We start from the raw sequence: 55527 nt of genomic DNA, 5'->3' as shown, positions 1-55527 counted from the left end.
GGACGCGCTTGAATTCGCTCAAGTCGGCCTTGTCGACTTCGGGGAATTTCAGGTCGAGCCCGTCGAGGGCGTTGACGATGGTCGAGCCGATCACGACGCGGGCGAACCATTTGTGGTCGGCCGGCACGATGTGCCAGGGCGCCTCTTTGGTTGCGGTGTGATGGATCATGTCCTGATAGGCGGCCTGATATTTGGCCCACAGCTTGCGCTCGGCGACGTCGGCCATCGAGAACTTCCAGTTCTTGGCCGGCTCCTCCAGCCGGTCGAGGAAACGCTGGCGCTGCTCCTCCTTGGAGACGTTGAGGAAGAATTTCAGGATCACGGTGCCGTTGCGCGACAGATAGCGCTCGATCGACGCAATGTCCTCGAAGCGTTCGCGCCAGATGTTCTTGGTCACCAGCTTCTTCGGGATCTTCTGCTTGTCGAGCACTTCCGGATGCACCCGCACCACCAGGCACTCCTCGTAATAGGAGCGGTTGAAGATGCCGATGCGGCCGCGCTCCGGCAGCGCGATCATGGCGCGCCACATGAAGTCGTGGTCGAGCTCCCTGGTCGAGGGCTGCTTGAAGGAGGAAACCTCGCAGCCCTGCGGATTGACGCCCTCGAACACGCTCTTGATCGCGGAATCCTTGCCGGCGGCATCCATGCCCTGGAAGATCAGCAGCAGCGACCAGCGGTCCTGGGCGTAGAGCTTCTCCTGGAAGTCGTTGAGCCGCTTGCGGTTGGCCTCGATGATCTTGCCGCCGGCGTCCTTGTCGATGCCGCCCTTCTCGGCGGTCGGATACGATTTGAGGTGAAATTCGCCCGACCCGTCGAAGCGGATCGGCGCGACGAAGGGCTTCAGTTCATCGGCGAGCGATGGGGACGGTTTGTTGCTCATGGCTTCTCGACGGCTTGCGTGGCGATTTGATCCGGTCGATCACGCTACCAAGAATGCCCTTGGGCAGGAAGATGATGAACAACACCAGCAGTACGCCATAGACCAGATTGTCCCAGCCGACCGCCTTGGTGCCGAAAGAGATGCGCAACACCTCGGCCAGCACGATGGTGATGACGGCGCCGACCGTCGGTCCGAGTGCGACATAGACGCCGCCGACGATCGCCGCGAACACCATCTGCAGGGAGACCGCGATGCCGCTCACCGTGTCGGGCGAGATGAACATCTGGTACTGGCAGTAGAGCGCGCCCGACAGCGCGGTCATCAGCGCGCTGATCAGGGTGATCTTGAGCTTCTCGGCGGTGACGTTGACGCCGGCCGCCGCGGCGGCATCCTCGTCTTCCGAGATCGCCTCCATGGCATGGCGGATCATGCTGCGATCGATCGCGCGCCAGATCACGAGGCCGGCGAGCCAGACCGCGAGCGCGATCAGATACCAGGTGGTCTTGTCGTCGAATTGCAGCGCGAGCAGCCCCTTGCCGCTCGGGGCGCGCTGCGGGGTGTAGCCGAGCGAGCCGCCGGTATAGTCGCGGGTCGCGGTGATGACCTGCAGCACGATGCCCGACAGCGCCAGCGTCACCAGTACGAAATAATGCCCGGTGATGCGGAAGCGGAAGCAGGGATAGGCGACGACGAGCGCGAGCACGCCGGCGGTTGCCATGCTGAGGGGAATGCCGATCCAGGGCGACACGCCGAGATGGTTCCACAGCAGCGCGGTGACATAGGCACCGATGCCCATGAAGCCGCCATGGCCGAGCGAGACCAGGCCGAAGCGCCCCATGATCGACCACGAGGTGTAGGCGAACGACCAGATCAGGATCAGCACCAGCACGTGCAGATGATAGGGATCGCGATGCACGAAGGGCACCGCGACGAGCGCGATCAGCGCGATGATCCAGCCGGCGGCTTGCCTGTTCACGAGCGCCTCGCCAGGAGGCCCGCGGGCCGGATGAACATCATGACGATGAAGAAGGCGAAGGCCAGCACGTAACCCCATTCCAGATCGGAGAACAGGCCGCCGAGCGAAATGATCTCGGCGAACACGAAGGCGGCGATGAAGCCGCCGATGAAATTGCCGAGCCCGCCGAGCACGCAGATCAGGAAGGTGATCGGCCCGAACGACAGGCCGACGAACGGATGCACGTCATATTGCAGCACCAGGAGGCACGCGGCGAGGCCGGCAAGCCCGCCGCCGATCGCCGAGGTGACGAGATAGATGCGCTTGGGATCGACGCCCATCAGCGGCATGATCTGGCGGTCCTGCGCGATGGCGCGGATCGCGGTGCCGGTGAAGGTGCGGGTCAGGAACAGATAGACGCCGATCATGCCGAGCAGCGCGGCAGCGAACGACAGCAATCGCGCGTAGCTGAAATTCATCTCGCCGAGCGCGAGCACCGGCAGGCGGATGCCGAGATTGCGGAAGTCGATGCCGAAGGCGACGGTGGCAAAGCTCTGCAGGATGAACAGCACGCCGCCGGTGGCGAGCAGCTGGTTGATCGGCGGCGCGGTCAGGAGCGGGGCGATCACGAAGAAATGCAGCGCGGCGCCGAGCAGCGCCACCAGCAGGATCACCAGCGGCGCGGCGGCCCAGTATGGCAGGCCGTAATACTGCACGAGATAGTACATGCCGTACATGCCGATCATCACGAGCTCGGCGTAGCAGATCCAGGTTACGTCGATGACGCCGAAGATCAGGTTGAGCCCGAGCGCAAGCAGCGCCAGCACGCCGCCGAGCAGGATGCCGTTGATGACGGCCTCCAGCAGGTAGATGTCGAAGATGTCGAGGAAGGGTTGCATGGTGGCTCTGCCTTAGACCGAGGCGTCACTCGCTCCCGTCATCCTGAGGAGCCGCGAAGCGGCGTCTCGAAGGATGTACGGCTCGGCTGGTGGCCGTCGATCCTTCGAGACGCGGCTAACGCCGCTCCTCCAGCGACAACGGCGTAGCCGTTGCGCGGGGATGACGGGAAACGGGGTGAGCACGCTTGCCAGATGTGATGTCATCATCCTCACACCCCCAAATACGCCTGCTTGATGGTGTCGCTGGCCGCGAGCTCCGCCGCTGACCCGGCGGCGCGGATGCTGCCGGCTTCCAGCAGATAGGCGCGGTCGACCACGCGCAGCACCTGCTGCACGTTCTGCTCGACGATCAGCACCGTCAGCCCGCTTGAGCGGATGCGCTTGACGAGCTCGAACACCTGCTGCACCACGACCGGCGCGAGGCCGGCGGACGGCTCGTCGAGCAGCAGCAGTTTCGGGTTCGACATCAGCGCACGGCCGATCGCGCACATCTGCTGCTCGCCGCCCGACATCGTGCCGGCCATCTGGTGCTGGCGCTCCTTCATGCGCGGAAACAGCTCGAACACGAACTCCAGCCGCTCGGCGTAATGCGCGCGGGCACCGGGCATGTAGGCGCCCATCTTCAGGTTGTCGGCGACGGTGAGCCGGGGAAACAACCGGCGATTTTCCGGCACATGCGCGATCCCGAGGCTGACGATGCGATGCGGGGGCGTCGCGACGACGTTGGCGCCTTCCATCGCGATCGTGCCCCTGATCGGGCGGATCAACCCGGAGATCACCCGCATCAGGGTGGTCTTGCCGGCGCCGTTCGGGCCGATCACGCCGACCGCCTCGCCCGCCTTGACGTCGAGACTGACGTCGAACAGCGCCTGGAAGCTGCCATAGCCCGCGTCGATCGATTTCAATTCCAGCATGCGCTCACGCCCCGATCCGGCGCCGCGCCTGGGCTGCGGCCGCGGCCGCGAGGCTCGCATCCGCATCGGTGCCGAGATAGACCTCGATCACTCTTGCGTCGCCGGCGACATCGGCCGGCAGGCCCTCGGCGATCTTCTCGCCGTGATCGAGCACCATCACGCGATCGACCACGCGCATCAATACGCCCATGATGTGCTCGACCCAGATGATGGTGATGCCGAGCTCGTCACGGATTCGGCGCAGCATGTCGGCGGCCTGGTCCATCTCGGCCTCGTCGAGGCCGCCAAGGCTCTCGTCCGCGAGCAACAGCTTCGGGCCGGTGGCGAGCGCCTTGGCGAGCTCGAGCTTCTTCAACCCGGCGGCGCCCAGGCCCTCGACGCTGCCGTGATGATCGGTCGGCAGCCCGACCATCGCGAGCGCCCGCTCGGCCGCCTCCTCGGCCTTGCCGCGGCTGTGGCGGCCTTGGCCGTAGAAGCCGGCGAGCACGACGTTCTCGAAGATACTGAGGCGATGGAACGGCCGCGGGATCTGGAAGGTACGGCCGATGCCACGGTTGATGATCCGGTGCGGGGCGAGCCCCGCGATCTCGTGGCCGTCGAACAGGATCGAGCCGGAGGTCGGGGGCAGCGTGCCCGAGAGCATGTTGAAGATCGTACTTTTGCCGGAGCCGTTCGGGCCGATCAGGCCGAGGATCTCGCCCTGCTCGACGCGGAATGACACGTTGTTGACGGCACGAAAGCCGCCAAACCGCTTGACCAGGCCTTCGACGGCGAGCACGGCAGTTCCCTTCGCGAGCGAGCTATTTGTAGCTGTAGGTGGTGCCGGCCGGCAGCGGCAGCTCGGTCTCGCGCTGCATCTGGCTCTTCGGCCACACTACATAGGATTTGTCGTCGATATATTGCAGCACCACTGGGAACGAGCGCGCGTTCTGCCCGGCATACTGCTCTCCCTCGCCGTAGAACTTCACGCCATAGCCGAGCATGGTGCCGCCCTCGGGTATGTCGGTGTCGAGCGCGGCCTTGCGCAGCGCATCCGGATCGACGCCGCCATACTTCTTGATCGCGCGTGGCAGCACGTCGTCGAGGAAGACATAGGCATTGGCCGCGCCGATGCCGACATGGGCGGAACGGATCGGCACGCCCGGCTTCATCCGGTCAAACTCCTCGCCGACCATCTTGATGACCGGCGGCAGCTTGGGATCCATGTTCTTCTGGTTGGCAAGCCAGATCGAGATCGGGTCGGTGTTGAAGAGATAGTTGGCGTCGGTGCCGAGCCCTTCCTTCAGCTTTTCGTAGACGCCGTAGCCCGCGCCATGGCCGACGATGGCGCCGAACTTCAATCCCTGCTCGCGGGCCTGGCGGAACAGCAGAGTAATGTCCGGATTGTAGCCGGTGTGGAAGATCACGTCGGGCTTGGCGCGCTTCAGCTTGGTGACCAGCGCCGACAGATCGGGCGCGGTCGCCGAATAACCCTCCTTGAGCACGATGTTGAAACCGGCCTTCTTGGCGCCGGCCTCATTGCCCTTGGAGACGTCGACGCCATAGGCGCCGTCCTCATGGATGATGGCGACGCGGAGGTCCTTCGGCTCCTTGCCGAACTTGGACATCGAGTATTGCGCGATGAAGTCGGTCGTCATCATGCCGTACTGGTTGCCGGCGGCCTGCGGACGGAACACGTATTTGTAGTTCTTGCCGTCGAACACGCCGGAGGAAATGCAGGTCGTGATCCACATGAACTTCTTCATCTGCTCGACCCGCGCCGACACCGGCACGCATTGCGCCGAGGAGAAGAAGCCCATCACCATGTCGACCTTTTCCTGCTCGAGCAGCCGGACGGCCTCGTTGATCGCGATATCGGGCTTGCTCTGCGCGTCGGCATAGACGGCCTCGACCTTGTAACCCTCGACGCCGGCCTTGGCGTAATGGTCGAGCATGATCTTGACGCCGGTGTATTGCAGCTCGGAGCCGCCGCCGGCCAGCGGGCCGGTCAAATCGAAGATCACGCCGATCTTGATCTTCTTGTCCTGCGCATGCGCTGCATTGGCCACACCAAGCGCCGCAAGCGCGACAGATAGACCCGCAAGCCAGCGGGCAGCCCTCCTGACCGGCATGAATCCCTCCCCAGAGATTGTGCACTGCATTTTTTGTTGTCGTGCCGCCCCCCCTATCACAGGGGGAGCGGCCGATGATGTCAAGCGCGATGGCTGCGTCCGCACCGCGCAGGCTTGCGCAAAGTTTCGGCGGAACGGTGCCGACGCGCGGTGCTCGGGCGTGCGCTTGGCGGCAGCAATTTATCCGCGGGGCCGTTCCATGCCGGCCCGTTTGATGGCCGTGAGCAAAATATCGCTGTCCGAGACAAGAAAATCGATCAGGCGCTTGGCTGCTTCCGGCGCTTGCGCGTCGCTGACGATCGCGGCCGTGAAGGTCTGGACCAGCTGGAGATCTGGCGGCAGCAGGCCGACAACTTCGATGCCGCTCTCCTGAACCAGTTCGCTGGTCGGGCCGATCGAGAGATTCGCCTTGCCTGCTCTCAGCGCTTCGGCCGCCTCGGTTCCGCGCGCCTCGAGGGTGAGCCTGACCGTGTCCGGCAAGTTCAACCTGGGGAAAACCTTGTCGCGGACGTACTGCCCGCTCGTGCTGCTCGGCGCCACCACCTCGCCGGCGTCGATCAAAGCCTGCCTGAGCGCGACATTATCGCCGATGTCCGGCCTGGAAGAGCCCGCCCGAACCGCCGCGGCCAAAGGTGCCGTCGCCAGTCCGGCTTCCGATCCCACACGAATTCGGCCATCTTCGATCAGACTTCGAAGTCCCTCACGCGAAAGGATAACCACGTCCGCTTTGGTGCCGTTCGCAAGCTGGTGCCTGATCGTCTTCGGACCGGTGCCCTCCGACGCGCCCGATCCGGTCTGCACCCTGATGCCCGTGCTTCGCTCGAATTCAGGCAGCACGTCGCGGTAGACCGCGGCGAATCCACCCGAAATGATGACCTTGATCGTGTTGGGGCCATCGGCCATTGCCGGTGTCGATGCAGCGGCAGCGGTGCCTTGCTCGGTCATTGCGCATCCTTTGCCTAGGCCGGCAGCTGCGTCTCGATGAACGCGGTGACGAAGCGCGGCATTGCGGGAGTGAGATCGGCGCGGCTGCGCACCAGATGGATGCCGGCAAGCTCGGGATTTGCCTGGCGCGCGAGATTGGCCTCGATCCGCGCCCGCAACGCGTCACCAGGCATATCGACGCACAGGATCTGCATCATCGCAAGCGCAGGCCCGGTGTAGATGCAGTGCCAGTCGGCGTCGCCGCGGCAATCCGACGGCAACAGTCCCGTCTCCTCCTCGAGTTCGCGCATCACGCTGCCGGCGATATCCACCGTCTCGCCCCTGATGTCGTCGAGGTCGGGCGTGCCGGACGGGAAGTAGATGCGTCCGGCATTCGCGGTCTGCTCGCCCATCACCCCGCACACGAAGGCGCCGTCGCTGGCGAGCAGCGCGCCCATGCCAAAACCGTTGAACACCTCGCTGTCCGGAAAGCCCCAGTCGCGCCAGGCGAGGAAGCTCGCGAAATCGGTCTCGAAATAGCGCGCGCTAAGCCGCTCGCCGGAAAAGACCGGATCGCGCCCGAGCAGGACGCGGCCGTTCCACAGGTTCGGGTTCAGCCGCTGCTGCTCGGCGAAATGCGCATCGATCTCGGCGCGCCGCTCGTCCGCAAACGGCCAAGGGCGCCGCTGCAAGGCAAGGTCGAGCGCGGTGACACGACAAATGAGCGGAGACTGCATGTCCGTACGCGTTTACTTTCCGCTTCCGGTGGTCTTCTTGGCCTGATCGACGAACTTGTTGGTGTAGGTCTTGGTGACGTCGATGCCGGCTTTGGCGACATCGGGCGAGCCCTCGCTGAACACCGCGAGCACGGCTTCCGCGCCCTTGGGGTCCATCTTGCCGGTCTCGGAATACATCGGGATCGTGTTCTTCAGGGCCGCGAGATACTGCGCCTTGTCCTTGCCGACGAGCTCGTCGGGCATCTTGGCCATGATGTCTTCGGCGCTGTGCGAATGGATCCAGGCCAGCGTCGCCATGATCGCATTGGTCAGCGCCTGCACCTCCTTCTCGTGGCCGTTGACCCAGGCTGCGGTCGAATACAGCGCGCCGCCGGGATATTCGCCACCGAAGACCGCAAGCGTGTCGTGCTGGGTGCGGGTGTCGCTGAGAATCTTGAGGTCCTTGTAGCTGCCCTGCAGCACGGTAACGGCAGGATCGAGCATCACGGCAGCATCGATCTGGCCCTGCTCCATCGCGGCCACCGCGGTGGCGCCGAGACCGACGCCGATCACGGCGGTGCCCGTAGGATCGAGGCCGTTCTTCTTGAGCAGATACTTCAAGAAGAAATCGGTCGAGGAGCCCGGCGCGCTGACGCCGACCTTTTTGCCGGCAAGATCCTTGATCGAGTTGATCTCGCCGGTGTGCTTCGGCGACACCACCAGCACGAGGCCGGGATAGCGGTCATAGACCACGAAGGCCTGCAGCTCCTGCTTCTTGGCCGCGAGATTGACGCAGTGGTCGAAATAGCCGGAGACGACGTCGGCGCTGCCGCCGAGCACGGCCTTGAGCGCATCCGAGCCGCCCTTGAGGTCGACCAGTTCGACCGCGAGCCCGGCCTTGTCGTATTCGCCGAGTTGCTTGGCCAGCACGGTGGGCAGATAGCACAGGCAAGCGCCGCCCCCGACCGCGATGGTGATCTTGCTTTGCGCCGCGGCAAGGCCCGTGGACAGGGTCAGCGCCAGCAGCATTCCGGCAAGCTTGCCAAGCAGTTTGTTCATGACGTCCTCCGTTCGACTGGCCGGCAAGATAGAGGAGCCGGCAGGCCTTGAGAAGGCGACTTTCCGACAGCTGGTCAAGCCTGCGGGGGCGGCATAGCATCGCGGATACAAGAAAACGCAGAAGAAGCGCCAAAACCATAAGCACCAAGAATACTTCAAGGGAAACATCAAGGGAGGTCTTCATGAATCGTATTGCAACCGCGCTGTCGATCGCTACCGCCTTTGCCGCGGGCTGTGGCATCACCCATTTGCTGCGGCCGGCGCTCGCCGCCGAAAACATCACGGCGCAGGTCATCCACACCGGCGAGATGGAGGGCGACAAGCTCGGCGACGCCAACAAGGTCGGCTTCCGTTCCAAGATGTTCGTCTCCGCCGACGGCGCCACCGTCTCTATCCAGGACGGCAATGTGCCGAAGCACATGCATCCCAACACCAACGAGATGCAGTTCGTCCTCGAAGGCACCGGCACGGTCTGGCTCGGCGACAAGGAAGTGACGGTGAAGCCGGGCGACCTGATCGTGATCCCGAAGGGCACGCCGCATGGCGGCACCAAGCCGAACGGCCGCGCCATCAAGGCCATCGCGATCAAGACGCCGCCGCAGGCGCCGGACGATACCAAGCTGCTGGATTGATTACGGCCTTCCTCAACGTCATTGCGAGCGAAGCAAATCCATCTCTCCGGATAGGCGGACCCATGGATCGCTTCGTCGCTCCGCTCCTCGCAATGACGAAAGTTGCGCGAGCGCCAGTGCCGGTTCCATGACATGACAATTGACAGATAATTCACTTGCTTCGCGTCCGGCCGGTCCATAATATGACGATCGTCATTTCAAAAAGGCTGCACCATGAGCCTCGACGATCACCCCACGGTCAGGACCGTGCGCGCGCGCAGCAGCGAACCGGTCCGCGACGTCCCGGTTTCATCGCAGCTGATCAAGGACATCGCGCGCAGATGCGGAGCCGACGATGTCGGCATCATCGAGTTCGAACGGACCGCCATCGCAGCGCAGCGGGACTTCATTCGCAAGGTCTATGGCCGGACGCGCTCCCTGCTCGCGATCGTCTGCCACATGAACCGCGAGCCGGTGCGCTCGCCCTCGCGCTCGGTCGCCAACGAGGAATTCCACAGCACCTACGATCACGTCAACGAAACTGCGCGTGCCATCGTTCGCGCGCTCGACGAGCACGGCATCCCGGCCTGCAACTCGGTTGCCGCGTTCCCGATGGAGATGGACCTGCCCAGGATCATGATGGTCCAGCACAAGCCGATCGCGGTGGAAGCCGGTCTCGGCCGCATGGGAATCCATCGCAGCGTCATCCACCCGAAATTCGGCAGCTTCGTCCTGCTCGGCACCATCCTGCTCGGATGCGAGGTCGACGCCCATGACCATCCGATCGACTACAATCCCTGCCTGGAGTGCAAATTGTGCGTCGCCGCCTGCCCGGTCGGCGCCATCAAGCCGGACGGCGGCTTCGACTTCCTGTCCTGCCACACCCACAACTATCACGACTTTCTCGGCAACTTCTCGCAATGGGTGGAGAAGGTCGCGGATGCAAAGGACGCAAGGGATTATCGTGCCCGCGTTCCCCGCACCGAGACGCTAAACATCTGGCAATCGTTGTCGTTCAAGCCGGGCTACAAGGCGGCCTACTGCATCTCGGCCTGCCCGGCCGGCGAAGACGTGATCGGGCCCTTCCTGCACGATCGCGACGGGCATTTCTCCGATGTGGTGCAGCCGCTGATCGACAAGGACGAGTACGTCTACGTGATCCCGGATACCGACGCCGAGGACACGGTGACGCGGCGCTTTCCGCACAAGAAGGTCCAGCATGTCACCTCGGGCCGCCATACCGGCAGCCTGCAGGCCTATATCTTTTCGCTCTCGCTCGGATTCCAGCGCGGCAGGGCCCGAGGTCTGGATTTCGTGACGCATCTGCGCTTCACCGGCACGAGCGCGCTGGACATGACCGTTGCGATCAAGGGCAAGGATCTCCAGGTGGTGCCGGGACGGCATGTCGGAGAGGCGGCTCTGACCATCACCGCCGATACCCAGGCCTGGCTGCGCGTGCAGAACCGCGACCTCGAACTGGCCGACGCGATTGCCGCGAAGCTGGTGAGCTACAGCGACGAAGCATTGTTCGCCGCCTACATGCGGTGCTTCCCGCTCTGAGCCGCAGCGTAGATGCGTAGGGTGGCTTACGCCTTCGGCTATCCCACCCTACGCATCCTACTGCGCTGCTTCTTACTGCGCGGAATCGACCAGCTGTTCGAGATCGGCAATCAACCCCGGCCCGGTCGGCTGCCATCCAAGCTTTCTGCGCGTCTGCTCGCTGGAAGCCGCCATGTCGTATGCCGCGAACGTGCCGAGCCAGCCAAAGAAGGCTTGCGCCTCTTGCGGGGCGATGGATTTGACCGGCAGCTTCAGCCGCCGTCCGATCGTTTCGGCAATATCGCGCATCGAGACCCCCTCTTCCGCGACGGCGTGATACCTTGCGTTCGGCTCAGCCTTTTCGATGGCCAGCCGGTAGAGGCGCGCCACGTCGAGAACATGCGCCGCCGGCCAGCGATTTTGCCCGTCGCCGAGATAGGCGCACACGCCCTTTTCGCGGTACACCACGATCAAGGGGGTGATGAGACCCTGCCTGACAGGATCGTGAACCTGGGGAAGACGCATGGCCGACGCGCGGACGCCGTTCAGCGACAGGGCCGTCTGTTCCGACACGCGGGGGAATGGGAAATCCGGCGATATCGTTTGGTCCTCAGTCGCGATCTCGCCGGGCTTGGCCAATCCCGCCAAGCCCCCGGTCACGATCAGCGGCCTGTCCGATCCGGCCAGAACAGAACCCAGCGCTTCGATGGCGCGGCGGTCGATCTCGCAGCTCTTCGCGAAATTGGACCAGTCGTGAACGAAGCCCAGGTGAATGACAGCATCCGACGCGCTCGCCCCCTTGCGTAAGCTATCAAGGTCCTCGAGCGAGCCGCGAAGAACCTCTGCGCCAATGGCAGAGATCGCGTTCGCCCCCTCGTCCGAACGGGCCACACCAAGAACCTGATGTCCGGCGGCGATCAGGTCCTTGACGACGGGAGTGCCGATGAATCCGGTGGCACCAGTGACGAACACACGCATGAGGAAGTCTCCAGGTTTCGTTGGAGACAAATCTGGCCCTGCGCGCTATCCTGTTAAAGTAGTGACCTTATCATGGTATAATAGCTAACAGGATGAGCGAACCGCTCGCCCAAGAGAACCTGCTCGGCGCCTACCTGAAGGACCGCCGCAGCAAGCTCGATCCGGCCGTGTTCGGCTTTCCGCCGGAGCGGCGGCGCACGCCGGGCCTGCGCCGCGAAGAGGTGGCGCAGCGCGCCAACATCAGCGCGACCTGGTACACCTGGCTCGAACAGGGCCGCGGCGGCGCGCCCTCGGCCGATGTGCTCGACCGCATTGCGCGTGCGCTGATGCTGACCGATGTCGAGCGCGAGCATCTGTTCCTGCTCGGCCTCGGCCGCACGCCCGAGGTGCGCTACCAGAAGAGCGAAGGCGTCACCCCCCGGCTGCAGCGCGTGCTCGACGCGCTGGAGCCACGCCCCGCCGTGATACGCACCGCGACCTGGGATATCGTCGCCTGGAACCGGGCCGCGACCGTGATGCTGACGGACTACGGCTCCCTGCCGCCGCGCGAACGCAACGTGCTGCGCTTCATGTTCCTCGATCCGCGCGTCCGCGCAGCACAACATGACTGGGCCAGCGTGGCGCGCTTCGTGGTCGGCGCCTTCAGGGTGGACGCGGCACGTGCCGGTGCCGCAGCCGAGGTGCAGCCGTTCGTCGACGAGCTCTGCCGGCTCAGTCCGGAATTCGCGGCGCTGTGGCGCGACAACGACGTGCGAACACACGGCGAAGGCGTCAAGCAGCTTCGGCATCCGATCCTGGGCCCGGTCAAGTTCGAATATTCGGCGTTCGCGGTCGACGGCCGGCCCGACCTCAGCATGATCGTCTACAATCCGATCGACCCCGAGGTGACGGAGAAGATTCGCAGGTTGATGAACGCCGCACCGGCGAAATGAACGGACATGATCGTCGGCGCCGTTCACGTAGCGAAACGCGAATTGAAGCGCTCCTTTGATACAACCTATGGTATAGTGCGCCACCACCGAGCCAACGGTGGATGGGAGAAGATAGCCATGAAAGCCTCGTCACTTTGCGTCGCAGGCCTAGCTGTCGCGATCTTTTCGATTGCATCTGCGAATGCTGAGAACAGGCGCAAACTCATCACGCAGGCCGCCGCGGAAACACACCCGTCTGGTTGCTCCGTCACCAGCAGTTGGCCCAATCCGGCGCCGGTGCCGTGCGCGCCACGTCTCGTCCAACGTTTCCACAGTTACAACGAATGCCGGGAATTCCTGCTCAAGTTAGGCCACGATAGCTGGGGCACCTCATGGTGGTGCACCAGTCAAGGATACAAGACCTGATGCTTTCGCGTCGCGAATGCGGAGAGGCCACCAACGCTGGCGGCCTCTTTCGTTCGGGACGCGGCAAGCTTGTGCCCTAGTCCCGCGTCACCGGCGTTGGCCGCCACACCAGCAGCCGATTCTCGACCATCGTCACGCCCATGTCGATCAGGATGACGAAGGCGGACAGCACGAACATGCCCGCGAACACGCCGGCGACGTCGAAGACGCCCTCGGCCTGCTGGATCAGGTAGCCGAGGCCGGCTGCGGAGCCGAGATATTCGCCGACCACCGCGCCGACCACCGCGAAGCCGACCGAGGTGTGCAGCGAGGAGAACATCCAGGACAGCGCCGACGGCCAGTAGACGTGGCGCATCAGCTGCCGCTCGTTCATGCCGAGCATGCGGCCATTGTCGAGCACCGTGGTCGGTACTTCCTTGACGCCCTGGTAGACGTTGAAGAACACGATGAAGAACACCAGGGTCACGCCGAGCGCGACCTTGGACCAGACGCCGAGCCCGAACCACAGCGCGAAGATCGGCGCCAGAACCACGCGCGGCAGCGCATTGACCATTTTCACATAGGGATCGAACACCGCGGCGACGCGCGGCTGGCGCGCGAACCAGAAGCCGACCAGAATGCCGCCGGCCGAGCCGATCACGAAGGCGAGGATGGATTCCCACAACGTGATCGCGAGATGCTTCCAGATCACCCCGGTCGAGAACCATTTCACGATCTGGCTGAAGACGTCGACCGGATTGGAGAAGAAGAACGGCGGCAGCAGCACCTTGCCGAACACCGGCACGGTGGAAAAGACCTGCCACAGCGCCAGCGTGACGACGGCGACCAGAACCTGCAAGGACAGCAGCGTGACGCGCGACATCAGGCAGCTCCCGCCTGCGTCGACTGGACATAGCCCTTCATCACCTCGTCCTTCAGCACACCCCAGATCTCGCGGTGCAGGGCATGGAAATCCTTCTCCATCCGGATCTCGGCGATGTCGCGGGGCCGCGGCAGCGTGATGCGCCAGTCGCCGATGATGCGCGCGGAAGGACCGGCCGACATGATCACGACGCGATCGGCCAGCGCGATCGCTTCCTCGAGATCGTGGGTGACGAACAGCACCGCCTTGCGGTCAGCGCTCCACAATTCCAGCAGCAGATTGCCCATGATCTGCCGGGTCTGGGCGTCCAGCGGACCGAACGGCTCGTCCATCAGGAGGATCTTCGGATCGCGGATCAGGACCTGCGCCAGCGCGACGCGCTTGCGCTGGCCGCCCGAGAGCATGTGCGGATAGCGATTGGCGAAGGCGCCGAGCCCGACCGAGGTCAGCCATTTCTGCGCGCGCGCGAGCGCCTCGGCGCGCGGCGTGCCTGATATCTCGAGCCCGATCGCGACATTGTCGATCGCGGTCTTCCAGGGGAACAGTGCATCGGCCTGGAACAGGTAGCCGGCATCACGGTTGAGGCCGCTCAGCGGCTTGTCGAAGATCCTTGCCGTTCCGGCCGCGGGCTTGAGCAGCCCGGCCGTGACATTAAGTAGCGTCGATTTCCCGCATCCAGTCGGTCCGACAATGGCGACGAACTCGCCATGATCAACCGAAAGATTGGCCTGTTCGACCGCGGTATAGACGCGTCCATCCGCCAACCGAAACGCCACCGTCGCACTGTCAAGCGCGACCGCCGTCGGCTCCGTCATCGCCACGCATCCCTCCCGAACTTTCCGAGATGGCTTAGCGGTTCGGGCGGGCAAGTCAACGCAGGAAGATGGCCTAGCAAACAAGGCTGTGGTCACGCGATTTTCAGACAGGCCAGGGTTGCTCAATTGCGCAACCGGGTTGCGCATTGCGCCGACATCGTCGAGGCTGCGGGCCAAAGCGACGGACAAGGAGACAATCATGCGGATCGCAGTGGTGGGCGCCGGAGGCGTCGGGGGCGGCTTTGGTGCGGCGCTCGCGCATGCCGGCGCGGACGTCACCTTTATCGCGCGCGGCGCTCATTTGGCCGCCATGCGCAGCGAGGGGCTGAAGGTTCAGGGCGGCCGCGGCGAAACCCATCTGGTCCCGACCCAGGCGACCGACGATCCGGCAAGCGTCGGCCCCGTCGATATCGTGCTGTTCTGCGTCAAGCTGTGGGACGTCGAGAGCGCCGGCCAACACATCAGGCCGATGGTCGGCCCCGACACCGCGGTGATCCCGCTGCAGAACGGCATCGACGCGCCCGACAGGCTGGTCCCGATCCTGGGACGCAACGCCGTGATGGGCGGCGTGGCGCAGATCTCGGCCTCGATCATCAAGCCTGGCGTCATCAACCAGGTCGGCACCTTCATGCGCATGATCTTCGGTGAGCTCGACGGCCGCATCACGCCGCGCGGCAAGGCGCTGCTCGATCTCTGCCTGAAGGCCGGCTTCGACGCGACCTTGAGCGAGCAGATCAACACCGAGCTCTGGATGAAGTTCGTCGGCCTCGCCACCAATGCCGGCATGACCGCGGTCACGCGGCTGCCGATCGGCAAGCTGCGCGACGATCCCGATTTGCGCCCGCTCTTCGTATCGGCTTGCGAGGAGATCATCACCGTCGCGCACGCCAACGGCATCAAGCTGCCGCCGGATGCGCTGACGAAAGTGCTCGACTTTATCGGACACGCGCCACTTGCGATGAAGGCCTCGATGGCGCTCGATCTCGAGCGTGGCAACCGGCTCGAACTGCCGTGGCTGAACGGCAAGGTGGTGGAGCTCGGCCGCAAGCTCGGCGTCCCGACGCCGACGCACGACATGCTCTATGCGGTGTTGAAGCCCTATGCGATGGGCGCGCCGTCCTGATAGCCCAGCAGAACCGAAATCTGCCGCCCGGCCTCGCGCACCAGCTTTGAATATTCCAATAGCTTCCGCTCGTCGATGCGCGCGCTCGGTCCGTAGAGGCCGACCGAACCGACCACCTCGCCGCGGTGATCGAAACACGGCGCGGAGACAGCGACCGCGCCGGCGAAGATCTCGCCATGGCTGGTCGCATAGCCGTTGCGCCGCGCAAAGCTCAGCGCGTCCTCGAGCCGCGCACGGTCCGCGCTCTTTGCAATGCTGGCAAGAAGCGCGGCTTGCCGCTTCGGGTCCATGAAGGCCAGCATCGCCTTGCCGGTCGATCCCTGGATCAGGCTCAGACTGTGGCCGACGCCGCGGCTGATCGAGAGCACGTGACGACTCTCGCATTCGAGGATGCAGATGCCGCGATCGTCCTGCTCGCGGAACAACGCTGCGGTCTCGCCGGTCGCCTCGCGCAGGCCTTCGACGACCGGGCGGGCGATCGCGACCACCTCGAGACCGTTTAGCCAGACATGGGCCAGCTTCATCACGCCGTGCGACAACCGGAAACGCTGTGGGTCGCCTTCGGCCTGGATCAGGTCGCGCTGCGCCAGCGTCTGTAGCAGGCGATAGAGCGTCGGCCGGCTCAGCCTGACCCGCTTCTGGATCTCGATCACGCTCATCGCCGGCTGATCCGGCGTGAAGCATTGCAGAATCGCGATGGCGCGGTCGACCGCCCGCACGCCTGACGCCCCCTGCTCCGCGTCGTGAACTTCCGCCCTCGGTTTCTTTGCCATCCGTCCACATCCGCAAATTCGGCAGGGCGCGCTGCATCCAGCGCGCTTGACCAATCGGCCCGCGCGGATACGATGGCAAATTATGAGAATAATGTCCACTAGATGGACATGTGAAAATCGACGGGAGGATTGGAATTGCTGGAGACAAACGCCTCGCGCAGACGGGCCGCCGCCGCGATCGCCACCCTGATGCTCTCGACGCCGCTGGCGTACGCCGCACCCGACGGCTCAGGCATCTCGGACGGCGTGGTGCGGATTGCGGTGCTGGGTGACTACGGCAGCGGCCGCGATCTCGGCGGGCCGGGCTCGGTGACCGCGGCCAAGCTTGCCGCTGAGGATTTTCACAACAAGGTGTTGGGCAAGCCGATCGAGATCATCTCGGCGGATCACCAGAACAAGCCCGACGTCGCGGTCGGGATCGCGCGGCAATGGTTCGACGTCGAGCATGTCGACGCGGTGACCGATCTCGCCGTGAGTTCGGTCGGACTCGCGGTCGCCGGCCTTGCGACGCAGAGCAACCGCACCGCGCTGGTCTCGGGCGCCGCGACGTCCGATTTGACCGGCGACAAATGCTCGCCCGTCGTCACGCATTGGGCAGACGACACCTACGCACTGTCGGCCGGCCTGGTCGGCGAGCTGAGCCGCCGCGTCGGCAAGGAATGGTTCTTTGTCGCGGTCGACTATTCGTTCGGCAGCGCGATGGTGAAGGACGCCTCGCGCGCCGTCACCGATGCCGGCGGCAATGTGCTCGGCGCGGTGCGCTATCCCTTCAACACCACCGACTTCTCATCCTTTTTGCTGGCCGCGCAGAGCTCCGGCGCCAAGGTGGTGGCGCTGGCCGGAACCGGTGCCGACACCGTCAACGCGGTCAAGCAGACCCACGAATTCGGCCTGCAACACGGCGGGCAGACCATCGTCGGCATGCTGACCTTCATCTCCGACGTCCATTCGATCGGCCTGCGCGACGCGCAGGGCATGTACATCGCGTCCCAATATTACTGGGATGACGACGACGGCACCCGCGCCTTCGCCAAGCGCTTCATCGAGATCGAGAAGCGCGAGCCGACCAAATTGCAGGCCGCGACCTACGCCGCCGTGCGCCATTATCTGAAGGCGATCGAGGCCGGCGGCAGCGACGAGGCCAAGGCGGTCAATGCCGAGATGCGCAAGCTGCCGGTCGATTTCTTCGGCCGCCCCGCGCACATCCGCAAAGACGGCCGCGTCGTCTACGACCTCTCGCTCTACCGCGTGAAGAAGCCGGACGAGAGCAAATATCCCTGGGACTACTACCAGAAGATCGCGGCCATCCCCGGCGACAAGGCGTTCCGCCCCGAGGGAACGGGCGGCTGCAAGCTCGACAAGTAGGACGCACCATTATCGCCGCGACGCGCGGTCGCGCATGCAAGATCAAGGAGGAGCCGATGCCGCTTCGCAACGATTTCGATCAGCTTGTTGACGTCAAGGGTGGCTTCATCAGCCGCGAGATCTTCGTGGACGCCGATATCTATCGGCAGGAGCTCGACAAGGTCTTCACCCGTGCCTGGCTGCTGGTCGGGCACGAAAGCCTGGTGCCCAATCCCGGCGATTTCTACACCTCGCGGATGGGCGAGGAATCCGTGATCCTCTGCCGCGACAAGAAGGGCGAGATCCACGTCTTTCTGAATTCGTGCCGGCACCGCGGCATGAAGGTGTGCCGCTACGAGCAGGGCAACACGTCGCTGTTCACCTGCCCCTATCACAGCTGGACCTACACCACCGACGGCAAGCTGCAGGGCGTTCCGCTGCACCGGACGCTGTACGACGGGGTGCTCGACCGCGAGGCCAACTCGCTGGTCTCGGTGGCGAAGCTCTGCAACTACAAGGGCTCGATCTGGGCGACCTGGGACAAGGATGCGCCCGACTTCATCACCTATCTCGGCGATGCCAAGATCCATCTCGACCAGGCGCTCGACTGCCGCGACGGCCGCGAGGGCGGCTCCGAGGTGATCGGCGTCCACAAATGGGTGTTCCCCGCCAACTGGAAATTCGCCGCCGAGAATTTCCTCGGCGACACCTATCACAATCCGAGCCATCGCTCGGTTGACCTGATCGGCATCGGCCCGAGCGCTGCCGCCGGCAAGAAGGGCCGCCGCGACGACGAGCTGGAGAAGGCGCAGCACGTCTGGATCAGCTTTCCGGAAGGCCATGGCGTGCACAGCGCGATCCAGCCGGAGGCCAATGAATACATCGAGTCCTTCCTCGACAACCCGATCCTCGAAAAATACTTCCGGCACTGTTTCGAGGAACGCAAGCGGCGGCTCGGCGAAGGGGCGCGGCTGCTGCCGTTCGTCGGCACGATCTTCCCCAACACCTCCTATCACGGCCGTCAGCCGCGCGGACTTTGCGCCTGGCATCCGCACAGCCCGACCTCGACCGAAGGCTGGCGCTTTTTCCTGGTCGACAAGGATGCGCCGAAGGAAGCCAAGGAATATCTGCGCCGGTACTACATGCGCTACTCCGGCCCTGCCGGCATGACCGAACAGGACGACATGGAGAACTGGCTCTATGCCACCGCGGCGAGCACCGGCACGGTCGCGCGGCGCTATCCCTTCAACTATCAGCAGTCGATGGGCGCCTACGTCACCGATCATCCGCTCGGCGGCGATGTCTCGACGCAAGTCACCGAGCAGATCGCGCGCGGCTTCTATCGCCGCTGGACCACCTACATGCAGGGCGGCGACTGGCACGAGTTGCTCGGATCACCCGCTGGCAACCGGCAGGCCGCAGAATGACCGCGCCCGCAAAAACCGTCCTCGTCAGCGGGGGCACCTTCGGCATCGGCCGCGCGATCACGCTCGGCCTTGCGCGGCGCGGCCACGCGGTGGTCGCCTTCGGTCTCGAGGCGGCGCAGGTCTCGAGTACCGCGCAGAACGCCATTCCGGCCCTGCGCGAAGAGCTTGATCGCGAAGGGCTCTCCGCCGAATTGATGGAAGCCGATGTGTCGCAGGCCGGCGATGTCGCCGAGGTGGTCGCGCACGCGATGGCGCGGTTCGGGCGCATCGACGGCGTCGTCAACAACGCCGCGATCGGCCCGCTCGGCACGGTGCTCGACACCGACGAGGCGCTGTTCGACCGGATCATCGCCGTCAATCTGAAGGGACCGTATCTGACCAGCCGCGCCGCGATCCCGCACATGATCGCGCAAGGCGGCGGCTCGATCGTCAACATCGGATCCGGCGCCGGCTGGGGCAAGCCGAACATGGCGGTCTACAGCGCGAGCAAGGGCGGCGTTGTCGCGCTGAGCGCAGCGATGGCCTACGACCTCTTCCACCAGCGCATTCGCGTCAACACCGTGATTCCCGGCGGCGGCGGCATCGTCAGCGGCATGAGCCTCGGTCGTGTCGGCGGCGATGCGGCGCGTTTCGGCAAGGGCGCGCCGGGCACCGCCGCGGGCCGCGTCGCCGCCGGTGACGACATCGCCAATGTGGTCGCCTTCCTGCTGTCGCCGGAAGCCGAAACGCTGTCCGGCACCGTGATCGATGTCGGCTGCTTCGCCCAGCAGGGCGGACCGATTCCGCCCAAGCCGGCGCTCTGACAACCCCTGCGATACCTGATGAGGAGATAGCGATGACGACGACCGTTCAGGATCAGGACCAACAACAACACGCCGGCAACGCTGCGATCGAGCGATCGGCGGCCTACTACCGGCTGAAGGCAGATGTCGAGGATTTCTACTATCATGAGGCCGATTTGCTCGACGACCGGCGCTTCCGCGACTGGCTCGAGCTACTCACCGATGACATCAGCTATTTCATGCCGATCCGCCGCAACGTGAAGTTCGGCCAGCAGGCCGCGCGCGAGAACACCAAACGCGGCGAAGGCATCAGCTGGTTCGACGAGGACAAATGGACATTGACCAAGCGGGTCGAGCAGATCCTGACCGGCGTGCACTATGCCGAGGAGCCGCTGTCGCGCATCACGCACATGGTCAGCAATGTCCAGATCAAGGGCGCGCGGCCGGATGTCGACGCGGCGCGCGAGCTGGATGTCACCAGCCGCTTCCTCGTCTACCAGAACCGCGTCGAGTATGAGACCTACATCTTCGTCGGCCGCCGCAACGACACGCTGCGCCTGACGGACACTGGCTGGAAGATCGCGCGACGCGAGATATTGCTTGAACAGAATATCCTGCTGGCCAAGAATCTCACCACGTTCTTCTAAGCGAGGCCAGGTCTGAGCTAGGTCAAGGGCAGCAAGGGTAGCGATGATTGACGTGATGGCGATCAAGGTGGGGACGCGGCTGAAACTGGAGGCCGGCGTCGTCGCCGAAGTGGTGGAGAACATGGACGATGGCCAGTGGCTGCAGGTGCGCTATCTGGAGTGCCCTGCCCGGCCCGCCGACGTTGGCACGGTGGAGCTGTGCCACGCCCAGGACGTCATCAAGGTGCTCAGCGAGTAGTCCCAGTCAACGGACCGACGATCATGCTGCGATTTGAATACATGCCGAGCGATTTTCATCCGCTGTTCCTGTTCCTCGGCGAAGCTGCCGATCTCGCCGCCCTGGCAATGCTGCTGCGGCGCTTTGCCGAAGACCCGCAGACCATTGCCGTCGCGGAGCGGATTCCCGGTGCCGTCTCACGCGACGCGCTGGTGCTGGCGCCTGCCGACGACGAATTCGGCATGCGCGATCTCGGCGGCCGCTTTGCCTGGAAACTGACCGATTGGCAGGCGGAGCGGATCGCCGAGCGCATCGAGCTGTTAACCCCTGAGGATAACAAGTCCGGCTCGGAGATCGTCGAGATCGGCAGCGTCGGCGAGATCCCGGTCAAGCTGTCGCGCGGCGAATTCACCGACGACTTCCTGATCACGCGCAGATAGCGGAGTTCGCGTGAGTACACACCGCAGGCCAAAGGTCCTGATTGCCGGCGCCGGGATCGGCGGTCTCGTCGCCGGATTGTCGCTGCTACAGCGTGGCATCGAAGTCGAGATCTTCGAGCAGGCGTCCGAGCTGCGCGAGCTCGGCGCCGGTGTCCAGCTCAGCGCCAACGGCACCAGCGTCCTGATCGCGCTCGGCCTCGAGCAGGAGATGCAGACCATCGCCTGCGAGCCCTCGGGCAAGGAAATCAGGCTGTTCAGCACCGGGCGGACCTGGAAACTGTTCGACCTCGGCGCCTCCTCGCGCGCGATCTATGGCGCGCCGTACTGGATGGTGCATCGCGGCGACTTTCACCGCGTGCTGGTCGACGCATTCAAGGTTCGGGCGCCGGGGCGGCTGCATCTTGGCAGCCGCTGCACCGGATTTGACCAGGACGGCGACGGCATCTGGCTGGACTTTGCCAACGGCGAGCGTCGGCGCGGCGACGTCGTGGTCGGCGCCGACGGCGTGCACTCCGAAATTCGCCGGCAGATCGGCGGCGACACCAAGCCGTTCTTCTCGGGCGTGGCCGCCTGGCGCGGGCTGGTGCCGATGGAACGGCTACCGGCGAGCCTGCAACGCGACGTCGGCACCAACTGGATCGGCCCGGGCGGCCACGTCATCACCTATCCGGTTCGCCGCGGCGAGCTGTTGAACTTCGTCGGTATTTTCGAGGGTGAGAGCTGGTCGGTCGAATCGTGGACCGAACGCGGCACGCGCGAGGCCTGCAGCGGAGCCTTTGCCGGATGGAATCCAGAGATCCACACCATTATCGCGAGCCTCGATATTCCCTACAAATGGGCGCTGCTCGGCCGCGACCCGCTCGATCGCTTCGTCGTCGGGCGCGCCTGCCTGCTCGGCGACGCCGCGCATCCGACGCTGCCGTTCCTGGCCCAGGGCGCCAACATGGCGATCGAGGACGGCATGGTGCTGGCGCGCTGTCTTGAAGGCTTCCCGCCCGAGGAAGCGCTGCAGCGCTACCAGACCGCACGGCTGACGCGGACGAACGCGATCGTGGTGAAATCGGCCGAGAATGCCAGGCGCTTCCATAATCCCGCGCTCGCCGACGCCGAAGGCGCCGATGCCTATGTCTCGCGCGAATGGCAGCCGGACCGGGTGCGCGAGCGCTATGATTGGCTGTTCACCTACGAAGCCTTGCGTGTGCCGCTTTGACGGGATGAGTTTCGCGGGCCCGCCTCACTGAACGGGATGGCGTCCGCGGCGCACCGGACGTTCCGGCGGTGGTGGCGGAGGAGCGAAGAAGGGATTGACGATGCACATCGCAGAGAGACCCGATGCGGTCGCCTGACACTGCGGGATCGAGGTGTAGCTGCAATCGATGTGGTCTCCGGCCATCGGCCCGTTATAGAGATGCAAACAGACCGGATAGTTCGGATCATAGGCCTGTCCGGCGGCAGGTCGGGCCAGCGCGACCGCGAACGCAGCGATCGCGAAAAGTTTCAGGCGCATCGGATTCTCCTTATTGCTCGGACCGTTTCCTCACAACTGCCGGAGTTAGTCAACCGCACTGGGGACACGACGGCCATACAGTCTTGAGCGACGGCAGGCGGCAAGCCTGAGCGCGCTAGTTGGCGGACTGGCGTTGTCGCTGCCCCCGTTGCTTTGGCGGCTTTTTCGGACCTTTGTAGAACGGATTGACCGAACACGTCGCGGAGCGTCCCGAGGCCGTCGCCTGGCACTGCGGAAGCGACGTGTAGCTGCAATCGATATACTCGGGCGTCAGCCTGCCGCCATAGACTTCCAGGCACACTGGATAGTTCGGATCGTACATCTGTGCGGCGGCGGGCCCGGCGATGCAAACGCCGACGGCGGCGATGATGATGAATTTCAAGCGCATCGAATTCTCCTCAAGCCTCGTCCGGAACGCAGGGCCCGGCTATCGTTGCTCGTCGGTCGGCTTGCCGTCGCCCTCACCGAGGCATCGGATCATGAAGGCCGTCGTGTCCCGCGGCAGCACTTGCGCGGCGCGCGCCTTGAGACGGCATTCGAGCTGCGCGATCTGGCGCGCCCGCTGCCGTTCGGACGGCAGCGTCGATTGCCGCAACCGCCGCAACGTCATCGGCGAGCCGTCCGACTCGAAGCTCAGCTCGTATTTCTTGCCGTTCTGGTCGGTGGCGGCGCAGGTGATGGTGGACACCTGCCGCGTGATGAAGCTTCCGACCTGACGGCATGAGCCCGTCGACATCTCGACCAGCGGCACCGGCAGACCATCCACCCGCGGGCGGTCGCTGGACTTCAGCAACATGCGGTCGACCGCGAGCTCGAACAGATTGTCCTGGGTGCGCTCGGTGCTCTCGCCGGAAAACGAGATGATGTGGCTCTTGTCGGCGGGATCGTCGAGCACCACGGTGAATTCGGAACGGCCGCGCAGGGTGTGAAAGTAAGCGACTGCCTTGCAGGTGTAGCTGCGGCCCGCAACGGTGACATTGCGGCAAGTGCCGGACATCAACGCGTACAGGTCGACGTCGTAGACCGGACCGGCGGCAACGGCCAGCGCCGGCCAGCAGAGAACGGCAGCCGCAATCAATTGAGCGAAACGGGAGATCATGCTGAAGCGGTCGAAAACACGGTCGCTGGAGGGGTCCATGGCGCAAGGTCGCTGATTTCCACGGACTGTGCAACGACGAAGCAGGCCTAAATGTGGACACCACGCGAACGGCTGGGGAACGCAGCACAATCCGTGCTGAAAGGCCGCGGCGTCAGATTTGCGGGCCGGACAGTGTCACCTCGCGCTCGGCGCGGAACACGTTGCTATAGAGGTTCGCGATCCACTGGCGGCCGCTTGCCGTCATGTTCAGGCAGTTGATGGCGCCCTGAATGTGCGGCGCAACCATGTTCCAGTAGAATTGCGGATAGCGGTCGACGATATCGGCCGGCGACTCATAGCCGAGCTGGCGGTTGATGCCGACCTCCTCGAACTCGTGATAGAGCGCGTTGGCCTTCCTGATGTAGTTGGGATCGCCGAGCTGACCGATGAAGTCGGCCGCCCGGACGATCGACGCCTCATCGTCATATTGCTGGCCTTCGGGCGCCGGAAACCGCGTGCCCTCGATGTTGCGCGCGACGCGCTCGCGATCGAGCGGAAGGACGGCCTCGAGCCTGTCGAGCACATACAGCTTCGAGCGGTCGACATGATACGGCATCAGGCCTGCATCCGACGAGCCACGCGGCAGCACCACCTTGTTGCCGGAGGCATCGATGACGTAGCCATCGGGTCCATCGCCTTTCAAAAGACCGCGCACATAGCCGATGTCGTGAGTCAGGCAGGCGATGATGGTGTGGGTGTAATCCTCGGCGGTGACGTGGGTGTGCAGCGCGCGGCCGCGGATGATGTCATGCCCGGCGAGCGTGACCAGCATGGTGTGCTCGACGTTGTGGTAGAGAGCGTCGCTGTTGCCGATGCATTCCAGCGCGATGCGCGCGGCTGCCGGCAGGAGTTCGCCGAAGCGCGCCTGCGAAGCGCCGAAGGTGCGGCTGACATGCGTGGCGAGAAACTTCTCCAAAGCACCTGCCGCCAACTCAGGTAACGTCATCATCGATGCAGCCCCCGACCGCGCAACGTTCCTCGCTTGCCCCGATCTCACGCCGTAGTTGGGCAGCGACTATAGCGTATCTACGGGCGTGCGGCTACGCGCTGACGGGCGTGACGATTCGCTCCGGCCGTACTTTCCCGGTCTTGTCGGCTGCGACGCCAGAGCTGCTGATAGTGGCATGAACCCTGCATGATTCGGGTCAGACCGGGTTAACCCCACTGATAAAGGCCGTCATGCTCGTTACGCTCGTCGCCATCCTCTGCAATGCTCAACTCTGCATGGAAAAGGTCGTCACCACCAGTGACCAATCCGGCATCACCATGGGCGCCTGCGCAGTGAATGCGCAGATCGGCATCGCCGATTGGCTCGCCAAGGGGCCGTATCACGAATGGCACCTGCAGAGCTATAAATGCATCATGGGCAAGTACGTACCCAAGAACGAAGTGTGATGTGTGCTCACAGCCCCGGACGGGGCTGATCCGCTTCGACCGGAACAGCCTGCGAAACCACCGCGCAGGCGCCCGCGCCTCGAGTCAAAGTCCAATTTATGGGCTATCACTGTCGTTAACGACGGTGAGACATGAGGTCGCCCTGGAATGCCCGCAACGCCGCTGATTGCCTATGCGCATGTCGGCAAGAGTTTTGACAGTGGTCGCGTGGTGGCGGTCGACGACGTCTCGCTTGACGTGGCCGAGGGTGAATTCCTGGCGATCGTCGGCGGCTCGGGCTCCGGCAAGACGACGCTGCTGAGGCTCGCCAATCGACTGATCGAAGCCGATCACGGCCGGATCGCGGTCGAGGGTGAGGATGTCAGCCGCATCGACCCGATCCTGCTGCGGCGCCGCATCGGCTATGTCTTCCAGAGCGGTGGGCTGTTTCCGCATCTGTCCGTCGCCGACAACATCGGCATCACGCCACATCTGCTCGGCTGGACGCAGGCGGAGATCTCGGCGCGGGTCGATGAACTGCTCGACCTTGTGCGGCTCGACCGCTCACAATATCGCGAGCGTTTGCCGCACGAACTCTCCGGCGGCCAGCGTCAACGCATAGGCGTCGCGCGTGCGCTGGCTGCGAAGCCGCGCATCGTGCTGATGGACGAGCCGTTCGGCGCGCTCGATCCGCTCACCCGCGACGCGCTCGGCGACGATTATCGAACGCTGCATCGCGAGCTCGGCCTGACCACGGTCATGATCACCCACGACATGACCGAGGCTTTGCTGCTGGCCGATCGTGTCGCGGTGATGCGCGGCGGCAGGCTGCTGGCTCAGGGCACGCCGGTGGAGCTCTCGGCCAGCACCGACGGCTATGTCGGCGAACTGATGCGCACGCCGCGGCGGCAGGCGGAACGCCTGGGCGCTTTGCTGCCGCGGGGCGACACGGCATGACTCTATCAGCCGATCCGCGCTGGAGCGAGGCGCTTTCCCATCTGCCCGACTATCTCGGCAATCATGTGCGGGTCAGCGTCGCCGCGCTGGCGCTCGGGCTCCTGATCAGCCTGCCGCTTGCGATCATCGCTCGTAACCGGCCGGTGCTGCGCACGACGTTGCTCGGGCTTGCCAGCATCGTGCAGACCGTGCCCGGTCTCGCGCTGCTCGCATTGTTCTATCCGCTGCTGCTGGCGCTCGCCGCGTTGACCGCGGCGTGGCTCGGCTTCAGCTTCTCCGCCTTCGGCTTCCTGCCCGCCGTGCTGGCGCTCGCGCTCTATTCGATGCTGCCGGTGTTGCGCAACACCATCACCGGCCTGTCGGGGGTCGATCCGGCGGTGCTGGAAGCCGCCCAGGGCGTCGGCATGACGCCGCGGCAATCGCTCACCATGGTCGAGCTGCCGCTGGCGCTGCCGGTGATGATGGCTGGAATCCGCACCGCGGCGGTATGGGTGATCGGCACCGCCACCTTGTCGACGCCGATCGGCCAGACCAGCCTCGGCAACTATATCTTCGCGGGATTGCAGACCAAGAACTGGGTGTTCGTGCTGTTCGGCTGTTTCGCTGCGGCCGTGCTCGCGCTTGTGGTCGACCAATTGCTGGCGCTGATCGAGAACGGCCTGCGCAATCGCAGCCGCATCCGGACGGCACTCGGCGGGCTCGGTATTGCCGCCTTGATCGCGGCGACGGTGGTGCCCGCGATCGCGCGCTCGCATGCGGGCATCGTGGTCGGCGCCAAGACGTTTACCGAGCAATATGTGCTGTCAGCGTTGATCGCGCAGCGGCTACAGGCGGCCGGCCTTCCGGCCACGACCCGCGCCGGCCTCGGCTCTAACGTGATCTTCGACGCGCTCGCGGCCGGCGATATCGATGTCTATGTCGACTATTCCGGCACCCTGTGGGCCAACCAGTTCCATCACACCGACATCAAGCCCCGCGCCGAGCTGTTGGGCGAATTGCAGACAACGCTGGCGAAGCAAGACATCACGCTGTTCGGCGAGCTCGGCTTCGAGAATGCCTATACGCTGGTGATGCCGAGGAAGCGCGCCGAAGAGCTCGGCATCCATTCGATCGCCGACCTCGCGTCACGCGCGGCGACGATGTCGATCGCCGGAGACTATGAATTCTTCTCGCGGCCGGAATGGGCCGGCATCCAGAAGGCTTATGGGCTGACGTTCCGCGCCCAGCGTCAGATGCAGCCGGATTTCATGTATGCGGCGGTCGCCTCCGGCGAGGTCGACGTGATCGCGGGCTACACCAGCGACGGACTCATTGCGAAATACGATCTTGTCACGCTCGAGGACAACAGGCACGCCATCCCGCCCTATGACGCCATCGTGCTGCTGTCGCCAAAGCGGCGCGACGACGAGGCGCTCAAGGCGGCGCTGCGGCCGCTGCTCGGCAAGATCGATATCGCCGGGATGCGCGAGGCGAATTTGCGCGCGTCGGGCAATGACGCATCATCGTCGCCCGACGCCGTGGCACGCTGGCTGTGGGACAAGATCGGCGGAAAATAGCCTCTCGCCGTCATTGCGAGCGAAGCGAAGCAATCCACCTCTCCGCATGCGAGGCAAGATGGATTGCTTCGTCGCTACGCTCCTCGCAATGACGACGTCTCACAATCCCTTGATGATCCCCGCATCGATCAACAGGCGGTTGAAACGACGTGCTTCTGCACCATCCTTGCAGGAATAGAACGCGCCGTTGCAGCGAAGCATGATCGCCTTCTGCTCCTCGAACGACGGATCGAGCGGAATGCCGGCGGCTTCCTGAATCACCAGCGGCAGATATGCTGCGTCGATCGTGTCCATCACCGCCGGGCTCTTCACGGGTTCGAAGTTGACGGCGTCGATCGCATAGTAGGTCGCGTAGTAACGCGGATCGTAATCCATCAGCTTCTTGCCGATGCCGGCCTCGTCGAGATCGGGATCGAGCAGCTGCGGCGAGAATTCCGGCTGATGATCGCCGTAACGCACGATCAGGAAAGGCTGCGCCGGAAACTTCTTCTTCAGCGCAGCGACGAAGCCGGCATAGTCGCCAGCGCTCATCGCCTGCCGGCGCAGATATTCGTCGACCGCGGGCGTATTGCCCGGCCGCTTCCACGACGGCAGCAACTCGGGACGGAATTTGGTTTCCCAGGGGAAATGATTGGCGGCGAGATAGACGAAAGCGAACAGCGGCGTGCCTGACGCCTTCTGCTCGGCCATCAGCTTCAGCGCCTTGTCGTAGAAGAAGCTGTCGGGCTCGACATCCTTCGCATGCAGGTCATGCGCGTCGTAGAAGCGCTGGATGCCGGTCGTGGTCTGGAAGTTGCGCGCGCTCATGAAGGCGCCGAATGCGGGATAGAGCGAGAGCGTGTCGTAGCCGCAGCGGCGCAGCGCCAACGGCAGGCCGCGCTCCACGCGCCCCGATGCGATGCGGGTGACGAAATAGGAGAACCGGCCGAACGAGCGCGAGGACAATCCCGCAAGCACGTTGTACTCGGTGAACCAGCTCGGCCCGCCATTGCTCTCGGCAAGGAATTTGCGCGCGACGCCGTCGTAGGACTTGAACTGGCTGCCATAGCCCGGCGGCACCTTGACGCCGGAGGCGGCGCGGATGTCGAAACTCGATTCATCATGGATCATGATGATGTTCGGCCGCCGCCCGGCGGGATGGCAGGCATCGACCAGGGGCATCTTGAGCTGGTCGCTCGCGGTCGGATCCGACTCCATGAAGCCGTAGGCGACGAAATCGGACACGGCCGTGACGCCGGAGCGCGCGAACTTCGAGAGGTAGCCGTCGTCGTAATAGCCGCGCCAGGCTTCATCCGGCCAGGCGAAGGCATAGCCCGAGAGCGCCGCGGTGCAGGCGAGGCAGGCCGCCGCAGCCGGCAGCCGGCGAATGCGGAACGGATCGAGCCACCACAGCGCATACATCAGGGGCAGCGTAACGAGGCCGGCGCCGATGATCGACCAGCGCAGGCTCGGGAAGATCGTCAGCAGGAACGCCGCGGTGTCGCGGTCGATCACCATCAGGTCGACGAAGTTCGCGGTCATCTGCACCACGTCGTGCTTGAAGCGCGACAGCAGCACCAAGACCACGACCAGTGTCAGCGACAGCGCGCCCGACAGCGCCGGCCGGCGCAGCAGCGCGATGAACAGGAAGTTCAGGATTCCCCAGGTGAGCAGGAAGCAAAGCCGCGAGCCGAAATCGGTCTCGGTGCGCAGCATCAGGATCAGCGCGCCGAAATGCGGTGCCGCGACCGCCATCAACCGCCAGATGCCAAGCGCGGCAAGACCGCCGGCCAGTGCGGCAACGGAGGAGTTCTGCTGAGGCGCGGGCGCCATGGGCGGGACGCAATACAACCCGGCGCAATGCCACCGCCTTGACTGGCAACGGCCAGGAGGCATGCGGCACAGCCGGTGTCTGGGCCGCGTCACAAAACCGTAATTGAATCGTCATGAACGCGCAATGAATTTGCCTGCCCAGGCCTGGCCGCGGCAGGCAGCGCGCGTGCCTTAAACTTTGGCGACCGGCGCGGCGTGGCTAGCGATACCCGCGATGAAGAGATCGACGATGTCAGCAGCCATCTGCTCGACCTCCGCATCGCCGACACCCCAGCGCGGCAAATGACCGTCGATGTGCATCCGCGCCAAGCCATAGACCAGCGCGCGACCGGCGATCTGGACCTGCCTGAGGTCGCGCGTCCCGAGTTGGCCAGCTGAAAATGCCTCCGCCAGCGTGCGCTCGGTCAGGCCGATCAACTCGGCATTGTCGCCGGAGACGGCGGCCGAGCGGTCGTGGTCGAAGAAGCGGCGGCTGGAGATGATCTCGAAATGGGTCGGGTTCTTCATCGCCCAGCGCAGATAGGCGATCCCGAGATGGCGGAAGCGGCCGAGCGGATCGCCTGGCGGCGCCTCGGCCAGTGCCGCCTCGATCTCGGCGCGAAAGCGGCGTTGCGCCTCCTCCGCCACCGCATTCATCAGCGCGTCCCGGCTCGGGAAATGCCGGAACGGCGCGCCCGGCGAGACCCCGGCCCGGCGCGCGGCCTCGCGGACGCTGACCGCCTTCGGCCCGCCCTCGCCGACCAGTTGCATGGCGGCATCGATCAGGACCCGGCGGAGATCGCCGTGGTGATACGGCCTCGCCGCCTGCGCCCGCGTCGCGACCGGACGCGGCTTGGCGGGCCGGCGGCCGGTGGGCGGGCTTTTGGCGGGGCGGCGCATGGCGATCCTCTAGCATCACCTGCTTGTGAATGTAAGCGATGATTACACGGATTGACCGCGCGCGGGCACGAAATGTAACTGGTGATTACATAAACGGGAGGCGGGATATGGCGACGCATCGCAACTGGTTCGAGGGCTGGCGGCTGTTTGGCCTGCTCACGCTCACCCTGATCGGGCTTTCGATCTGGATCGCCGCCATGCGGCAGTTCGAGGTCGAGGGCGTGCGGATGGTGATCCGCTTCACGGCGCGGACCTCGCTCTTGTTCTTCTGCCTCGCCTTCTCGGCGGCGGCGCTGGCGCGGCTGTGGCCGAACGCCTGGACGCACTGGCAGCGCCGCAACCGCCGTTATTTGGGCGTCACCTTCGCGGCCTCGCACGCCATCCATGCGGTCGCGATCGCCGCCTTCGCGATGCTGGATCCGCCCGGCTTTGCGGCCGCGACCTCGATCGTCTCCTACGTCTTCGGCGGTATCGGCTATCTCGCCATCATCGCGCTGACCGCGACTTCGTTCGATCGCACGGCTGCACTGCTCGGCCCGCGCGCCTGGCGCAGGCTGCATCTGATCGGCGGCCATTATTTGCTGCTGCAGTTCATGGTCTCGTTCGGCAAGCGGATTCCCGAGATGCCGCTCTACGCGCTATTCCTCGCGCCGCTCGCTGCGGTGTTCGCGCTCAGGATGATCAGCATGGCCGGCCGGCCCGCGCCACGTCAGGCGCAGGCGAGCTGAGATCAAGTCGCCTCACACGAGGTGAAACTTGCGGCCGAGCTGGCGATGAACCGATAGCACCGCGCGGTCGACGTCGCTGATCAGGCTGTCGCCGAGCACGACGTTCGGAATCTCCCAGTTGCGTCCGATCTGCGCATCGGGCAGCGCGGCAACCGCCGGCACGCGCGCGGTCTCGCAGCCGGGCTGGGCGCGCAACGCCTCATCCGCAAGCTGAGTCAATTCGTCCTGGCTCTTTCCATCAGTCATGACCTCGGTCCTGACTCCGGAAGATGGCTCACTGATGGCCAAGATTCTCCAGTTCCTTAGCGCGGGCTTCGGTCATGCTGCGCATGCATTCACCGGCATCGAGCCGGGCGATAGTACCCTCGCCGAGGTCGTAATACAGGCAGTTGGCGTCACGATACTGGATCCATAGCCGCTGCGCGGTGCGCAGCTGTTCGCGCTGCTTGTCGTCGGCGGCATCCTTCAACGCCTTCTGGTAGGCGACGTTCATCCGCTTGTCCCACTGCGCGGTCTTGGCCTTGAGGCATTCGACCATCTGGTAGGTGCCGCCGTCGCAGGATGGCTCGCCAACGCTCTGATCGCCGGCGCGGGCAACCGGCGCGGTGAAGGCGATGGAGACGGCCGTCAGAACGGCCATGAGCCTGCACGCGCCTGTGGTGACAGCCGATGTCATGCCACTTTCCCTGTTCGATCGATCCTGTCGTCGCAGCATACATGAGTGCCGCCGCGATGCATCCCGTCCACCGCCGGCCGCGCCGCGGCTGGCCTTCCCGGTCCGCGCAGGATATTTCATATGCATGGAGGGACCATGCGGCGCGCCGTGACGCCTGTGATCGTCTTGGCGGTGTTCGGCCTGCTCGTCGGTGGGCTGTTTCGCTATGCGTTCGATGAGTCCGACGAGGCCTCCGTCTCGAATTATGTGCGCAGCGCCCTCGACGGCGCAGCCCTCACGGTGATCGTCTGGGCGACGCATCTCTATCTGGCCGCACGTGGTGGCTGGCTGCGACGGCAATCACTCATCGTCGAGCTGATCGGCCGCTCTGTGATCCTCGCCGTCACCGTTGCGGCCGCCGCGATCGTGCTGGAAATCGTGCTTTACGGGCATGGGCTCGAAGCCAAGTGGATGCGCGAAACCTTCCTGAAGATCATTGGCGTCGGCCTGCTGCTGTCGATCCCGATCACGACGATCTACGAGCTGGTCCGGATGATCGGCGGGCACACGCTGCTCAGCATCGTGCTCGGACGCTATCGGCAGCCGGTGCGCGAGGAGCGCGTGCTGCTGTTCCTCGACCTGGTCGGCTCGACGACGCTAGCGGAATCGATGGGCGAGCTGCGCGTGCAGGAATTGCTGACGCGCTTCTTCTTCGACATCGACGAGCCGATCGTGTCGCACGGCGGCGAAGTCCACGCCTATGTCGGCGACGAAGTGATCGTGACCTGGCCGGTCAATGCCGACGGACGATCGCGGCGGTATCTCGATTGCGTGTTCGCGATCGAGGATCGCCTCGCCAAGCGGGCCGATCAATATCGCAAGGAGTTCGGCGTGGTGCCCGCGTTCCGGGCCGGGATGCATGCCGGTCCGGTCGTCATCGCGGAATGCGGGGACTCGCGGCGGCAGATCGCCTATTTCGGCGACACCGTGAACGTCACGGCGCGGCTGCAGGCGCATTGCAAGGAGGCCGGCCGTCCGCTGCTGGTATCGGGCGACCTGCTCCGCCTGCTGCCGCCGGACCGGGACTTAGTCGTCGAGCCGCTCGGCTCGACGCAATTGCGCGGACGAGCAGCGTCGATCGACATCTTTTCCGTCGCGCGGCGCCTATCGTCCTAAACGATCTCTTAAAATGCACCGGCATCAGCTTCCGCTGAGCCGAAAGCGCGCATTGAATCGAGTCCGGTCGCAGCCTGTTAAGGATGCGACGCACACCGTATTTGCACCGGGTTCCACCTTAACGCAGGTGTAAGACCGCGCCCCGCATGGTGCGCAGACAGGTGTCATTCAACAAAAACAAGGTTGCCCATCGATGGCGCAACAGGCGTCACAATCGATTATTGCCGAACTCGAGGATGCGGTCCGGGACGGGACATCGGCCAAGCGCGTGCAGACGCTGCGGCAGGTCACCGATCTGTTCCTGAACGACGGCGACCGCCTCAACGATGAACAGGTCAAGGTGTTCGACGACGTGCTCTGCCTCTTGGTCGCGCGCGTCGAGACGCGTGCGCGGGCCGAGCTCAGCAAGCGGCTCGCACCGCTCGACTATGCGCCGTTCGAGGTGATCCAGCACCTCGCCTGGGACGACGACATCAGCGTCGCCGGCGACGTGCTGACCCACTCCAGCCGCCTCTCGAACGACGCCCTGCGCGAGATTGCGAACAGCAAGGGCCAGGACCACCTGTTCGCGATCTCCGCGCGGGAAAACCTGCCGCCTTCCGTCACCGACGTGATCATCAACCGCGGCGAGGACAAGGTGATCCGGCGTCTCGCCAAGAACGCCGGCGCGCAGTTCTCCGACAACGGCTATTCCAGCATCGTCGCCCGCGCCGAAGGCGACGACGAGTTGGTCGAGATCCTCGGGCTGCGCATCGACATTCCGGCCAAGCTGCTGCGCGACCTGCTGCAGCGCGCCAAGGATACTGTGCGCGCCCGCCTGCTCTCGATCGCGTCGCCCAGGGCGCGCGAAGAGATCAGCCAGGTGCTGAACGACATCGCCCAGGAAGAGGCCGCGGCGCCGCGCCGCAACTACGGCATCGCCGAAGAGCTGGTCAAGCTGATGAAGCAGCTGAACGAGCTCGACGATGCGGCCGTCTACAAATTCGCCGAAGAGGGCAAGCTCGACGAGGTCACGGTCGCGCTCGCCGTGCTCAACGACATGCCGATCGCGATGATCGAACGGCTGATGCTCGGCCTTCGCTCCGACCTGATCCTGATCCCGTGCCGCTCGGCGCGGCTCAACTGGCCGACGGTCGAAAGCATCCTGCGCAAGCGGCCGCTGCCGTTGCCGCTCGACAATGCGACGCTCGAGATCGCGCAGCGCGATTACCGCCGGCTCTCGCTGGAAACCGCGCAGCGCACGGTGCGGTTCTGGCAGCTGCACAACAGGATCGAGAAGCAGCCGATGGCGGCCGGCTAGTCCGCCGCGCCTCTGCGACAAAGAAAAAGGGTGGGCAACGCGCCCACCCTTTTCATCACAGCGTCATTCCGGGGCGCCTCGAAGAGGCGGACCCGGAATCTCGAGATTCCGGGCTCGGTCCTGCGGACCGCCCCGGAATGACAGGCCTTGCCTGTCAGTTCTTGCTCTTGTCGACCAGCGCGCCCTTCTTGATCCAGGGCATCATGTCGCGCAGCTTGGCGCCGACTTCCTCGATCGGGTGTGCGGCGAGCTTGGCGCGGGTCGCCTTGAACGAGGTCTGGTTGACCTTGTTCTCCAGCATCCAGTCGCGGGCGAACTTGCCGCCCTGGATGTCGGCCAGCACGCGCTTCATCTCCGCCTTGGTCTCGGCCGTGACGATGCGCGGACCGGTGACGTACTCGCCATATTCGGCGGTGTTGGAGATCGAGTAGTTCATGTTGGCGATGCCGCCTTCATAGATCAGGTCGACGATCAGCTTCACTTCGTGCAGGCACTCGAAATAGGCCATCTCGGGCGCGTAGCCGGCCTCGACCAGCGTCTCGTAGCCGCCCTTGATCAGCTCGACCAGGCCGCCGCAGAGCACGACCTGCTCGCCGAACAGGTCGGTCTCGCACTCTTCCTTGAAGGTGGTCTCGATGATGCCGGCGCGGCCGCCGCCGATCGCCGAGGCGTAGCTGAGGCCGAGGTCATGGGCGTTGCCCGACGAATCCTTGGCGATCGCGATCAGGCAGGGCACGCCGCCGCCGCGCTGGTATTCCGAGCGCACGGTGTGGCCGGGGCCTTTCGGCGCGATCATCAGCACGTCGAGGTCGGCGCGCGGATCGAGCAGGTTGAAGTGCACGTTGAGGCCGTGGGCGAACACGAGCGCCGCGCCCTTCTTCATGTTGTCGTGCAGGTGCTCGCGATAGATGTCGCCCTGCAGCTCATCCGGGGTCAGCATCATGACGAGGTCGGCCCACTTGGCGGCGTCGGCGACTTCCATCACCTTGAAGCCGGCGTTCTCGGCCTTCTTGGCCGAGGCCGAACCCTTGCGCAGCGCAATCGCCACTTCCTTGACGCCCGAATCCTTCAGGTTCAGCGCGTGGGCGTGGCCCTGGCTGCCGTAGCCGACGATGGCGACCTTCTTGCCCTTGATCAGGTTCAGGTCGGCATCGCGATCGTAGTAAACTCGCATCGTGGTTTCCTCGTTTGAAGGGGGCCAAAATCGGCCGATGAATCAGGCTTTCGGAAGGTCAGAACCGCCGGGCGCCCGCGAATTTCCGGCGTTGTCTAGAGCATTTTCCCCCTCAGGGGAAACCCTCATCTCGCATGGCGCGGTGCGGCATCATGCGTCCATGAAGACCGGGTAGAGCGAGGCCAGCAGCAGGATGGCCATCATCACATTGAAGGCGCGGATCGCCCGGGGCGAGGTCAGGATCGGCCGCAAGGCGGTCCCGAACAGCGCCCAGACGATGCAGGACACCGTGCCCAGGATCAGGCTCAGGCCGACCTGGATCGCGATGTTCCAGGGAAAGGCGGCAATCGCCGCATAGGCCGTGATGGTGCCGATCACCATCACCCAGCCCTTGGCATTGATCCACTGGAACATGGCGGCGCCCCAGAACGTCATCGGGCCGCGGCCGCCCCTGTCGTCCTTGTCCGCCGAGGGCGGCTCGGCCATGGCGATGACGGCGGCGAGATAGATCAGGTAGGCGACGCCGCCATATTTCAGGATCGTCTGCAGCACCGGATAGGCGATGAAGACGGTCCCCAGCCCGACGCCGACCGCGCCGACCATGAAGGCGAAGCCGACCGTGATGCCGGCGATATGGGGCACCGTGCGGCGGAAGCCGTAGGTCAGCCCCGACGACAGCAGCATGATGTTGTTGGGGCCCGGCGTGAAGAACATCACGACCGCGAATACGACAAAGGCAAACAGCAGCGAATTCGACATGGCGCCCTCACGCGACTTTCGGCAGAGCTTTTGGACGTTTCGACAGCAGCATCACGGCGATGCCGGCGATCACGGTGACCATGCCGGCCAGGCGCAGCGGCCCGAATGTCTCGCCGAACACGATGCTCGAGGCGGCGGAGCCGACGAACGGCACCAGCAGCGCAAACGGCACCACCTGCGCCGCCGGATAATCCCGCAGCAGGCGGCCCCACAGCCAGTAGGCGATGCTGGTCGAGATGCCGCCGAGACAGAGCATGCAGACGAGCCCGGTCAGCGACATATGGGTCAGCGCATGCCAGGTCGGCTGCGGGCCGTTGGTGATCAAGGTCAGCACCGCAAGCGGCACCGCGGCGGACAGGCACAGCCAGGCGAACAGATCGAACATCGGCGCGCCGTTCGCCTGCCGCAGAAGAAGATTGCCGATCGCGAAGCTGATCGGACAGATCATGATGATCGCAAACGCGGCGACGCTGAAGTCGTAGCCGACCGTCCCGCAGATCATCAGCAGGCCGAGCGCGGCGATCGCGATGCCGATCGCCTGGGTCCGCGTCGGGATTTCACCGAAGGCCAGGGCAGCAAAGGCGATGGTGAACAGCGCCTGGCTCTGCACGATCACGCTGGAAAGCCCGACCGGAACGCCATGCGCGATCGCAAAGGCCTGTGCGAGGAACTGGCCGAGGAACAGCGTTGAGCTGATCGCGATCAGAAGCGGCCAGGAAACGCCGGGCTTGCGCAGGAACAGGCACGGCAGCGCGGCGATAGCGAAGCGCAGCGTCGTCATCAGCTCCGGCGAGAACTCATCGAGCGCGATCCGGCTTGCGACGAACGCAAGCCCCCAGATCACCGCGACCATGACGGCGACGCCAACATCGGCCGGCTTCATTGTTGTTCTTCTTTTGCTTCCGTTTCGGTCGGGATCTAGATCTGTTCGTCGGGCTTCGGTTTGCGCAGCAGATAGGTGCCGTGCAGCGGCGCGTGGTAATCAACGGAGACCAGCGTGAAACCGGTCTCGGTCAGCATGCGCTCCATCACCCAGCCGAAGGTCGAGTATTCGTCGCGCATATGGGTGATCACGCTTTCGCGCTCGAAACCGTGATTCTTGATCGAGAAGTCGGCCCATCCTTCGACGTCGCGATCGACACCGTCGGGCATGCCGACGAACACCATGTCGCGCAGGTAGAAGTTCGCGCCCGGCTTCAACGCGTTGAAGATTCGCGATAGCGCCACTGCCTTCCAGAAGTCCGGAAGATGGTGCAGCGTGAACTCGCTGACGATGAGGTCGTAGGAATTCGGTTGATAGGCGAACGACAACAGGCCGGCCGGCTGGGTCCGGATCTTCGCCTTGCGGTCGCGCGCATAGATTTCGGCAAGCCCGATCATCGCCGGCGAGATGTCGATGGCATCGACCTCGGCACCCATCAGCGCCGCCTCGGTGGCCAGCACGCCGTTGCCGCAGCCGATATCGGCGATCCGCCAGCCCGGCTTGACGCCGAGCATGGTCAGCGCCTGGCGGGCACGGACATCGCTGTCCTCGCTGACGTCATAGATCGAGGCCACCGCGGTATCGAGACCGACCTGCCGCCGTTGCGTGTAATACCAGTCGCGCGCCAACATGACTCACATCCCTTCCGGCCCGCGCGTGATCGCGGCCACCCCGGTTCGTGACACCTCGACCAGACCCAGCGGACGCATCAGGTCGATGAACTGACTGATCTTGGACGAATTGCCCGTGATCTCGAACACGAAGCTCTCGGTCGTGGCGTCGATCACCCGGGCGCGGAATGCGTCCGCCAGCCGCAGCGCCTCGACGCGGTGATCGCCACCGCCCCGCACCTTGACCATCGCGAGCTCGCGCTCGATCGAGCTGCCGGTCAGCGTCATGTCGACGACGCGGTAGACCGGGATCATGCGGTCGAGCTGATGCTTGATCTGCTGGATCACCATCGGCGTGCCGGTGGTGACGATCGTGATCCGCGAGAGATGTTTCTGGCTCTCGGTCTCCGAGACGGTGAGACTCTCGATGTTGTAGCCGCGGCCGGAGAACAGGCCGATCACGCGCGCGAGCACGCCGGGCTCGTTCTGCACGAGCACGGACAAAGTGTGCGTCTCGTTGGGATCGTGACGCTCTTCGAGGAAGTAGGCGGATGCGGGCTGGTTCATGGTCGTCCCCTTACATTCTGTTCACGCCACCGCCCGCTCGGCGGCCGGCGCAGCATCCGTTCCGATCCAGGTCCGGAACAGATCGAAATCGATATTGCCGCCGCTGAGGATCAGGCCGACCCGCTTGCCGGCGAGCCTGCTCTTTTCCTGCAGCGCGGCCGCGAGCGCCGCAGCGCCCGCGCCCTCGGCGAGATTGTGGGTGTCGGTCCAGTAGGCGCGGATCGCCTGCCCGACCTCGTCGTCGCTGACCTGCACGATGCGGGATGCACCCTTGCGGATCAGCGCGAACGCATCCGCGTCCGGAATCCGCGTCGCCATGCCGTCGGCAAGGGTGCTGCTGGTCTCGGTGGTGACGATCTTTCCGGCCGCAAACGACAGCGCGTAGGACGGCGCTTCGGTCGACTGTACGCCGACGATCTCGGTCTTCAGTCCGAGCAGGTCGCGCGCCATGATGCAGCCGCAGATGCCGGAGCCCTGCCCGATCGGCACATAGAGAATGTCGAGATCGGGCGCGGTACGGAACAGTTCGAGCGCGTAGGTCGCGACACCCAGCACGAGGTCCGGGTGGAACGACGGCACCATGTGCAGGCCGGCGAATTGGGCGCGGCGCTCGGCCTCTTCCCGCGCGGCCTGGAAGTCGTCACCGTGCTCGACGAGCTCGGCCCCGAACGCGTGCATGGCGCGGTTCTTCTCGACCGAGTTGCCGCGCGGCACGTAGATCGTCGCCGGCACGCCGTGACGCCCTGCCGCGAACGCCAGGCTCTGGCCGTGATTGCCGCGCGTCGCCGAAATGATGCCGGGCACGTCGGGCCGCTCGCGCTTCAGCCGCTCGAGATAGACCAGGCCGCCGCGCACCTTGAAGGCGCCGGTCGGCGTGTGGTTCTCATGCTTGACCACGACCTCGGTGCCGAGCCGCTCGGCGAGCAGCGGCCAGGCGTGCGCCGGCGTCGCCGGCACTGCGGTGCCGACGACCCGGTGCGCGCGCTCGAGCTCTTTGAGGTCAAACATGGGAGCCGCCCTCCATCCGAGCGCGTGATAAGTTCTCTCTCCCCGCTCTTTGCGGGGAGAGGGTTGGGGTGAGGGGCTGCCTCCAAGAAAGCGGTGAGAGACGGCCTCGCGGAGACTCCCCCTCACCCGGATTCCGCTCGCGCGCAACCCGACCTCTCCCCGCAAGCGGGGCGAGGTGAAAAGAGAGTGCTCCACGCCGATCCATCATCACACCAGCGCCTTGCCACCGGAGAAGGCCTTCGCGGTGGCCTCGTCGGTAGCCTCTTCCGGCAGCAGCATCTCGTTATGCGCCTTGCCCGACGGGATCATCGGGAAGCAGTTCTCCAGCGCGGCGACGCGGCAATCGAACAGCACCGGGCGCTTGATCGAGATCATCTCCTTGATCGCGCCGTCGAGATCGGACGGCTTGGTCGCCTGCAGGCCGACGCAGCCATAGGCGTCGGCGAGCTTGACGAAGTCCGGCAGCGCCTCGGAGTACGAATGCGACAGGCGGTTGCCGTGCAGCAGCTGCTGCCATTGCCGCACCATGCCCATGTACTGGTTGTTCAGAATGAAGATCTTGATCGGCAGCTCGAACTGGACCGCCGTCGACATCTCCTGGATCGTCATCTGCACCGAGGCGTCGCCGGCGATGTCGATCACCAGGCTGTCCGGATGCGCCACCTGCACGCCGACCGCGGCCGGCAGGCCGTAGCCCATGGTGCCGAGACCGCCCGAGGTCATCCAGCGGTGCGGCTCCTCGAAGCCGAAGAACTGCGCGGCCCACATCTGGTGCTGACCGACCTCGGTCGTGATGTAGGTGTCCTTGCCGCGGGTCAGTTCGAACAGGCGCTGGATCGCGTATTGCGGCAGGATGATATCGTTGTTCTTGCGGTAGGACAGCGAGTTCCGCGCGCGCCATTGCGCGATCTGCTGCCACCACGACTTGATGTCCGGCTTCTTGGCTTCCGCCTTGAACACCTGCAGCAAATCGCCGAGCACGTTGCCGGCGTCGCCGATGATCGGCACGTCGACGCGGATGTTCTTATTGATCGAGGACGGATCGATGTCGATGTGAATCTTCTTCGAGCCCGGAGAGAACGCGTCGGTACGGCCGGTGATGCGGTCGTCGAAGCGCGCGCCGACGCACAGCATGACGTCGCAATCATGCATCGTCATGTTGGCTTCGTAGGTGCCGTGCATGCCCAGCATGCCGAGCCAGTTCGGGCCCGAAGCGGGATAGGCGCCCAGCCCCATCAGGGTCGAGGTGATCGGGAAGCCGGTCGCCTCCACCAACTGACGCAGCAGTTTCGAGGCCTCGGGACCCGAATTGATCACGCCGCCGCCGGAATAGATCACCGGACGCTTTGCGTTGGCGAGCAGCGCCACCGCCTTACGGATCTGGGTCGCGTCGCCCTTGACGCGCGGCGTGTAGGAGATGTGCACGTCCGACTTGCGCGGCGGATGATAGGTGCCGGTCGCGAACTGCACGTCCTTCGGCACGTCGACCACGACCGGACCGGGCCGGCCGGTGGTGGCGACATAGAAGGCCTCGTGCAGCACCCTGGCGAGGTCGTTGACGTCGCGGACCAGCCAATTGTGCTTGGTGGCGGGCCGCGTGATGCCGACCGTGTCGCACTCCTGGAAGGCGTCGTTGCCGATCAGGTGGGTCGGCACCTGGCCGGTGATGCAGACCAGCGGGATCGAATCCATCAGCGCGTCGGTCAGCGGCGTCACCATGTTGGTGGCGCCGGGGCCCGACGTCACCAGCACCACGCCGGGCTTGCCGGTCGAGCGCGCATAGCCTTCGGCGGCATGGCCGGCGCCCTGCTCGTGACGGACCAGGATGTGCTCGACCTCGCTCTGTTGGAAGATCTCGTCGTAGATCGGAAGGACTGCACCGCCGGGATAGCCGAAGACATGCTGCACGCCGTGATCGATGAGCGCGCGCACGATCATCGCGGCGCCGGTCATCTGATTGGGATCGTGGCTCTTGTCGGTCATGGTTCGCTCCGGATGCGCTTGTTTTTGCGCGGCTTTTGTCAGTTCTCGTCAGTTCGGCTTCGGGCAATAAAAAGGGGCCCCAGAGGCCCCATGCACACCGCCCGAATTTGGATGGCCGCTAGCCATCCCCGGCGGTGTGCCTGGGTACGACGGCGATAAGCAGTTTGGTAATAATGTTGCGCACGAGACGACCCAGTCTTCCCAAAGGTTGCGCGAACATAGCGGCCAAAGCCTGAATGTCAAGGCAAGGCAAGCACTTTCGCGATTTCCGTACTCTACCGGGGTTCCGCTCGTTCGGCGAGTGTTTTTGCGCAAGCGAACGCGCATGGCTGACGGGCGTGCGGGCCCCCCGGCCCGGTAGCCCGGATGGAGCGCAGCGCAATCCGGGATCGCCTCCGCGCGGAGGGGCCGGTCCCGGATTGCGCTGCGCTCCATCCGGGCTACGGGATTTGCTCTTGCAGCCATTTGCCGGCCGAATCCGGCTCGACCCAGGCAAATTCCGGGAGCTGATGGCGAAACCAGGTGAACTGGCGCTTCGCATAATGGCGGGTGTCGGCCCGGCCGATCTCGGCGGCCTCCTCGCGGCTGATCTCTCCCCTCAGGTGCCGGATCAGCGCCGGCACCCCATGGGCCTTCATCGCCGGCAGCAACGGATCGAGCCCACGCGCCGCCAGCGCCGCGACCTCGTCGAGCGCGCCGGTATCGAGCATGACACCGAACCGGGCGTCGATCCGTGCATAGAGCGTCTCGCGCGCCGGCGCGAGAAACAGCGCATGAAAATCGCCCGGCGGCAGCAGTGGCGGCAGGCCCTCGCGATGCCAGTCCGGGAGCGGGCGGCCGGTGGCCTCGACCACCTCGAGCGCGCGTGCGATGCGGGTGCGGTCGCGCGGCTTCAGCCGCTCGGCCGACACCGGATCGCGCGCTGCAAGCTCGGCATGCAGCGCCTCGACGCCGAGCTGCTCGAGACGTGCGCGCACGCCGTCGCGCACGTCAGCCGGGATCGGCGGCACCGCCGACAGCCCGCGCGTCAGCGCCTTGAAATAGAGGCCTGAGCCGCCGATGAAGATCGGCAGCCGTCCCTGCGCACGCGCCTCGCCGAGCACCTTCGCCGCATCGGCCACCCAGGCGCCCGCCGAGAAATTCACGCCGGCGTCGACATGGCCGTAGAGCCGGTGCGGAACCAGCTCCTCTTCGCCTGCGGTCGGCCGCGCGGTGATGATCCGGAGGTCACGATAGACCTGCATGGAGTCGGTGTTGATCACGACCCCGCCGGTCCGCTGCGCGAGTTCGAGCGCCAGCGCCGACTTGCCGCTGGCGGTCGGCCCTGCGATAAGCACTGCCTTGTTCAACAATCCCGAATGCGCCTGCATGTCCCTCGTTGCCACGCTGATCTGCAATCCTGCAAGCCCCGCGCTCGACTCCACCATCGTCGACGGTGCGCGGGCCGTGCTGCCCTCACCCGGCCCGGCACAGTGGCTGTTCAACGAAGTCGCCGCCGACATTCCCTTCGAAGGCGAGGACAGCAGCAGGGACGGTATCAAGACAATCGAGGAACGCCTTCGCCAGGCCCGCGGCGACCTGCCGATCGACATTGTCGTGCAGCCTCGGATCGCCCGGCGCAAGAAGCTTTTTCTGGCCGACATGGATTCCACCATGATCGGCCAGGAGTGCATCGACGAGCTCGCCGACTTCGCCGGGCTCAAGGCCCACGTCGCTGCGATCACCGAGCGTGCCATGCGCGGCGAGATCGAGTTCGAGTCCGCGCTGCGCGAGCGGGTGGCGCTGCTCAAGGGACTGCCGGTCAGCGTGGTCGACGAGGTGCTCGACAAGCGCATCACGCTGACGCCGGGCGGCCGCGAACTGGTCATGACCATGCGCGCGCACGGCGCCTATACCTGCCTGATCTCGGGCGGCTTCACCTTGTTCACCAAGGTGGTCGCGGCGAAGGTCGGCTTTCAGGAAAACCGCGCCAACCAGTTGCAGGTCGTGGACGGCAAGCTGACCGGTGAGGTGGTCGAGCCGATCCTCGGCCGCGCCACCAAGCTCGCCACCTTGATCGAGCTCACCGAGTCCTTCGATCTCGACGAGATCGACACCCTTGTGGTGGGCGACGGCGCCAACGATCTCGGTATGATCCGGGCTGCGGGCCTCGGCGTAGCCTATCACGCCAAGCCGGCGGTCGCGGCCGCGGCCGCGGTCCGGATCGACCACGGCGATCTCACCGCGCTGCTGTACGCGCAGGGCTACCGGCGGGATGAGTTCGTGGCGGGGTAGCCGTTCGCGAAAGTCGTCATGCCCGGGCTTGACCCGGGCATCCATCTTCTTCGCAAGAACTTTGTTAGGTGATGGATTGCCGGGTCAAGCCCGGCAATGACCATCGGGGCTACTGCACGCCGAGCGCGACGAAGCGCAGTTCGCCGTCGCCGTTCGAGACCAGCAGCAGCACCGACTTCTTGCCGTCCTTCTTGAGTTGATCGACGCGCTTCTTGATGTCAGCGGCGCTCGACACCGCCTCCTGCGCCACCTCGACGATGACATCGCCCGCCGACAGCCGCTTCTCGGCGGCATCGGAATTGCCGTCGACGCCGGTGACGACGACGCCCTTCACGCTGTCCTTGATCTTGTACTTGGTGCGCAGGTCCTTGCTCAGCGCGGCGAGGTCGAGACCGAGCGCCTTCTGGGTCACCGGTTTCTCGGCGGTGTCGTCCTTCGACTTGGCGTTGACTTGCTGAACCTTCTCGTTGTCCTCGAGCCGGCCGAGCGTGACCTTGCGGGTCTCCTCATTGCCCTTGCGGATGACGACGACGTCGACTTCCTTGCCGACCGCCGTATCGGCAACGATGCGCGACAGATCCTTGGGGTCCTTGACGTCCTTGCCGTCGAACTTGACGACGACGTCACCGGGCTCGATGCCGGCCGGCTTGGCCGGCCCCTTGTCGTCGACGCCGGCAACCAGCGCGCCGCGCGCCGGCTTGATGTTGAGGCTGTCGGCGATCTCGTCGGTAACCTGCTGGATGCGCACGCCGAGCCAGCCGCGGCGCAGCTCGCCGAATTTCTGCAGCTGGTCGACGACGCCGGCCACGGTCTTCGACGGCACGGCGAAGCCGAGGCCGATCGAACCGCCGGTCGGCGAGATGATCAGCGTGTTGACGCCGATCACCTCACCATCGAGGTTGAACAGCGGACCGCCGGAATTGCCGCGGTTGATGGCGGCGTCGGTCTGGATGTAGCTGTCGTACGGACCCTGGCTGATGTCGCGGTTCTTGGCCGAGACGATGCCCGCGGTCACCGTGCCGCCGAGGCTGAACGGGTTGCCGATCGCGACCACCCAGTCGCCGAGCCGGATCTTGTCGCTGTCGCCGAACTTGACCGCGGTGAGCGGCTTCGACGGCTTGAATTTCAGGACCGCGAGGTCGGTCTTCTTGTCGACGCCGACCAGCTCGGCCTTGATCTTGGTGCCGTCGTTGAGGATGACGTTGATCTCGTCAGCGTCGGCGATGACATGGTTGTTGGTGACGACGATGCCCGCGGTGTCGACGATGAAGCCTGAGCCGAGCGAGTTGGTCTTGCGCGGCTGGAACTCACCGCTCTTGTCGCCGCCCTTGCCGGGCGGCCCGCGGCGGTTCTTGAAGAAGTCGTCGAAGAACTCCTCGAACGGCGAGCCCGGCGGCAGCTGCGGCATCGTCCGGTCCTTGGCCTCGACGGTCTGCGACGTCGAGATGTTGACGACGGCGTCGATCACCTTCTCGGCGATGTCGGCGATGCCTTCAGGACCGCGTGCGAACGCCGGCACGGAGCTCAGCATGCTCGCAGCACCGATCGAGATCGCGGCTCCCATCATGCGGAAGCGGCGGCTCAGGGCTGGTCTGGCAGCGGTCATGTAGGAGTTTCTCCAGGCAAACGGGTCCAAATGCGCTAGTTACAGAGTGCGCCCGAACGGGCATACGGCGCAAGCATCTCAGCCGGACATTTCGGCGAAAAACCGGCTGCGAGAGGCTCACGATTATGTTCAGTCTTGCTTGTCATTCCGGGGCAGCCCGACAGGGCTGAATCCCCGGGGACGCAATTGCGCACCTTGCGGAATCTCGAGGTTCCCCGATGCGCAATCGCGCATTGGCGGTCATGCTTCGCATGCTCCAGAGCGGCGACTATCTTCGCACCACCCAGATCAGGACAAGCCCGGCGACCGCCGAGCCGATACCAACGATGCGCAGGATGTTGTCGGGTGTCGCCAGCGCGCTCTTCATCGCCCGGCGCATCCAGGCGGGGCTTGCCGCGAACAGGATGCCTTCGAGCACGAACAGGATTCCCAACCCGATGAGGAAGTCGCCGAACGCTATGGACTTCATCGGATGGCAGCCTCCCGCTCGATGCTTGTTGTTTTTGGTCGGCGGCGAAGCGTCATCCGCATCGCCGCCGAGTCCTGATGTTCAAGTCGTGACGTTACTGCTTCGGCGCGGCGGCCGCCTCAGGCAACTTGCCGCCTGCACCGCCGAAGTATCTGAAGAATTCCGAGTCCGGCCGCAACAGGAAACGCGTGTCGCTGGAACGCAGGCCGTTCTCATAGGCCGTCATCGAGCGATAGAACGCGAAGAAGTCCTTGTCCTTGCCATAGGCTTCGGCGAACAGGCGGTTGCGCTCGGCGTCACCTGCACCGCGGGTCTGGTCCGCGGCCGAGTTCGCCTCGGCGACGATCACGGTCGCTTCGCGGTCGGCCTTCGAGCGGATTTCCTGCGCCTTCTGGTCGCCCTGGGCACGGAACTCGGCCGCCTCGCGTTCACGTTCGGTCTTCATCCGGTTGTAGACGGCCTGGCTGTTCTGCTCCGGCAGGTCGGCACGGCGGATGCGGACGTCGACGACCTCGATGCCGTATCCGTCCGCTTCCCTGTCGAGCTGCTCGCGAATCCGCTGCATCAGCTTCTCGCGATCGTCACGCACCACGGTGATGAAGTTGACCTCGCCGAGCACGCGGCGCAGCGCTGCGTTCAGCAGCGTGGTCAGCTGCAGATTGGCGGCCTGGATCGAGCCGACGCTGGTGTAGTAACGCAACGCGTTCTTGATGCGATAGCGCGCGAACGCGTCCACCACGAGCCGCTTCTGGTCGGAGGCGATCACCTCCTGCGACGGGTTTTCCAGATCGAGGATGCGCTTGTCGACGTTGATCACCGAATTCCACGGCGCCTTGAAGTGCAGACCGGGCTCGGTGACGATGTCGACCGGCTCGCCGAACCGCAAGACAATGGTCTGCTCGGTCTGCTGCACGGTGAACACCGAGCTGTAGCCGACGGCGAGCACAATGAAGAGGATGATCAGGAACACAATGCCGGTGACGGGGGACCTCATCGGGTGGCTCCCTGCTGCTGGCCGGTCGTGGCCGGTGCCGCCGGACGCCGCGGCGTCAGTTCGCCGAGCGGAAGGTAGGGCACGATGTTCTGGCCCGGGCCGCCGTCATAAACCAGCTTCTCGGAGCCACCGAGCACTTTTTCCATGGTCTCCAGATAGATGCGCTCGCGCGTCACGTCGGGTGCCTTCTTGTACTCTTCATAGACTTTCAGGAAGCGTGCGCTCTGGCCCTTGGCGTCGGCGACCGCCTGCTCCTTGTAGCCTTCGGCGGCCTGCAGGATCTGCGCGGAACGACCGCGCGCTTCCGGTACGATCCGGTTGGCGTAGGTCTGTGCCTCGTTCTGCTTGCGCTCGAGGTCGGCGCGCGCCGCCTGCACGTCGCGGAATGCGTCGATCACCTGCGCCGGCGGATCGACCTTCTGCATCTGCACCTGCGTGATCTGGATGCCCGCGTTGTAGGTATCGAGCGTCCTCTGCATCAGCTCCTGGACGCTCTGTTCGGTGACGTTGCGCGCCCCGGTCAGGATCGGCTGGATCTGCGAGCGGCCGATCACCTCACGCATCGCGCTTTCGGCAACCGCCTTCACGGTGCCTTCGGGATTCTGGATGTTGAACAGATAGGCGCCGGCCCCACCCGGCTTGATGCGCCACAGCACCGTGAAGTCGACGTCGACGATGTTCTCGTCGCCGGTCAGCATCAGGCTCTCTTCCGGCACGTCGCGCATGGTGCGGCCGCGGCGAGCGGGATCGTCGATCAGGGTCATGCCGATCGAGATCGTGTTGACGCGCAGCGCTTTCGGCAGCAGCACTGTCTCAATCGGATATGGCAGGTGATAGCGCAGGCCGGGCTGCGCATCGCGCACATATTTGCCGAAGCGCAGCACGACGCCGAGCTCTTCGGACTGCACGCGGAAGATGCCGGTCGCGAACCAGATCGCCAGCGCGGCGACCAGCACCAGCGCGACGCCCATGCCGCTGAAATGCCCGCCGGGCAGCCACTGCTGCAGGCGGTCCTGGCCGCGCCGCAGCAGATCCTCAAGATCCGGCGGCCTTGGCCCGGCTGACTGCGGACCGGTGCCCCATGGCCCTTTCGGACCCGAGCCCCAGGGCCCCCCGCCTTGATTTTTCCACGGCATCAAACATCTCCTCGGCAAGTCCGGACGGGACGCCCGGCCTCGAATGTCCGGCCCGGTTATAGGGGACCGCTAGGGCCCTTACAACGCAAGCTTCCTGGCCGGACGAGCTATGCGCCGGGGCATAATTGTCAATGCAAACATTGGTTAACCCGGGCCGCGCCGACGATATGTCACATAGGAGAAGTCGGCACTGTCGTCCGGGCCTGCCGGATTTCGCACGCGCGCCACCTCGTCCCATAGCTGCGCATCGATTTTGTCGAACCGCGTGTCGCCGTCCGGCCGGGCATGGACCTCGGTGATCTCAAGGCGATCGGCGGTGCCCATCCATTGCGCGTAGATTTCCGCGCCACCGATGATTGCAATCTCAGTGGCGAAACGCCGCAGCGCGTCACCAAGCGCAATGGCGCGGGCGTTGTCAAACGACGTCGTGACGATGGCGCCGCGCGCGCGGTAGTTGGGATCGCGCGTTACCACGATGTTGGTGCGGCCCGGCAGCGGCCTGCGCAGGGACTCAAAGGTCTTGCGCCCCATCACGACGGGCTTGTTCAGCGTGATCGCCTTGAAACGCTGCTGGTCGGATTTCAGCCGCCACGGAATAGCGTTGTCGCTCCCGATCACGCCGTTCTCGGCGACCGCTACGACGAGCACGATCTCCATCAGCGCGTCCCTTCCGCGAGCGTCGACAGCGCCTCGCCGGAGACGCGGCAAATCGTCCATTCGTCCATCATCTCGGCGCCGAGCGACTTGTAGAATGCAATCGACGGCGCGTTCCAGTCGAGCACCGCCCATTGCAGGCGCGACCAGCCATTGGCGAGGCATTGCTTCGCCAGATGCACGAGCAGCGCCTTGCCGATGCCCTTGCCGCGCAGCGCCGGACGCACGAAGAGGTCTTCGAGATAGATGCCGTGACGGCCGGCGAAGGTCGAGAAGTTGACGAACCAGACCGCGAAGCCGGCAAGCTCGCCGTTCCATTCCGCGATGTCGCAATAAAGCCGCGGATTGGCGCCGAACAGCGCGTCAGCGATGTCGGCCTCGCTGGCGTGAACCTCGTGCAGAAGCTTTTCGTATTCGGCGAGTTCGCGGACCAGCGAGAACACCAGTCCGGCCTCATCGGGCCGCGCGCGGCGGATCGTCAGCGACATTCAATCCCTCGGACCGCAACTCATACCGCCACCTCGGCCTTGATGTGCGGATGCGGGTCGTAACCTTCGAGTTTGAAGTCTTCGTAGCGGAACGCGAAGATATCCTTCACGTCCGGATTGATCGCCATCGTCGGCAGCGGCCGCGTCGGCCGCGTCAACTGCAGGCGCGCCTGCTCGAGATGGTTCGAGTAGAGGTGCGCGTCGCCGAGCGAGTGCACGAAATCGCCGGGCTTGAGCCCGGTCACCTGCGCGACCATCATGGTGAGCAACGCATAAGAGGCGATATTGAAGGGCACGCCGAGGAAGACGTCGCCCGAGCGCTGATAGAGCTGACAGGACAATTTGCCGTTGGCGACATAGAACTGGAACAGGCAATGGCACGGCGGCAGCGCCATCTTGTCGACCTCGGCCGGATTCCAGGCGCTGACGATCAGCCGCCGCGAATCCGGATTGCGCTTGATCATCTCGACCACGCCAGCGATCTGGTCGATGCTGCGGCCATCCGGCGCGGGCCACGACCGCCATTGCGAGCCGTACACCGGACCGAGGTCTCCGTTGGCGTCGGCCCATTCGTCCCAGATCGTGACGCCGTTGTCGTTGAGATATTTGATGTTGGTGTCGCCGGCGAGGAACCAGAGCAGCTCGTGCACGATCGCCTTCAGCGGCAGCCGCTTGGTAGTCAGCATCGGGAAGCCGGCCGCGAGGTTGAAGCGCATCTGATGACCGAAGATCGACAGCGTCCCGGTGCCGGTGCGGTCGTGCTTCTCGGCGCCGTCGGCGAGGATGCGTTCGAGCAGGTCGTGATACTGGTTCATGGCGTCTGTTTCGGGCTTTCGAGAGAACGGCCAATCTAGCGGCCAAGGCCGCCGGTCGGCACGCTGATTCGGCTGAACACACCGATTATACCCTGAAAAGTGAGCACTCCGCGCCAAACGACAAGGGGCGGAACTCGCGTCCCGCCCCTTTCCTATCCACTTGATTGTACTGGATTAAGTTGCCGGCTTGAGCACCGGCGTCCATTTCGCGATCTCGTTCTTGACGAGGGTCGCAAGTGCCTCCGGCGTACGGTTGGCGGGTGCCGGGATCACGCTGCCGAGGTCGAGCAGGCGCTTGCGGACGTTCTCATCGTCAAGCGCCTTGATGGCCGCGGCATTCAACGTGGCGATGATGGCGGGCGAAGTTCCCTTCGGCGCGAAAATCGCATTCCAGGCCTGGGCCTGGAATGCCGGCAAGCCGGCTTCCGTCGTGGTCGGCACATTGGGCAGCGACGGGTTGCGCTCGGGGGTCGCGACCGCATAGGCCTTGATGGTGCCGGCGTTGATCTGCGGCACCGCGTTGACGATCTGGTCGCACATGTAATCGACCTGGCCGGCGACCAGCGCATTCATGGCCGGGCCGGTGCCGTTGAAGGGCACGCCGACCGGTTTGACACCGAGGATCGAGTTCAGGAGCTCGCAGGAGGCGTGCGAGACCGAGCCGATGCCGGCATGCGCGGCGTTGACCTTCTCGGCATTGGCCTTCACGTAGGCGACGAATTCCTTGAGATCCTTCGGCGGAAAGTCCTTGCGGGCAAGGATCAGGATCGGCGTGCCGGCGAGCAGCGCGACGGGCTCGAAATCCTTTTCCGGGTGATAGGCAAGCTTCGGATAGAGCGGCACAGAGGCGGCGTGCGTGCCCATATGCCCTGTAATCAACGTATAGCCGTCATTGGCCGCGCGTGCGGCGCGCGTCGTCGCGGTGGTGCCGCCGGCGCCGACCACGTTCTCGATCACGATGCTCTGTCCCAGCGTCTGCGCCATGTGCGCGGTGACGATGCGCGAAATGACGTCGGTCGGGCCGCCGGCTGCGAACGGCACGATCATGGTGATGGTGCGGGTCGGATAATTTTGCGCAGACGCCGGCATGGCGAATGCGCCGAGCGCGACAAATGCCGAAAGGCATGCGCCCGCAAGCGAGCGAATGGACATCATCTCAATTCCTCCCGGAACGTTTGACCAATAAAAATGCCGGCCAAATCGGCCGGCATTTTCATTTCACGGGACGACATCGAGTGTCGATTCGACTTCCGCCTGCGGCGCGCCGACGCAGGGCCGGCGCTCCCTGTTTGAGCATGATCTATCCGGAAAACCGCTTCACACTTTTCCGGATCATGCTCTAGCCCTCGGACTCCACGAACACTTCGTCGCGCTTGGCACGCAAGGTCGGCAGCACGGCAAGCACCAGGAGGCCGGCCGCGATCGCCAGCAGCACCGCCGACAGCGGCCGCGAGACGAACACGCTCCAGTCGCCGCGCGAGATCAACAGCGCGCGACGCAGGTTCTCCTCCATCAGCGGGCCCAGCACCATGCCGAGCAGCAGCGGTGCCGGCTCGAAATCGTGCTTGATCAGCCAATAGCCGACGAGGCCGAACACGCCGGCGAGCACGACGTCGACCGGCGCGTTGTTCACCGAGTAGATGCCGATCGCGCAGAACACCACGATCGAGGGGAACATCAGGCGGTACGGCACGCGCAGCAGACGGACCCAGATGCCCACCAACGGCAGGTTGATGATGATCAGCATCAGATTGCCGATCCACATCGAGGCGATCATGCCCCAGACCAGATCGGGCTGCTTCTGCATCACCTGCGGACCCGGCACGATGCCGTGGATGGTCATCGCGCCGACCATCAGCGCCATCACCGCGTTCGGCGGGATGCCGAGCGTGAGCAGCGGGATGAACGAGGTCTGCGCCGCGGCGTTATTGGCGCTCTCCGGCGCCGCCACGCCCTCGATCGCGCCGCGGCCGAACCGCTTCGGATCCTTCGCCAGCTTCTTCTCCAGCGTATAGGCCGCGAACGAGGCGATCACGGCGCCGCCGCCCGGCAGGATGCCGAGGATCGAGCCAAGCACGGTGCCGCGCAGGATTGCCGGCGTGGAATCCGCGATGTCCTTCCTGGTCGGCATCAGGCCGGTGATCTTCTGCTGCACCAGGTTGCGGTTCATCTCGGCGCCGTGGTCGAGGTTGCGAATGATCTCCGCGAAGCCGAACACGCCCATCGCCACGGTGGCAAAGCCGAGACCGTCGGCGAGCTCGGGGATGTTGAAGGCCATGCGCGAGGCGCCGGTCTCGATGTCGGAGCCGACCATCGACAGCAACAGGCCGAACACGATCATCGCGATCGCCTTCAGCACCGAGCCCTTGGCGAGCACCACCGCGAAGATCAGGCCGAGCACCATCAGCGAGAAATACTCAGCCGGGCCGAACGCCAGCGCGAGCTTGGTCAGCGGCGCGCCGAGCACGGCGATCAGCACGGTCGCGACGCAGCCAGCGAAGAACGAGCCGATCGCGGCGATCGCCAGAGCCGGACCGGCGCGGCCCTGCTTGGCCATCTGGTGGCCGTCGAGCGCGGTGACCACGGAGGTCGCCTCGCCCGGAATATTGACCAGGATCGAGGTGGTCGAGCCGCCATATTGCGCGCCGTAATAGATGCCGGCGAGCATGATCAGCGCACCGACCGGCGGCAGGCCGAAGGTGATCGGCAGCAGCATGGCGACGGTGGCGATGGTGCCGATGCCCGGCAGCACGCCGACCAGCGTGCCAACCAGCGCGCCGATCAGGCACATCAGAAGGTTGATCGGCGAGAATGCGACCGCGAAACCGTGGGCGAGATTGGCGAACAGTTCCATCACGCCCTCACTGGATCAGGAAACGCGGGAACATCGGCATCGGAAGTCCCAGCACATAGGGGAAAAGCAGCGCGCAGCCGAGGGTCAGACAGGCGCCGACAATGATGGCCTCGACCAATTTCGTCTCCTGCGAGCCCGTCGCCGCGATCATGAAGGCGGCAAAGGCGGAGACCACAAGCCCGAGTGGCCGGATCGCCAATGCGAAGAACACGATTGCGGCGGATACGAACAACGGGCCGCGCCAGGAATAGGCCGCGATATGCGGGCCATTCTGCAGAACTCCCATCAGCGCGACACCACCGCCGAGCAACAGCAGCAGCACGGCGAACATGCGCGGCGCGGTTCCGGCGCCGAACGAAAATCCGTGCATGCCCTGCAAATCGCTCGAGGCCCACAAGGCAAACAGCGCAACCGCCATCATGGCGAGCCCGCCGACAAAATCCTGCGGACCGCGCACCCATTTCGGCAAGATCGATTTGACCGGCGCCTCGCTCGGCGTATCGCTCATGACTTCGCTTCCCCCGTCAGGGCTGTCCCGCCCGTTTTGATTGAATGGCTTGGTTTGTGGTGCGTTGACCGAAAGCCTTGCTAGCGATTTTCGTCAGATAACGCCAGCGAAACCCAAGAGGCCTCCGGCCAGCAACATCCACAAAGGGTTGATCCGCGTCGCAAAAGCAAGCGCGGCCGCGACAATGGTGATCAGGACCGCGATCCAACTTTGGTCTGAGGTTTGCGCCACGATCAGGCCGGAGGCCGCCATCAGACCGATCGACAGCGGAACCAGTGCCGCCTGGATCATCGCCGGCCAGCGCGCCTCGCGCGAGCGATCGAGGAAACGGCTCACATAATAGGCAAGCAGCGCGGTCGGTCCGCACATCGCCACCGTCGCGGCCAACGCCCCGGCGACGCCTGCGACAGAATAGCCTATCAAGGTCACGATCAGCACGTTCGGCCCCGGCGAGAGCTGCGAGATCGCGAATACGTCGGCGAACTGCTTGTCGGTCAGCCAGTGATGCACGTCGACGGCGGCACGGTGCATTTCGGGAAGCGCCGAATTGGCGCCGCCGACCGCAAACAGCGACATCAGGCCGAAGGTCCAGACCAGCGCCGCGATCGGGTTGGACTCCGAGCTCATGCCCGCACCATGCGGCGCACCAGGACCGTCGTCGCAATGCTGAGCGGGATCGCCACGAGCAGCACGATCTGGAGCGGCCAGCGGATCAGTCCGATCGCGACGAAAACAGCAGCCAGAATGACGAGGCCCGTGACATCGCGCCGCTTCAGGAGCGGCATCATCATCTTGAAGACGACGGCGAACAGCAGCCCGACCGCGGCGCAGGCGACGCCGGCGAGCGTCCGGCGCAGCACGTCGATGTCGCCGTAACGGGCATAGAGCGCGGCAAGGATGGTCGCGATCACCATCGGCGGCCCGACCAGCCCGGCGAAGGCGGCGAGCCCGCCGGCTATGCCGCGAAAGCGCGAGCCGAATACGACCGACAGGTTGACGATGTTCGGACCTGGCAGGAAATGGCACAGCGCGAAGGTCTCGTTGAACTCCTCCGCGGTCATCCAGCGGTGCTGCTCGACGATCGCGCGCCGGGCCCAGACCAGAACCCCGCCAAAGCCGGCCAGCGACATCTTGGCAAAGGCCAGGAACAGCTCGAGCAGGCCGGGCTGGTGGGGCGGCGATGGTGCGGAGGCATCCGGCGCCGGGGCGGCAACCGGCGGAGAATCCGGGGGCATGGACAAAGCCTAGAACGGCGCCGGGACAGCGCCAAGACCCTGGCCAACACTCTGGCCAACCCGAAATCGGTAGTTTTCACAGCCGAAAGGGCCTGAATCGGCTCTGTTTTTCTAAGACTTTGCGGCTATATTGGGGGTGCCGGTTCGCCGGCTATGGAAATAAATGACCGTCGCAATAAACCATTCGGACCCGGGGGCGGTACCCGGCGCCTCCACCGAAATCCATCCGTCGCGGTGGCTTTCGGCGGGGGCGAAATAGGATCGACGAGGGCGTAAAGGGCGTGTTTTTTCTCGGTATGGTTCCGCCGACATCGGGCCAATGCAATAGTTGCCAACGACAACTTTGCTCCGGTTGCTCAGGCTGCGTAACGCAGTTTGAAAGACCATCTTAAAGTCCTAGCGGGTTAAGCTCCGCTAGGCGGGGTTCGGAGGCACCTGGCAACAGAAGCCTCCACTTTATCCCTTGTTTCCCAATCGGGCGTCCGCGCGCATTTCAGCGGCCAGCCCTGCTGATTTCCGGCTCCCGGCGGGGTAGCATGGCAAAAGGGCGAGTCGGACGGTCCGGCGCCGCCCCGGCGGGCATTTTCGAAGCGACAGGATCACCATGGCGACCGATCACATCCGATATGACGTGCTGGCGCGCGATGCGCTGCGCGGGGTGCTGCGCCGGGTGTTGTCCGACGCCGCCGAACATGGCCTGCCAGGTGAGCACCATTTCTACATCACCTTCCTGTCGCACGGCGACGGCGTGAAGCTGTCGCCCCGGCTGCTCGCGCAGTATCCGGAGGAGATGACCATCATCCTGCAGCACCAGTTCTGGGATCTGGTGGTGACCGAGGATCGCTTCGAGGTCGGCCTGTCGTTCGGCGGGATTCCCGAGCGGCTGACCGTGCCGTTCGCCGCGGTGACGCGCTTCCTCGATCCGTCCGCGCCGTTCGATTTGCGCTTCGATGTCTCGGACGCACTGTCCGAAGA

At 64.8% G+C, this 55527-nt stretch carries 60 protein-coding genes and 1 other RNA gene (1 of these 61 only partly in view); 20 read left to right on the top strand and 41 right to left on the bottom strand.

The genetic code is table 11. The features are described from left to right. The 9 genes from I6F38_RS27880 to I6F38_RS27840 form a co-directional block, all read right to left on the bottom strand. Positions 1–880, bottom strand: partial view of a polyphosphate kinase 2 family protein gene (locus I6F38_RS27880; protein ID WP_225162600.1) — the 5' portion only. It extends 62 nt beyond the left edge of the window; 880 of the gene's 942 nt are visible here — the first part of the coding sequence; the start codon lies at positions 878–880; its stop codon lies off the left edge, out of view. Next, complete coding sequence (locus I6F38_RS27875) at positions 846–1856, bottom strand: branched-chain amino acid ABC transporter permease (RefSeq protein WP_225162599.1); 1011 nt, start codon at positions 1854–1856, stop codon at positions 846–848. The genes I6F38_RS27880 and I6F38_RS27875 overlap by 35 nt, the downstream gene beginning before the upstream one ends. Beyond that, a complete protein-coding gene (locus I6F38_RS27870) occupies positions 1853–2734 on the bottom strand; it encodes a branched-chain amino acid ABC transporter permease (protein WP_225162598.1) in 882 nt (293 codons plus the stop codon). Before I6F38_RS27870 ends, I6F38_RS27875 begins: the two co-directional genes overlap by 4 nt. Positions 2735–2943: 209 nt before the next feature. Continuing rightward, a complete protein-coding gene (locus tag I6F38_RS27865) occupies positions 2944–3648 on the bottom strand; it encodes an ABC transporter ATP-binding protein (protein WP_225162597.1) in 705 nt (234 codons plus the stop codon). 4 nt (positions 3649–3652) lie between these two features. Beyond that, positions 3653–4426, bottom strand: a complete 774-nt coding sequence (locus I6F38_RS27860) for an ABC transporter ATP-binding protein (protein WP_225162596.1) — start codon at positions 4424–4426, stop codon at positions 3653–3655. A gap of 22 nt (positions 4427–4448) precedes the next feature. Continuing rightward, complete coding sequence (locus tag I6F38_RS27855; protein ID WP_225162595.1) at positions 4449–5759, bottom strand: ABC transporter substrate-binding protein; 1311 nt, start codon at positions 5757–5759, stop codon at positions 4449–4451. 180 nt (positions 5760–5939) lie between these two features. Next, positions 5940–6704, bottom strand: coding sequence for a substrate-binding domain-containing protein (locus I6F38_RS27850; RefSeq protein ID WP_225162594.1), 765 nt, complete (start codon positions 6702–6704; stop codon positions 5940–5942). A 14-nt stretch (positions 6705–6718) separates the two neighbouring features. Then, positions 6719–7420 (bottom strand): NUDIX hydrolase, encoded by a 702-nt coding sequence (locus tag I6F38_RS27845; RefSeq protein WP_225162593.1) that lies wholly within the window; start codon positions 7418–7420, stop codon positions 6719–6721. A 12-nt stretch (positions 7421–7432) separates the two neighbouring features. Beyond that, positions 7433–8458 (bottom strand): ABC transporter substrate-binding protein, encoded by a 1026-nt coding sequence (locus I6F38_RS27840; RefSeq protein ID WP_225162592.1) that lies wholly within the window; start codon positions 8456–8458, stop codon positions 7433–7435. 182 nt (positions 8459–8640) lie between these two features. Here I6F38_RS27840 and I6F38_RS27835 point away from each other — a divergent pair, with 182 nt between their 5' ends. Together I6F38_RS27835 and I6F38_RS27830 are read left to right on the top strand one after the other, a co-directional pair. Beyond that, the gene (locus I6F38_RS27835; RefSeq protein WP_225162591.1) at positions 8641–9090 is read left to right on the top strand and encodes a cupin domain-containing protein; all 450 of its coding nucleotides are present in this window, start codon (positions 8641–8643) and stop codon (positions 9088–9090) included. A gap of 213 nt (positions 9091–9303) precedes the next feature. Continuing rightward, positions 9304–10629, top strand: a complete 1326-nt coding sequence (locus I6F38_RS27830) for a 4Fe-4S binding protein (RefSeq protein WP_225162590.1) — start codon at positions 9304–9306, stop codon at positions 10627–10629. Between the two features lie 72 nt (positions 10630–10701). On the opposite strand, the gene I6F38_RS27825 is transcribed toward I6F38_RS27830, so the two are convergent. Then, positions 10702–11586, bottom strand: coding sequence for an SDR family oxidoreductase (locus I6F38_RS27825; protein WP_225162589.1), 885 nt, complete (start codon positions 11584–11586; stop codon positions 10702–10704). Positions 11587–11678: 92 nt separating this feature from the next. Between I6F38_RS27825 and I6F38_RS27820 the strand changes: the two genes are divergently transcribed. After that, entirely contained in the window at positions 11679–12518 is an 840-nt protein-coding gene (locus tag I6F38_RS27820) for a helix-turn-helix transcriptional regulator (protein WP_225162588.1), read from the top strand. Positions 12519–12999: 481 nt separating this feature from the next. On the opposite strand, the gene I6F38_RS27815 is transcribed toward I6F38_RS27820, so the two are convergent. Then, the gene (locus I6F38_RS27815) at positions 13000–13785 is read right to left on the bottom strand and encodes an ABC transporter permease (protein ID WP_225162587.1); all 786 of its coding nucleotides are present in this window, start codon (positions 13783–13785) and stop codon (positions 13000–13002) included. After that, the gene (locus I6F38_RS27810) at positions 13785–14600 is read right to left on the bottom strand and encodes an ABC transporter ATP-binding protein (protein ID WP_225162586.1); all 816 of its coding nucleotides are present in this window, start codon (positions 14598–14600) and stop codon (positions 13785–13787) included. Before I6F38_RS27810 ends, I6F38_RS27815 begins: the two co-directional genes overlap by 1 nt. A 199-nt stretch (positions 14601–14799) precedes the next feature. On the opposite strand from I6F38_RS27810, the gene I6F38_RS27805 reads away from it, so the two are divergent. Continuing rightward, positions 14800–15723, top strand: coding sequence for a 2-dehydropantoate 2-reductase (locus I6F38_RS27805; RefSeq protein ID WP_225162585.1), 924 nt, complete (start codon positions 14800–14802; stop codon positions 15721–15723). Here I6F38_RS27805 and I6F38_RS27800 read toward each other — a convergent pair. After that, the gene (locus tag I6F38_RS27800) at positions 15699–16496 is read right to left on the bottom strand and encodes an IclR family transcriptional regulator (protein WP_225162584.1); all 798 of its coding nucleotides are present in this window, start codon (positions 16494–16496) and stop codon (positions 15699–15701) included. The two genes, I6F38_RS27805 and I6F38_RS27800, sit on opposite strands and share 25 nt — an antisense overlap. A 135-nt stretch (positions 16497–16631) precedes the next feature. Between I6F38_RS27800 and I6F38_RS27795 the strand changes: the two genes are divergently transcribed. The 7 genes from I6F38_RS27795 to I6F38_RS27765 are packed head-to-tail and all read left to right on the top strand — an operon-like array spanning position 16632 to position 22563. Then, on the top strand, positions 16632–17861 hold the full coding sequence (locus I6F38_RS27795) for an ABC transporter substrate-binding protein (protein WP_225162583.1): 1230 nt from the start codon (positions 16632–16634) through the stop codon (positions 17859–17861). A gap of 56 nt (positions 17862–17917) precedes the next feature. After that, on the top strand, positions 17918–19267 hold the full coding sequence (locus I6F38_RS27790) for an aromatic ring-hydroxylating dioxygenase subunit alpha (RefSeq protein ID WP_225162582.1): 1350 nt from the start codon (positions 17918–17920) through the stop codon (positions 19265–19267). Then, entirely contained in the window at positions 19264–20070 is an 807-nt protein-coding gene (locus I6F38_RS27785) for an SDR family oxidoreductase (protein ID WP_225162581.1), read from the top strand. Before I6F38_RS27790 ends, I6F38_RS27785 begins: the two co-directional genes overlap by 4 nt. A 32-nt stretch (positions 20071–20102) precedes the next feature. Further along, the gene (locus I6F38_RS27780; protein ID WP_225162580.1) at positions 20103–20696 is read left to right on the top strand and encodes a 3-phenylpropionate/cinnamic acid dioxygenase subunit beta; all 594 of its coding nucleotides are present in this window, start codon (positions 20103–20105) and stop codon (positions 20694–20696) included. Between the two features lie 43 nt (positions 20697–20739). Then, on the top strand, positions 20740–20934 hold the full coding sequence (locus I6F38_RS27775; protein WP_028342366.1) for a hypothetical protein: 195 nt from the start codon (positions 20740–20742) through the stop codon (positions 20932–20934). A 23-nt stretch (positions 20935–20957) separates the two neighbouring features. Beyond that, positions 20958–21353 (top strand): hypothetical protein, encoded by a 396-nt coding sequence (locus tag I6F38_RS27770; RefSeq protein ID WP_225162579.1) that lies wholly within the window; start codon positions 20958–20960, stop codon positions 21351–21353. Positions 21354–21363: 10 nt separating this feature from the next. Continuing rightward, on the top strand, positions 21364–22563 hold the full coding sequence (locus tag I6F38_RS27765) for an FAD-dependent monooxygenase (RefSeq protein ID WP_225162578.1): 1200 nt from the start codon (positions 21364–21366) through the stop codon (positions 22561–22563). A gap of 24 nt (positions 22564–22587) precedes the next feature. Here I6F38_RS27765 and I6F38_RS27760 read toward each other — a convergent pair whose 3' ends face one another. The 4 genes from I6F38_RS27760 to I6F38_RS27745 form a co-directional block, all read right to left on the bottom strand. After that, positions 22588–22860 (bottom strand): DUF3551 domain-containing protein, encoded by a 273-nt coding sequence (locus I6F38_RS27760; protein WP_016844297.1) that lies wholly within the window; start codon positions 22858–22860, stop codon positions 22588–22590. Positions 22861–22975: 115 nt separating this feature from the next. Beyond that, entirely contained in the window at positions 22976–23248 is a 273-nt protein-coding gene (locus I6F38_RS27755; RefSeq protein ID WP_225162577.1) for a DUF3551 domain-containing protein, read from the bottom strand. A 39-nt stretch (positions 23249–23287) separates the two neighbouring features. Continuing rightward, complete coding sequence (locus tag I6F38_RS27750; protein WP_225162576.1) at positions 23288–23998, bottom strand: hypothetical protein; 711 nt, start codon at positions 23996–23998, stop codon at positions 23288–23290. A gap of 112 nt (positions 23999–24110) precedes the next feature. After that, positions 24111–24947, bottom strand: a complete 837-nt coding sequence (locus I6F38_RS27745) for a hypothetical protein (RefSeq protein WP_026193124.1) — start codon at positions 24945–24947, stop codon at positions 24111–24113. A 230-nt stretch (positions 24948–25177) separates the two neighbouring features. Here I6F38_RS27745 and I6F38_RS27740 point away from each other — a divergent pair, with 230 nt between their 5' ends. The 3 genes from I6F38_RS27740 to I6F38_RS27730 all read left to right on the top strand — a co-directional run bounded on the left by I6F38_RS27740 (position 25178) and on the right by I6F38_RS27730 (position 27885). Next, positions 25178–25393, top strand: coding sequence for a hypothetical protein (locus I6F38_RS27740; protein WP_016844293.1), 216 nt, complete (start codon positions 25178–25180; stop codon positions 25391–25393). Positions 25394–25540: 147 nt separating this feature from the next. Further along, entirely contained in the window at positions 25541–26329 is a 789-nt protein-coding gene (locus I6F38_RS27735) for an ATP-binding cassette domain-containing protein (protein WP_225162575.1), read from the top strand. Then, entirely contained in the window at positions 26326–27885 is a 1560-nt protein-coding gene (locus I6F38_RS27730; protein ID WP_225162574.1) for a glycine betaine ABC transporter substrate-binding protein, read from the top strand. Before I6F38_RS27735 ends, I6F38_RS27730 begins: the two co-directional genes overlap by 4 nt. Before the next feature lie 99 nt (positions 27886–27984). Here the strand turns inward: I6F38_RS27730 and I6F38_RS27725 are convergent, their stop codons facing one another. Both I6F38_RS27725 and I6F38_RS27720 read right to left on the bottom strand, forming a co-directional pair. Then, entirely contained in the window at positions 27985–29697 is a 1713-nt protein-coding gene (locus tag I6F38_RS27725; RefSeq protein ID WP_225162573.1) for a sulfatase-like hydrolase/transferase, read from the bottom strand. Between the two features lie 171 nt (positions 29698–29868). Further along, positions 29869–30576: a TetR/AcrR family transcriptional regulator gene (locus tag I6F38_RS27720; RefSeq protein ID WP_225162572.1), complete on the bottom strand. Its 708-nt coding sequence runs from the start codon at positions 30574–30576 to the stop codon at positions 29869–29871. A gap of 107 nt (positions 30577–30683) precedes the next feature. Between I6F38_RS27720 and I6F38_RS27715 the strand changes: the two genes are divergently transcribed. Continuing rightward, complete coding sequence (locus I6F38_RS27715; RefSeq protein ID WP_225162571.1) at positions 30684–31304, top strand: hypothetical protein; 621 nt, start codon at positions 30684–30686, stop codon at positions 31302–31304. 12 nt (positions 31305–31316) lie between these two features. Here I6F38_RS27715 and I6F38_RS27710 read toward each other — a convergent pair whose 3' ends face one another. Then, positions 31317–31550: a hypothetical protein gene (locus tag I6F38_RS27710; RefSeq protein WP_028342354.1), complete on the bottom strand. Its 234-nt coding sequence runs from the start codon at positions 31548–31550 to the stop codon at positions 31317–31319. A 28-nt stretch (positions 31551–31578) separates the two neighbouring features. Continuing rightward, positions 31579–31944, bottom strand: a complete 366-nt coding sequence (locus tag I6F38_RS27705; protein WP_225162570.1) for a lysozyme inhibitor LprI family protein — start codon at positions 31942–31944, stop codon at positions 31579–31581. 171 nt (positions 31945–32115) lie between these two features. On the opposite strand from I6F38_RS27705, the gene I6F38_RS27700 reads away from it, so the two are divergent. Then, a complete protein-coding gene (locus I6F38_RS27700; protein WP_225162569.1) occupies positions 32116–33135 on the top strand; it encodes an adenylate/guanylate cyclase domain-containing protein in 1020 nt (339 codons plus the stop codon). 193 nt (positions 33136–33328) lie between these two features. Further along, positions 33329–34435 carry a DUF2336 domain-containing protein gene (locus tag I6F38_RS27695; RefSeq protein ID WP_225162568.1) on the top strand — a complete coding sequence of 369 codons (1107 nt, stop codon included), beginning with the start codon at positions 33329–33331 and terminating at the stop codon, positions 34433–34435. A 154-nt stretch (positions 34436–34589) separates the two neighbouring features. On the opposite strand, the gene ilvC is transcribed toward I6F38_RS27695, so the two are convergent. The 8 genes from ilvC to miaA all read right to left on the bottom strand — a co-directional run bounded on the left by ilvC (position 34590) and on the right by miaA (position 42889). After that, positions 34590–35609 carry a ketol-acid reductoisomerase gene (gene ilvC, locus I6F38_RS27690; RefSeq protein ID WP_225162567.1) on the bottom strand — a complete coding sequence of 340 codons (1020 nt, stop codon included), beginning with the start codon at positions 35607–35609 and terminating at the stop codon, positions 34590–34592. A 150-nt stretch (positions 35610–35759) separates the two neighbouring features. Further along, entirely contained in the window at positions 35760–36368 is a 609-nt protein-coding gene (locus I6F38_RS27685) for a LysE family translocator (protein WP_225162566.1), read from the bottom strand. A 7-nt stretch (positions 36369–36375) separates the two neighbouring features. Further along, positions 36376–37251, bottom strand: coding sequence for an EamA family transporter (locus tag I6F38_RS27680; RefSeq protein WP_225162565.1), 876 nt, complete (start codon positions 37249–37251; stop codon positions 36376–36378). A gap of 35 nt (positions 37252–37286) precedes the next feature. Next, positions 37287–37982: a class I SAM-dependent methyltransferase gene (locus tag I6F38_RS27675; protein WP_028332477.1), complete on the bottom strand. Its 696-nt coding sequence runs from the start codon at positions 37980–37982 to the stop codon at positions 37287–37289. A gap of 3 nt (positions 37983–37985) precedes the next feature. Then, positions 37986–38528: an acetolactate synthase small subunit gene (gene ilvN / locus I6F38_RS27670; protein ID WP_016841057.1), complete on the bottom strand. Its 543-nt coding sequence runs from the start codon at positions 38526–38528 to the stop codon at positions 37986–37988. Between the two features lie 21 nt (positions 38529–38549). Next, positions 38550–39536: a threonine dehydratase gene (locus tag I6F38_RS27665; protein ID WP_225162564.1), complete on the bottom strand. Its 987-nt coding sequence runs from the start codon at positions 39534–39536 to the stop codon at positions 38550–38552. A gap of 207 nt (positions 39537–39743) precedes the next feature. Further along, positions 39744–41519 (bottom strand): acetolactate synthase 3 large subunit, encoded by a 1776-nt coding sequence (locus I6F38_RS27660; RefSeq protein ID WP_016841059.1) that lies wholly within the window; start codon positions 41517–41519, stop codon positions 39744–39746. Positions 41520–41959: 440 nt separating this feature from the next. Further along, positions 41960–42889, bottom strand: a complete 930-nt coding sequence (gene miaA, locus I6F38_RS27655) for a tRNA (adenosine(37)-N6)-dimethylallyltransferase MiaA (RefSeq protein WP_225162611.1) — start codon at positions 42887–42889, stop codon at positions 41960–41962. On the opposite strand from miaA, the gene serB reads away from it, so the two are divergent. Continuing rightward, complete coding sequence (gene serB, locus I6F38_RS27650; RefSeq protein ID WP_225162563.1) at positions 42888–43793, top strand: phosphoserine phosphatase SerB; 906 nt, start codon at positions 42888–42890, stop codon at positions 43791–43793. The two genes, miaA and serB, sit on opposite strands and share 2 nt — an antisense overlap. Before the next feature lie 109 nt (positions 43794–43902). Here serB and I6F38_RS27645 read toward each other — a convergent pair whose 3' ends face one another. From I6F38_RS27645 to I6F38_RS27590, 12 genes are all read right to left on the bottom strand, one after another. Next, positions 43903–45399 (bottom strand): Do family serine endopeptidase, encoded by a 1497-nt coding sequence (locus tag I6F38_RS27645; protein ID WP_225162562.1) that lies wholly within the window; start codon positions 45397–45399, stop codon positions 43903–43905. Positions 45400–45667: 268 nt separating this feature from the next. Beyond that, entirely contained in the window at positions 45668–45868 is a 201-nt protein-coding gene (locus tag I6F38_RS27640; RefSeq protein WP_028332483.1) for a DUF2065 domain-containing protein, read from the bottom strand. Positions 45869–45962: 94 nt separating this feature from the next. Next, positions 45963–46862, bottom strand: coding sequence for a protease modulator HflC (locus I6F38_RS27635; protein ID WP_225162561.1), 900 nt, complete (start codon positions 46860–46862; stop codon positions 45963–45965). Then, positions 46859–47998 (bottom strand): FtsH protease activity modulator HflK, encoded by a 1140-nt coding sequence (gene hflK, locus I6F38_RS27630; RefSeq protein ID WP_028342342.1) that lies wholly within the window; start codon positions 47996–47998, stop codon positions 46859–46861. Before hflK ends, I6F38_RS27635 begins: the two co-directional genes overlap by 4 nt. Positions 47999–48142: 144 nt before the next feature. Further along, positions 48143–48655, bottom strand: coding sequence for a dihydrofolate reductase (locus I6F38_RS27625; protein WP_076824257.1), 513 nt, complete (start codon positions 48653–48655; stop codon positions 48143–48145). Continuing rightward, on the bottom strand, positions 48655–49140 hold the full coding sequence (locus I6F38_RS27620; RefSeq protein WP_225162560.1) for a GNAT family N-acetyltransferase: 486 nt from the start codon (positions 49138–49140) through the stop codon (positions 48655–48657). The genes I6F38_RS27625 and I6F38_RS27620 overlap by 1 nt, the downstream gene beginning before the upstream one ends. Before the next feature lie 20 nt (positions 49141–49160). Further along, complete coding sequence (locus I6F38_RS27615) at positions 49161–49955, bottom strand: thymidylate synthase (RefSeq protein WP_028332488.1); 795 nt, start codon at positions 49953–49955, stop codon at positions 49161–49163. A 174-nt stretch (positions 49956–50129) separates the two neighbouring features. Further along, positions 50130–51110: a tripartite tricarboxylate transporter substrate binding protein BugD gene (locus I6F38_RS27610; protein WP_092089948.1), complete on the bottom strand. Its 981-nt coding sequence runs from the start codon at positions 51108–51110 to the stop codon at positions 50130–50132. Between the two features lie 184 nt (positions 51111–51294). Beyond that, positions 51295–52812: a tripartite tricarboxylate transporter permease gene (locus I6F38_RS27605; protein ID WP_085964847.1), complete on the bottom strand. Its 1518-nt coding sequence runs from the start codon at positions 52810–52812 to the stop codon at positions 51295–51297. A gap of 4 nt (positions 52813–52816) precedes the next feature. Next, positions 52817–53317 carry a tripartite tricarboxylate transporter TctB family protein gene (locus tag I6F38_RS27600; protein ID WP_225162559.1) on the bottom strand — a complete coding sequence of 167 codons (501 nt, stop codon included), beginning with the start codon at positions 53315–53317 and terminating at the stop codon, positions 52817–52819. Between the two features lie 93 nt (positions 53318–53410). Next, on the bottom strand, positions 53411–53944 hold the full coding sequence (locus tag I6F38_RS27595; RefSeq protein WP_225162558.1) for a chromate transporter: 534 nt from the start codon (positions 53942–53944) through the stop codon (positions 53411–53413). Continuing rightward, a complete protein-coding gene (locus tag I6F38_RS27590; RefSeq protein WP_225162557.1) occupies positions 53941–54552 on the bottom strand; it encodes a chromate transporter in 612 nt (203 codons plus the stop codon). Before I6F38_RS27590 ends, I6F38_RS27595 begins: the two co-directional genes overlap by 4 nt. A gap of 99 nt (positions 54553–54651) precedes the next feature. Between I6F38_RS27590 and ssrA the strand changes: the two genes are divergently transcribed. Further along, positions 54652–55008: a transfer-messenger RNA gene (ssrA, locus tag I6F38_RS27585) on the top strand. Positions 55009–55156: 148 nt separating this feature from the next. Continuing rightward, positions 55157–55527, top strand: a 371-nt coding sequence (locus tag I6F38_RS27580) for a ClpXP protease specificity-enhancing factor SspB (protein ID WP_225162556.1), incomplete at its 3' end; no start/stop codon positions are given.

The organism is Bradyrhizobium sp. BRP56, assembly GCF_020194035.1.
In the GTDB taxonomy this organism is placed as follows: Bacteria; Pseudomonadota; Alphaproteobacteria; order Rhizobiales; family Xanthobacteraceae; genus Bradyrhizobium; species Bradyrhizobium australafricanum.
The sequence above is the reverse complement of the archived record's forward strand: the minus strand, read 5'-3'. Positions and strand labels throughout refer to the sequence as shown.

Coding starts and splice junctions, on each gene's coding strand:
- ilvC (WP_225162567.1), bottom strand. CDS start 35,609: ATGCGAGTTTACTACGATCGCGATGCCGACCTGAACCTGATCAAGGGC.
- I6F38_RS27710 (WP_028342354.1), bottom strand. CDS start 31,550: ATGACTGATGGAAAGAGCCAGGACGAATTGACTCAGCTTGCGGATGAG.
- I6F38_RS27790 (WP_225162582.1), top strand. CDS start 17,918: ATGCCGCTTCGCAACGATTTCGATCAGCTTGTTGACGTCAAGGGTGGC.
- I6F38_RS27590 (WP_225162557.1), bottom strand. CDS start 54,552: ATGCCCCCGGATTCTCCGCCGGTTGCCGCCCCGGCGCCGGATGCCTCC.
- I6F38_RS27850 (WP_225162594.1), bottom strand. CDS start 6,704: ATGACCGAGCAAGGCACCGCTGCCGCTGCATCGACACCGGCAATGGCC.
- I6F38_RS27705 (WP_225162570.1), bottom strand. CDS start 31,944: ATGGCCGTTCTGACGGCCGTCTCCATCGCCTTCACCGCGCCGGTTGCC.
- I6F38_RS27665 (WP_225162564.1), bottom strand. CDS start 39,536: ATGTTTGACCTCAAAGAGCTCGAGCGCGCGCACCGGGTCGTCGGCACC.
- I6F38_RS27830 (WP_225162590.1), top strand. CDS start 9,304: ATGAGCCTCGACGATCACCCCACGGTCAGGACCGTGCGCGCGCGCAGC.
- I6F38_RS27735 (WP_225162575.1), top strand. CDS start 25,541: ATGCCCGCAACGCCGCTGATTGCCTATGCGCATGTCGGCAAGAGTTTT.
- I6F38_RS27745 (WP_026193124.1), bottom strand. CDS start 24,947: ATGATGACGTTACCTGAGTTGGCGGCAGGTGCTTTGGAGAAGTTTCTC.
- I6F38_RS27840 (WP_225162592.1), bottom strand. CDS start 8,458: ATGAACAAACTGCTTGGCAAGCTTGCCGGAATGCTGCTGGCGCTGACC.
- I6F38_RS27720 (WP_225162572.1), bottom strand. CDS start 30,576: ATGCGCCGCCCCGCCAAAAGCCCGCCCACCGGCCGCCGGCCCGCCAAG.
- I6F38_RS27870 (WP_225162598.1), bottom strand. CDS start 2,734: ATGCAACCCTTCCTCGACATCTTCGACATCTACCTGCTGGAGGCCGTC.
- I6F38_RS27750 (WP_225162576.1), bottom strand. CDS start 23,998: ATGGACCCCTCCAGCGACCGTGTTTTCGACCGCTTCAGCATGATCTCC.
- I6F38_RS27685 (WP_225162566.1), bottom strand. CDS start 36,368: ATGTCGAATTCGCTGCTGTTTGCCTTTGTCGTATTCGCGGTCGTGATG.
- I6F38_RS27725 (WP_225162573.1), bottom strand. CDS start 29,697: ATGGCGCCCGCGCCTCAGCAGAACTCCTCCGTTGCCGCACTGGCCGGC.
- I6F38_RS27675 (WP_028332477.1), bottom strand. CDS start 37,982: ATGTTGGCGCGCGACTGGTATTACACGCAACGGCGGCAGGTCGGTCTC.
- I6F38_RS27730 (WP_225162574.1), top strand. CDS start 26,326: ATGACTCTATCAGCCGATCCGCGCTGGAGCGAGGCGCTTTCCCATCTG.
- I6F38_RS27815 (WP_225162587.1), bottom strand. CDS start 13,785: ATGTCGCGCGTCACGCTGCTGTCCTTGCAGGTTCTGGTCGCCGTCGTC.
- I6F38_RS27820 (WP_225162588.1), top strand. CDS start 11,679: ATGAGCGAACCGCTCGCCCAAGAGAACCTGCTCGGCGCCTACCTGAAG.
- I6F38_RS27800 (WP_225162584.1), bottom strand. CDS start 16,496: ATGGCAAAGAAACCGAGGGCGGAAGTTCACGACGCGGAGCAGGGGGCG.
- I6F38_RS27695 (WP_225162568.1), top strand. CDS start 33,329: ATGGCGCAACAGGCGTCACAATCGATTATTGCCGAACTCGAGGATGCG.
- I6F38_RS27595 (WP_225162558.1), bottom strand. CDS start 53,944: ATGAGCTCGGAGTCCAACCCGATCGCGGCGCTGGTCTGGACCTTCGGC.
- serB (WP_225162563.1), top strand. CDS start 42,888: ATGTCCCTCGTTGCCACGCTGATCTGCAATCCTGCAAGCCCCGCGCTC.
- I6F38_RS27770 (WP_225162579.1), top strand. CDS start 20,958: ATGCTGCGATTTGAATACATGCCGAGCGATTTTCATCCGCTGTTCCTG.
- I6F38_RS27645 (WP_225162562.1), bottom strand. CDS start 45,399: ATGACCGCTGCCAGACCAGCCCTGAGCCGCCGCTTCCGCATGATGGGA.
- ilvN (WP_016841057.1), bottom strand. CDS start 38,528: ATGAACCAGCCCGCATCCGCCTACTTCCTCGAAGAGCGTCACGATCCC.
- I6F38_RS27805 (WP_225162585.1), top strand. CDS start 14,800: ATGCGGATCGCAGTGGTGGGCGCCGGAGGCGTCGGGGGCGGCTTTGGT.
- I6F38_RS27700 (WP_225162569.1), top strand. CDS start 32,116: ATGCGGCGCGCCGTGACGCCTGTGATCGTCTTGGCGGTGTTCGGCCTG.
- I6F38_RS27760 (WP_016844297.1), bottom strand. CDS start 22,860: ATGCGCCTGAAACTTTTCGCGATCGCTGCGTTCGCGGTCGCGCTGGCC.
- I6F38_RS27625 (WP_076824257.1), bottom strand. CDS start 48,655: ATGGAGATCGTGCTCGTCGTAGCGGTCGCCGAGAACGGCGTGATCGGG.
- I6F38_RS27755 (WP_225162577.1), bottom strand. CDS start 23,248: ATGCGCTTGAAATTCATCATCATCGCCGCCGTCGGCGTTTGCATCGCC.
- I6F38_RS27600 (WP_225162559.1), bottom strand. CDS start 53,317: ATGAGCGATACGCCGAGCGAGGCGCCGGTCAAATCGATCTTGCCGAAA.
- I6F38_RS27785 (WP_225162581.1), top strand. CDS start 19,264: ATGACCGCGCCCGCAAAAACCGTCCTCGTCAGCGGGGGCACCTTCGGC.
- I6F38_RS27845 (WP_225162593.1), bottom strand. CDS start 7,420: ATGCAGTCTCCGCTCATTTGTCGTGTCACCGCGCTCGACCTTGCCTTG.
- I6F38_RS27660 (WP_016841059.1), bottom strand. CDS start 41,519: ATGACCGACAAGAGCCACGATCCCAATCAGATGACCGGCGCCGCGATG.
- I6F38_RS27640 (WP_028332483.1), bottom strand. CDS start 45,868: ATGAAGTCCATAGCGTTCGGCGACTTCCTCATCGGGTTGGGAATCCTG.
- hflK (WP_028342342.1), bottom strand. CDS start 47,998: ATGCCGTGGAAAAATCAAGGCGGGGGGCCCTGGGGCTCGGGTCCGAAA.
- I6F38_RS27865 (WP_225162597.1), bottom strand. CDS start 3,648: ATGCTGGAATTGAAATCGATCGACGCGGGCTATGGCAGCTTCCAGGCG.
- I6F38_RS27635 (WP_225162561.1), bottom strand. CDS start 46,862: ATGAGGTCCCCCGTCACCGGCATTGTGTTCCTGATCATCCTCTTCATT.
- I6F38_RS27715 (WP_225162571.1), top strand. CDS start 30,684: ATGGCGACGCATCGCAACTGGTTCGAGGGCTGGCGGCTGTTTGGCCTG.
- miaA (WP_225162611.1), bottom strand. CDS start 42,889: ATGCAGGCGCATTCGGGATTGTTGAACAAGGCAGTGCTTATCGCAGGG.
- I6F38_RS27775 (WP_028342366.1), top strand. CDS start 20,740: ATGATTGACGTGATGGCGATCAAGGTGGGGACGCGGCTGAAACTGGAG.
- I6F38_RS27810 (WP_225162586.1), bottom strand. CDS start 14,600: ATGACGGAGCCGACGGCGGTCGCGCTTGACAGTGCGACGGTGGCGTTT.
- I6F38_RS27855 (WP_225162595.1), bottom strand. CDS start 5,759: ATGCCGGTCAGGAGGGCTGCCCGCTGGCTTGCGGGTCTATCTGTCGCG.
- I6F38_RS27780 (WP_225162580.1), top strand. CDS start 20,103: ATGACGACGACCGTTCAGGATCAGGACCAACAACAACACGCCGGCAAC.
- I6F38_RS27740 (WP_016844293.1), top strand. CDS start 25,178: ATGCTCGTTACGCTCGTCGCCATCCTCTGCAATGCTCAACTCTGCATG.
- I6F38_RS27825 (WP_225162589.1), bottom strand. CDS start 11,586: ATGCGTGTGTTCGTCACTGGTGCCACCGGATTCATCGGCACTCCCGTC.
- I6F38_RS27620 (WP_225162560.1), bottom strand. CDS start 49,140: ATGTCGCTGACGATCCGCCGCGCGCGGCCCGATGAGGCCGGACTGGTG.
- I6F38_RS27835 (WP_225162591.1), top strand. CDS start 8,641: ATGAATCGTATTGCAACCGCGCTGTCGATCGCTACCGCCTTTGCCGCG.
- I6F38_RS27610 (WP_092089948.1), bottom strand. CDS start 51,110: ATGATGTCCATTCGCTCGCTTGCGGGCGCATGCCTTTCGGCATTTGTC.
- I6F38_RS27680 (WP_225162565.1), bottom strand. CDS start 37,251: ATGAAGCCGGCCGATGTTGGCGTCGCCGTCATGGTCGCGGTGATCTGG.
- I6F38_RS27615 (WP_028332488.1), bottom strand. CDS start 49,955: ATGAACCAGTATCACGACCTGCTCGAACGCATCCTCGCCGACGGCGCC.